The sequence below is a fragment of the Streptomyces sp. NPDC057287 genome, from assembly GCF_042667905.1.
Lineage (GTDB): Bacteria > Actinomycetota > Actinomycetes > Streptomycetales > Streptomycetaceae > Streptomyces.
This window is the reverse complement of sequence record NZ_JBHUYV010000002.1, coordinates 367795-423022: the sequence shown is the minus strand read 5'-3', so window position 1 is coordinate 423022 and position 55228 is coordinate 367795. Positions and strand designations below refer to the sequence as shown.

55 protein-coding genes and 3 pseudogenes (2 of these 58 running past the window's edge) are annotated in these 55228 nt (G+C 68.5%); 23 read left to right on the top strand and 35 right to left on the bottom strand.

Annotated features, from left to right (window positions below; all coding sequences use genetic code 11):
* From ACFUNE_RS05200 to ACFUNE_RS05175, 6 genes are all read left to right on the top strand, one after another.
* Positions 1-491, top strand: the 3' portion of a protein-coding gene (locus tag ACFUNE_RS05200; RefSeq protein WP_383562389.1) for a glycosyl hydrolase. It extends 280 nt beyond the left edge of the window; the window shows 491 of its 771 coding nt (coding positions 281-771); its start codon lies off the left edge, out of view; it ends in the stop codon at positions 489-491.
* Positions 488-964 carry a hypothetical protein gene (locus tag ACFUNE_RS05195; RefSeq protein ID WP_383562387.1) on the top strand — a complete coding sequence of 159 codons (477 nt, stop codon included), beginning with the start codon at positions 488-490 and terminating at the stop codon, positions 962-964. Before ACFUNE_RS05200 ends, ACFUNE_RS05195 begins: the two co-directional genes overlap by 4 nt.
* Entirely contained in the window at positions 961-1626 is a 666-nt protein-coding gene (locus tag ACFUNE_RS05190; RefSeq protein WP_383562385.1) for a hypothetical protein, read from the top strand. Before ACFUNE_RS05195 ends, ACFUNE_RS05190 begins: the two co-directional genes overlap by 4 nt.
* Positions 1627-1697: 71 nt before the next feature.
* Positions 1698-2450 carry a large ATP-binding protein gene (locus ACFUNE_RS05185; RefSeq protein ID WP_383562383.1) on the top strand — a complete coding sequence of 251 codons (753 nt, stop codon included), beginning with the start codon at positions 1698-1700 and terminating at the stop codon, positions 2448-2450.
* A 24-nt stretch (positions 2451-2474) separates the two neighbouring features.
* Positions 2475-3326 carry a winged helix-turn-helix transcriptional regulator gene (locus ACFUNE_RS05180; protein WP_260823346.1) on the top strand — a complete coding sequence of 284 codons (852 nt, stop codon included), beginning with the start codon at positions 2475-2477 and terminating at the stop codon, positions 3324-3326.
* Positions 3327-3441: 115 nt separating this feature from the next.
* Entirely contained in the window at positions 3442-4392 is a 951-nt protein-coding gene (locus tag ACFUNE_RS05175; RefSeq protein ID WP_383562381.1) for a DUF317 domain-containing protein, read from the top strand.
* A gap of 469 nt (positions 4393-4861) precedes the next feature.
* Here ACFUNE_RS05175 and ACFUNE_RS05170 read toward each other — a convergent pair whose 3' ends face one another.
* The 6 genes and pseudogenes from ACFUNE_RS05170 to ACFUNE_RS05145 form a co-directional block, all read right to left on the bottom strand.
* Entirely contained in the window at positions 4862-6055 is a 1194-nt protein-coding gene (locus ACFUNE_RS05170; RefSeq protein ID WP_383562379.1) for an alcohol dehydrogenase catalytic domain-containing protein, read from the bottom strand.
* Positions 6056-6134: 79 nt separating this feature from the next.
* A complete protein-coding gene (locus ACFUNE_RS05165; protein WP_383562377.1) occupies positions 6135-6692 on the bottom strand; it encodes a type 1 glutamine amidotransferase domain-containing protein in 558 nt (185 codons plus the stop codon).
* 171 nt (positions 6693-6863) lie between these two features.
* Positions 6864-7277: a heme-binding protein gene (locus ACFUNE_RS05160; RefSeq protein ID WP_383562375.1), complete on the bottom strand. Its 414-nt coding sequence runs from the start codon at positions 7275-7277 to the stop codon at positions 6864-6866.
* Between the two features lie 202 nt (positions 7278-7479).
* Complete coding sequence (locus tag ACFUNE_RS05155; protein WP_383562373.1) at positions 7480-7785, bottom strand: putative quinol monooxygenase; 306 nt, start codon at positions 7783-7785, stop codon at positions 7480-7482.
* A 121-nt stretch (positions 7786-7906) separates the two neighbouring features.
* Positions 7907-8122, bottom strand: a pseudogene (locus tag ACFUNE_RS05150) (alcohol dehydrogenase catalytic domain-containing protein); the annotation flags it as partial.
* A gap of 570 nt (positions 8123-8692) precedes the next feature.
* Positions 8693-8956 (bottom strand): hypothetical protein, encoded by a 264-nt coding sequence (locus tag ACFUNE_RS05145; protein ID WP_383562371.1) that lies wholly within the window; start codon positions 8954-8956, stop codon positions 8693-8695.
* 216 nt (positions 8957-9172) lie between these two features.
* On the opposite strand from ACFUNE_RS05145, the gene ACFUNE_RS05140 reads away from it, so the two are divergent.
* The 4 genes from ACFUNE_RS05140 (at position 9173) to ACFUNE_RS05125 (ending at position 10853) form a co-directional block, all read left to right on the top strand.
* A complete protein-coding gene (locus tag ACFUNE_RS05140) occupies positions 9173-9520 on the top strand; it encodes a DUF317 domain-containing protein (RefSeq protein WP_383562369.1) in 348 nt (115 codons plus the stop codon).
* A gap of 100 nt (positions 9521-9620) precedes the next feature.
* Positions 9621-9833 (top strand): hypothetical protein, encoded by a 213-nt coding sequence (locus ACFUNE_RS05135; RefSeq protein WP_383562367.1) that lies wholly within the window; start codon positions 9621-9623, stop codon positions 9831-9833.
* Between the two features lie 88 nt (positions 9834-9921).
* Positions 9922-10251 carry an esterase gene (locus ACFUNE_RS05130; protein ID WP_383563035.1) on the top strand — a complete coding sequence of 110 codons (330 nt, stop codon included), beginning with the start codon at positions 9922-9924 and terminating at the stop codon, positions 10249-10251.
* Positions 10252-10637: 386 nt separating this feature from the next.
* Entirely contained in the window at positions 10638-10853 is a 216-nt protein-coding gene (locus ACFUNE_RS05125; protein ID WP_383562365.1) for a hypothetical protein, read from the top strand.
* 71 nt (positions 10854-10924) lie between these two features.
* Here ACFUNE_RS05125 and ACFUNE_RS05120 read toward each other — a convergent pair whose 3' ends face one another.
* From ACFUNE_RS05120 to ACFUNE_RS05080, 9 genes are all read right to left on the bottom strand, one after another.
* Positions 10925-11329 carry a hypothetical protein gene (locus tag ACFUNE_RS05120; protein ID WP_383562363.1) on the bottom strand — a complete coding sequence of 135 codons (405 nt, stop codon included), beginning with the start codon at positions 11327-11329 and terminating at the stop codon, positions 10925-10927.
* Positions 11330-11435: 106 nt separating this feature from the next.
* The gene (locus ACFUNE_RS05115; protein WP_383562361.1) at positions 11436-13208 is read right to left on the bottom strand and encodes a relaxase/mobilization nuclease domain-containing protein; all 1773 of its coding nucleotides are present in this window, start codon (positions 13206-13208) and stop codon (positions 11436-11438) included.
* Positions 13208-13873, bottom strand: coding sequence for a plasmid mobilization protein (locus ACFUNE_RS05110; protein ID WP_383562359.1), 666 nt, complete (start codon positions 13871-13873; stop codon positions 13208-13210). Before ACFUNE_RS05110 ends, ACFUNE_RS05115 begins: the two co-directional genes overlap by 1 nt.
* Positions 13870-14094, bottom strand: a complete 225-nt coding sequence (locus ACFUNE_RS05105; protein ID WP_383562357.1) for a hypothetical protein — start codon at positions 14092-14094, stop codon at positions 13870-13872. The genes ACFUNE_RS05110 and ACFUNE_RS05105 overlap by 4 nt, the downstream gene beginning before the upstream one ends.
* Before the next feature lie 101 nt (positions 14095-14195).
* On the bottom strand, positions 14196-15263 hold the full coding sequence (locus tag ACFUNE_RS05100; protein ID WP_383562355.1) for a DUF2637 domain-containing protein: 1068 nt from the start codon (positions 15261-15263) through the stop codon (positions 14196-14198).
* Positions 15260-15826: a WhiB family transcriptional regulator gene (locus tag ACFUNE_RS05095; RefSeq protein ID WP_383562353.1), complete on the bottom strand. Its 567-nt coding sequence runs from the start codon at positions 15824-15826 to the stop codon at positions 15260-15262. The genes ACFUNE_RS05100 and ACFUNE_RS05095 overlap by 4 nt, the downstream gene beginning before the upstream one ends.
* 117 nt (positions 15827-15943) lie before the next feature.
* Positions 15944-16648, bottom strand: coding sequence for an ATP-binding protein (locus tag ACFUNE_RS05090; protein ID WP_383562351.1), 705 nt, complete (start codon positions 16646-16648; stop codon positions 15944-15946).
* A complete protein-coding gene (locus ACFUNE_RS05085; protein ID WP_383562349.1) occupies positions 16648-17667 on the bottom strand; it encodes a hypothetical protein in 1020 nt (339 codons plus the stop codon). Before ACFUNE_RS05085 ends, ACFUNE_RS05090 begins: the two co-directional genes overlap by 1 nt.
* 1 nt (position 17668) lies before the next feature.
* Positions 17669-17995, bottom strand: coding sequence for a transcriptional regulator (locus ACFUNE_RS05080; RefSeq protein WP_383562347.1), 327 nt, complete (start codon positions 17993-17995; stop codon positions 17669-17671).
* Between the two features lie 418 nt (positions 17996-18413).
* On the opposite strand from ACFUNE_RS05080, the gene ACFUNE_RS05075 reads away from it, so the two are divergent.
* Positions 18414-18842, top strand: a complete 429-nt coding sequence (locus tag ACFUNE_RS05075; protein WP_383562345.1) for a Secondary metabolite protein — start codon at positions 18414-18416, stop codon at positions 18840-18842.
* A 40-nt stretch (positions 18843-18882) separates the two neighbouring features.
* On the opposite strand, the gene ACFUNE_RS05070 is transcribed toward ACFUNE_RS05075, so the two are convergent.
* Positions 18883-19710, bottom strand: a complete 828-nt coding sequence (locus ACFUNE_RS05070) for a helix-turn-helix domain-containing protein (RefSeq protein ID WP_383563032.1) — start codon at positions 19708-19710, stop codon at positions 18883-18885.
* Positions 19711-20064: 354 nt separating this feature from the next.
* Between ACFUNE_RS05070 and ACFUNE_RS05065 the strand changes: the two genes are divergently transcribed.
* From ACFUNE_RS05065 to ACFUNE_RS05050, 4 genes are all read left to right on the top strand, one after another.
* Entirely contained in the window at positions 20065-20604 is a 540-nt protein-coding gene (locus ACFUNE_RS05065; protein ID WP_383562344.1) for a regulator component, read from the top strand.
* Entirely contained in the window at positions 20601-21776 is a 1176-nt protein-coding gene (locus tag ACFUNE_RS05060; RefSeq protein ID WP_383562342.1) for an MAB_1171c family putative transporter, read from the top strand. Before ACFUNE_RS05065 ends, ACFUNE_RS05060 begins: the two co-directional genes overlap by 4 nt.
* Positions 21777-21780: 4 nt before the next feature.
* Positions 21781-22959 (top strand): cytochrome P450, encoded by a 1179-nt coding sequence (locus tag ACFUNE_RS05055; protein ID WP_383562340.1) that lies wholly within the window; start codon positions 21781-21783, stop codon positions 22957-22959.
* Positions 22960-23548: 589 nt separating this feature from the next.
* Positions 23549-24133 carry a DUF4352 domain-containing protein gene (locus ACFUNE_RS05050; RefSeq protein ID WP_383562338.1) on the top strand — a complete coding sequence of 195 codons (585 nt, stop codon included), beginning with the start codon at positions 23549-23551 and terminating at the stop codon, positions 24131-24133.
* Between the two features lie 280 nt (positions 24134-24413).
* Here ACFUNE_RS05050 and ACFUNE_RS05045 read toward each other — a convergent pair whose 3' ends face one another.
* The 3 genes from ACFUNE_RS05045 to ACFUNE_RS05035 all read right to left on the bottom strand — a co-directional run bounded on the left by ACFUNE_RS05045 (position 24414) and on the right by ACFUNE_RS05035 (position 27058).
* Positions 24414-24962, bottom strand: coding sequence for a GNAT family N-acetyltransferase (locus ACFUNE_RS05045; protein WP_383562336.1), 549 nt, complete (start codon positions 24960-24962; stop codon positions 24414-24416).
* A 20-nt stretch (positions 24963-24982) separates the two neighbouring features.
* Positions 24983-26332 (bottom strand): hypothetical protein, encoded by a 1350-nt coding sequence (locus ACFUNE_RS05040; protein WP_383562334.1) that lies wholly within the window; start codon positions 26330-26332, stop codon positions 24983-24985.
* Between the two features lie 426 nt (positions 26333-26758).
* The gene (locus ACFUNE_RS05035) at positions 26759-27058 is read right to left on the bottom strand and encodes a hypothetical protein (protein WP_383562332.1); all 300 of its coding nucleotides are present in this window, start codon (positions 27056-27058) and stop codon (positions 26759-26761) included.
* Between the two features lie 47 nt (positions 27059-27105).
* On the opposite strand from ACFUNE_RS05035, the gene ACFUNE_RS05030 reads away from it, so the two are divergent.
* The 5 genes from ACFUNE_RS05030 to ACFUNE_RS05010 all read left to right on the top strand — a co-directional run bounded on the left by ACFUNE_RS05030 (position 27106) and on the right by ACFUNE_RS05010 (position 31344).
* Complete coding sequence (locus tag ACFUNE_RS05030; protein ID WP_383562330.1) at positions 27106-27648, top strand: hypothetical protein; 543 nt, start codon at positions 27106-27108, stop codon at positions 27646-27648.
* Positions 27649-27773: 125 nt separating this feature from the next.
* Positions 27774-28280: a hypothetical protein gene (locus ACFUNE_RS05025; protein ID WP_383562328.1), complete on the top strand. Its 507-nt coding sequence runs from the start codon at positions 27774-27776 to the stop codon at positions 28278-28280.
* Positions 28264-29004: a hypothetical protein gene (locus tag ACFUNE_RS05020; RefSeq protein WP_383562326.1), complete on the top strand. Its 741-nt coding sequence runs from the start codon at positions 28264-28266 to the stop codon at positions 29002-29004. The genes ACFUNE_RS05025 and ACFUNE_RS05020 overlap by 17 nt, the downstream gene beginning before the upstream one ends.
* Position 29005: 1 nt before the next feature.
* Complete coding sequence (locus ACFUNE_RS05015) at positions 29006-29437, top strand: hypothetical protein (RefSeq protein WP_383562324.1); 432 nt, start codon at positions 29006-29008, stop codon at positions 29435-29437.
* Positions 29438-29601: 164 nt separating this feature from the next.
* Positions 29602-31344, top strand: a complete 1743-nt coding sequence (locus tag ACFUNE_RS05010; protein ID WP_383562322.1) for a hypothetical protein — start codon at positions 29602-29604, stop codon at positions 31342-31344.
* Here ACFUNE_RS05010 and ACFUNE_RS05005 read toward each other — a convergent pair.
* Positions 31339-31767, bottom strand: coding sequence for an NUDIX domain-containing protein (locus ACFUNE_RS05005; protein WP_383562320.1), 429 nt, complete (start codon positions 31765-31767; stop codon positions 31339-31341). The genes ACFUNE_RS05010 and ACFUNE_RS05005 overlap by 6 nt on opposite strands.
* A gap of 44 nt (positions 31768-31811) precedes the next feature.
* On the opposite strand from ACFUNE_RS05005, the gene ACFUNE_RS05000 reads away from it, so the two are divergent.
* Entirely contained in the window at positions 31812-32636 is an 825-nt protein-coding gene (locus tag ACFUNE_RS05000; protein WP_383562318.1) for a sugar phosphate nucleotidyltransferase, read from the top strand.
* A 601-nt stretch (positions 32637-33237) separates the two neighbouring features.
* On the opposite strand, the pseudogene ACFUNE_RS04995 reads toward ACFUNE_RS05000, so the two are convergent.
* Positions 33238-33916: pseudogene (locus ACFUNE_RS04995) on the bottom strand (PP2C family protein-serine/threonine phosphatase); the annotation flags it as partial.
* 611 nt (positions 33917-34527) lie between these two features.
* Positions 34528-34809, bottom strand: coding sequence for a hypothetical protein (locus ACFUNE_RS04990; RefSeq protein WP_383562316.1), 282 nt, complete (start codon positions 34807-34809; stop codon positions 34528-34530).
* Positions 34810-34941: 132 nt separating this feature from the next.
* On the opposite strand from ACFUNE_RS04990, the pseudogene ACFUNE_RS04985 reads away from it, so the two are divergent.
* A pseudogene (locus ACFUNE_RS04985) lies at positions 34942-35415 on the top strand (flavodoxin family protein); the annotation flags it as partial.
* A gap of 409 nt (positions 35416-35824) precedes the next feature.
* Here ACFUNE_RS04985 and ACFUNE_RS04980 read toward each other — a convergent pair.
* The 12 genes from ACFUNE_RS04980 to dnaK form a co-directional block, all read right to left on the bottom strand.
* On the bottom strand, positions 35825-37993 hold the full coding sequence (locus tag ACFUNE_RS04980) for an FUSC family protein (RefSeq protein ID WP_383562314.1): 2169 nt from the start codon (positions 37991-37993) through the stop codon (positions 35825-35827).
* Positions 37994-38308: 315 nt separating this feature from the next.
* Positions 38309-39430 carry a hypothetical protein gene (locus ACFUNE_RS04975; RefSeq protein WP_383563029.1) on the bottom strand — a complete coding sequence of 374 codons (1122 nt, stop codon included), beginning with the start codon at positions 39428-39430 and terminating at the stop codon, positions 38309-38311.
* Between the two features lie 186 nt (positions 39431-39616).
* Complete coding sequence (gene uvrA / locus ACFUNE_RS04970) at positions 39617-42088, bottom strand: excinuclease ABC subunit UvrA (protein ID WP_383562312.1); 2472 nt, start codon at positions 42086-42088, stop codon at positions 39617-39619.
* Positions 42089-42495: 407 nt separating this feature from the next.
* The gene (locus ACFUNE_RS04965) at positions 42496-44250 is read right to left on the bottom strand and encodes an FAD-dependent oxidoreductase (RefSeq protein ID WP_383562310.1); all 1755 of its coding nucleotides are present in this window, start codon (positions 44248-44250) and stop codon (positions 42496-42498) included.
* A complete protein-coding gene (locus tag ACFUNE_RS04960) occupies positions 44250-44513 on the bottom strand; it encodes a UBP-type zinc finger domain-containing protein (protein ID WP_383562308.1) in 264 nt (87 codons plus the stop codon). Before ACFUNE_RS04960 ends, ACFUNE_RS04965 begins: the two co-directional genes overlap by 1 nt.
* A gap of 20 nt (positions 44514-44533) precedes the next feature.
* On the bottom strand, positions 44534-44962 hold the full coding sequence (locus ACFUNE_RS04955; protein WP_383562306.1) for a DUF2267 domain-containing protein: 429 nt from the start codon (positions 44960-44962) through the stop codon (positions 44534-44536).
* A gap of 54 nt (positions 44963-45016) precedes the next feature.
* Positions 45017-45475, bottom strand: coding sequence for a thioredoxin (gene trxA / locus ACFUNE_RS04950; RefSeq protein WP_383562304.1), 459 nt, complete (start codon positions 45473-45475; stop codon positions 45017-45019).
* Positions 45472-48111 (bottom strand): ATP-dependent chaperone ClpB, encoded by a 2640-nt coding sequence (clpB, locus tag ACFUNE_RS04945; protein WP_383562302.1) that lies wholly within the window; start codon positions 48109-48111, stop codon positions 45472-45474. Before clpB ends, trxA begins: the two co-directional genes overlap by 4 nt.
* Positions 48102-48512, bottom strand: coding sequence for a chaperone modulator CbpM (locus ACFUNE_RS04940; protein WP_383562300.1), 411 nt, complete (start codon positions 48510-48512; stop codon positions 48102-48104). The genes clpB and ACFUNE_RS04940 overlap by 10 nt, the downstream gene beginning before the upstream one ends.
* Entirely contained in the window at positions 48509-49462 is a 954-nt protein-coding gene (locus ACFUNE_RS04935; protein WP_383562298.1) for a DnaJ C-terminal domain-containing protein, read from the bottom strand. Before ACFUNE_RS04935 ends, ACFUNE_RS04940 begins: the two co-directional genes overlap by 4 nt.
* A gap of 6 nt (positions 49463-49468) precedes the next feature.
* Entirely contained in the window at positions 49469-50074 is a 606-nt protein-coding gene (gene grpE, locus ACFUNE_RS04930; RefSeq protein WP_383562296.1) for a nucleotide exchange factor GrpE, read from the bottom strand.
* A 7-nt stretch (positions 50075-50081) separates the two neighbouring features.
* Positions 50082-51980 carry a molecular chaperone DnaK gene (gene dnaK, locus ACFUNE_RS04925; RefSeq protein ID WP_383562294.1) on the bottom strand — a complete coding sequence of 633 codons (1899 nt, stop codon included), beginning with the start codon at positions 51978-51980 and terminating at the stop codon, positions 50082-50084.
* Positions 51981-52669: 689 nt separating this feature from the next.
* Between dnaK and ACFUNE_RS04920 the strand changes: the two genes are divergently transcribed.
* Positions 52670-54238: a PucR family transcriptional regulator gene (locus ACFUNE_RS04920; RefSeq protein ID WP_383562292.1), complete on the top strand. Its 1569-nt coding sequence runs from the start codon at positions 52670-52672 to the stop codon at positions 54236-54238.
* Positions 54239-54589: 351 nt separating this feature from the next.
* On the opposite strand, the gene ACFUNE_RS04915 is transcribed toward ACFUNE_RS04920, so the two are convergent.
* Positions 54590-55228, bottom strand: partial view of an acetate/propionate family kinase gene (locus tag ACFUNE_RS04915; RefSeq protein WP_383562290.1) — the 3' portion only. The gene runs 474 nt beyond the window's last position; 639 of the gene's 1113 nt are visible here — the last part of the coding sequence; the start codon falls outside the window, past its right edge — the gene reads right to left on this strand; its stop codon occupies positions 54590-54592.

Sequence of the window (55228 nt, the reverse complement as noted above, 5' to 3'; positions counted from 1 at the left end):
ACTGGCTGATCGAACGCGGGTGCCCACCCGAGCACATCTCCCAGGCTGGCGGGGACCTCATGAAGCCCGCCGACGACCTCACTCTCCAGGTCGAGCAGCAGATCCGGGAGTCGGGAACTCGGTACGAGGTACTCGACACCCAGACCTCGGACTCCGACCCGCGTGAGGCATGGACGCTGGCCCGGAACTCCGATGCCGGGCAGACACCGATCCGTGTCTTCCTCGACGAGGGAAACTTCAGCACCCGCACGTACACGATGCGCGAGGGCGCCTTCGCCGACGTGGACGCCGCCCGCTGCTGGTTGGATAGCCGCAGCGGCCCGTTGCCAGAACCGCCGGAGTACAGCGACCACAACGGTGCTGTCGTCCGGGCCCGCATCGCCCTCTCCCGGTCAGTCGGCGCCTCCGCGACACCGCAGACCGGCCTCGACGCCACCCGCGCGACCCCGGCGACACCGGTCCAGCACCCGGTCCAGGGGAGGCTACTGTGAGCCGCGCCCGCTTCGCCTTTGCAGCGCACCCTGATGTCATTGCCGACCTGCGGGAACTTCCCGATGGGGTACGCGGCTTGGCACTGCTGGAGCTGCAGAACCTGGTCCACGGAAGCGACGACTGTCTGCCGTTGAGGGGCCGTCTAACCGGCTTCCACAAGGTGTACGTCGACCCGAAGGTCTCTTACTGGCTGGTCATTCAGTTCCGCCAGGCTCCGCCGACCTCGACTCACAAGCGCGAGATCTACCTCGTAGCCGCTGGCAGCCGGAAGGACTACGCGGTCTACCACGCGGCCCACCTGCGCACCGGCCCTCAGCAAGGGGTCGGGCCGGACTCCGCCACGGAGGCCCGCGTACAGGCCGCCCGGTCCCGCTCGACGCTCACCGCCGAACGTCGGACAGCGGGCCGCGCGACTGCCCCGTCAACAGCGCCACCCTCGGCCACTGCCCCCCGAAAGGCCACCCAGCGATGACCAACGACCCTGCTTCGCGCACCCGTTCAGAGCTAGCGGATCTCCTCACCGAGGCCGCTCAGAACGTCGGCGGTATCCCTGCCGCCGAGTACCCGACGGCTGCCGCCCGCTCCTACCTGCATCCCGTCTTGGGTCCGCTGGCCGCTGGGCCCCGCGTGATCACCGGGCTGAACGACCGGTTCGAGGGCTTCGTGGCCGCCGACCCACGCCCCGCTGGTTCGGCGGGCCTGTTCGCTCTGGCCTCCTACGCCTCCGCGCTGGGGTGGCTCACCGAGTCGTTCGCCGAGCTGACCTCCTCGGCCGACGAGATCTGTACCCGCGTGGGCACCCCTACGGAGCCTTGCGCGCCGTTCGTCGCCGCATCCGGCGGAACCGAGCGGGACGACGACTTCGACTTCGCTTTCAGCGCGCTTGAATTGGAGGCGGTCCGCAACGCAGCCGAGGCCGCCGGCCTCGCGCCGGACGACTACGTCGAGGTTCTCTCCCAGTCGCTGCTCGCCTCCGCCCGGATCACCGACGCCTGCATGGAGATCTCCAGCGGTCTGCTCGATGACGCCGATCTCCTCCGCGAAGCGAGCGACCGCCCTCGGCTCGGCGACGACCCCGGGATCCTGCCCGCTCTGGTCCGCTCCCTGCTCGCCCGGATGGAGGCGACGGAGTGAACCCGTACGACGCAGACACACCCCCTGGGCCTTATCTCGTCGTCGAAGTGCTCAGTGTCGGGGATGTCAGCGTGCCCGCCCTCGCGCGTGGTCCGGGAGAGCCGCTGCACCAGGCCGCTACACGCGTCATCGAAGCCGCAGCGGCGTTGGACGAGCGACACGAGAGCGTGCTCCACGCGGTCCAACGGGCTGAGCGGCTACACAAAGGCATCGGTCGCAGTGAAGTCGGCCGCGCCCAGGTGTCGTACGCGCTGCTGCGGACAGCACTCCCCGAACTCGGAGGCGTTCTGGCGCAACAAGACCGGGCGTACAGCCAGCTCGTCGAGTCCCTGTCCGCCTACCGCCGGCATCTTTCCTCGCCCGAGCCTGCTCAACGCGCGATAAACAAGAGCCAAGGGCAGGACCAGAAGACGAGGCCCGACCGGGACGACGACTGGGCCGTCGCCGGGGAGCGCGGGCTGGTAGCCCTCGAAGCCGTCGCGGCCGGAGGCGTTCGCTTTGGTCGCAACGCGATCGGCGAGGACCCGTACATCTCGCGGGAGAGGGCCCAGCGGCAGGACCCGGCGGTCTTCCCGCAGACCGTGCAGCGGCTGGTCGCCGACGGGCTACTGCATCAGGACACCACCGAGAACGTGTACCGGCCCGGCCAGCTCCTCTCGCTCACTGCGCAGGGGGAAGCCGCCCTGCGTGATGGTCGCGCGACGACCTCCCGGGTGTCCGCCGCCCTCGGCCGCACCACCACGCGGACCACGTCAGGCGCGCTCTCCGAACCGGCCGCCGTGCCCATCGCCAGGACCTCCCTCGCGACCCCCCGCTCACGCTGACCTCATCCCGATAAGGACCCCACCATGGCTACCCCCGGCCTGCCTCCCACCTTCTCCATCGCTTCCATCGACGCCCAGCGCGTCGAGGAGGCTCTCGCCCGGATCGGGCCCAAGTGGACCACCTGGACCGCGATGACCCTGGCCCAGGTGAGGGGCCCCGTGCGCGTCCGCGACGTTGCTGCGCAGCTCCCCTTCGTCAGTGAGCAGTTCGTCGGCAAACGGCTGGCCACGATGCACGCTGACGGACTGGTGGTCCGCGGCTACGACCGGCGGGGCGCGCCGTACCAACTCAGCGCGCTCGGCACGTCTCTGGCCCCCGTCCTCCGCACGGTCTCGGACTGGTCCCGCACCCACCTGACACAGGAACCGATGGCCGAAGCCGAGCGTGTCGAGGACGCGCTGCGCCGCCTGCATCTTCGGCACTCAACTGCCGTGATTCAGGCCCTCGACTCGGCTGACGGCCAGATGCGGTTCGTCCACATCGCCGAGGCGGCCGGTCTGGACTACGGCCTCGCACGGCAGCGACTTGTCCGGCTTCAGGCCGATGGCCTGGTCACGCGGACGGGCTCCCGGCACGGAGACCCGTACGTGCTTACCGATGCCGGCCAGGCGTTGGGGGCCGTCTACGCGAGTGTCGAGCACTGGAGTCAGCCCTTCTCGCTGCGAGGTGGAACAGCGGCACCGCGTCCGACAGCGGCAGCCACGCGGACCCACGTCGGCATTCCGCTGGGGGCGGGAGCCGAGAGCGCCCGGACCGCGGCGGCCCTACGACGGAGCGCCGCCGCGTCGAACGTCATGTTCAGCCACGCGCCTCAGCCGGAACCGCGGGTGCCGGCGGCCGTGACCGCTCAGTCGGCACCGGGCCGGGGTCGGTGACGGGGGTGAGAACTAGAGGCCACTCGCCGCCACTACGGCATCCGCGTGCGCTCCGGCGGCTCCCGCCGCTGCATACGCTGATCCGTTCTCCTCCTTCGCTTCCGGAGACTCGACCATGTACGCCCCTGATGACCCGACCCGGTACCAAGAGGTACTGGTCAGCCCCATGTATCTGGCTGGTTCCAACGGGACCGGTGAGGCTGGCTTCGCGCCCGTCGCCCACTGGCCCCATCAGTACCTCGATGAGGGCCCCTGCCAGCTCCTCGTGACCTCTCCCGACCAACGGATACGGATCGGCTGGTTCGGCGACGACTTCGAACTGTGGAAGATCAGCGCAGCCGAGGACGCCTTCTCGGCGCCTCGCTGGACGGCGACGTTCAACCACGTCACCCCGGCCGAGATGGTCGCCGGCCTCACCGCCACACTGGTCCAGGACTACGACGAAGCCATCGCCTCCGACACCCCCGGCCGCTTCTTGACAGGACCAACCGTCCCCTGGAGGGACACCGTCCGGCCGCTGACCGATGCCGGCTGGAACCTTGACGGAGCTGCTGAACTCGGCACCGTCGAGATCATCGCTCCTGACGACCAAGCGGGCATCCTTATCGATCGGCGCGGATACGGCTCCGACCGCACGACCGTCGAGCTGTGGGCTGGCCCACCGGGCTGGGGCACTCGTGCCGAAGCGACGTTCACGGCCCGCACCCCGTCCCACTTGATCGCCGAAACCGCCGCTGTGATGGCGAAGTCGACCCCGGTGGTCCGCGAGCGCCACCAAGTCGACCGGGGGATGCAGCACCTGGTCACTATGACCCCTGTCGCGTCGGCCACGCCGATCGCCGAGGCTCAGGTCTCGCGCGCTCCAACTCCGCTGGACGTACGCCGCACCGCCGTCACCCAGGCCGTACACCGTGCCGCGCGGGCTCCACGCACGGCAGCCGACCTCCGGGTGATGGCCGCCCAGAGCCGCTCCACGGGGCCGGGCCAGAAACGGACGGGACACCCCGCGCCCGCGACCTCTGCCCGCCTGCCGGCTAGCTCGCCGGCGCCCCGGCGCGGACGCTGAGAGCCCATCTTTGAATCCCTGTTGATCTCGTACACGCACAGTCCCGGCTCTGCGAAGGGCTGGTCTACGCTCACCACGTGGGCCTGTGTTTGGAACTCCTGATCGTCGACTGCGCGTACATAGAAGCAGCGTCGGCCGAGAATGCGGGCAGACCTGGTGGAGACCGCTGCGTTCGGCAGTGGCGACGTCCGGGAGGCCCGACGGCCGGAGGGATGATCCTGGCCTGAGGCCCACGGCAGCCCCTGGTACGCGCGCTACGAGTTCCGCAACACGCTCACCTCGTACGAGCCGCACTTCTGGGCCGGTGAACGCTGGGAGACCCCCTCATCCGCCCCTGCGAACTCACGAGCGACGGCGTAATGGGCAGTCCGTCGCCCGAGACGAAGCGACGGACTGCCCATTCTCACGCCTGCTCGGCGCGGCAACGTGAGAGGCGGCGAGTTAGGCGTTGTTTCTCGGATCGCGGACCTCAGGCGGGAATGAGGCCGTGGGGGTCGATGATGAACTTCTCGGACACTCCCGTGTCGAAGGTCGCGTAGGCGTCGGGGGCGTCGTCGAGGCTGATCACCTTCGTGTTGAGCATGGCGCTCAGGTAGGGCATGCGGTCCCACAGGATCGCCATCATCAGCTCGCGGTTGTAGTGCATGATCGGTGCCTGCCCGGCGGCGATCCGCGGCGATTTGATCCATGCCTTGCCGAAGTCGATCGGGTATGTGCCCTCTTGCTCGGCTTTCGACTGAGCGAGCGGGTCGGGGCCGTAGACGCCGATGACTCCGGTGGCTCCGCCCGCGCGGGTGGCGTCGATTACCTGGTTGATGGCGTGGGCCGGGTCCATGTCCTCGGCCTCGCGGCCGATGCCGTGTGCCTCGTTACCGACGTAGTCGACTGCGCAGTCGACCATGGGTTCGCCCAGGATGGCCTCGATCTGGTCGGTGAGCGCCGCGTCCTGGCTCAGGTCGATCGTCTCGCAGCCGTTCTTCTTCACCAGCTCCAGGCGGTCCTTGTGGTAGTCGCCGACGATGATGCAGGACGCCCCGAGGAGGCGCGCCGCTGCTGCGCCGCAGCGGCCGACCGGTCCGGCGCCGGCGATGTACACGGTCGAGCCCGGCTCGGCACCGGCCTCCATGAGACCGTGAAACGCGGTGGGCAGGATGTCCGAGAGCAGCGCCAGGTCACGGATCTTCGCCATGGCCTGGTCCCTGTCCGGGAAGCGCAGGAGCTGGAAGTCGGCGTAGGGGACGAACAGGTATTCGGCCTGGCCGCCGGTCCAGTCGCCCAGGTTGAAGCCGTACGCTGCGCAGGACACCTCGGGGTTCGTGGTCTCGCAGACTTCGGTCCGGCGCGCCCTGCAGTTGCGGCATCGGCCGCAGGCGACGTTGAACGGGACGGATACGAGGTCGCCCTCACTGAGGAACTCGACGTCGGGGCCGACCTCGATGACCTCCCCGGTCATCTCATGCCCCATCACCATGCCCTGGGGCACTGGGAAGGACCCGCGGTAGATGTGCAGGTCGCTCCCGCAGATGTTGGTGGCGACGATCCTGAGGATGACTCCGTGCGGAGCCTTCTTCCCGTTCGGCATCTGAAGCTTCGGGAAGTCCAGGGACTCAACGCGCATGTCTTTTGGGTTCTGGAAGGTGACGGCGCGGTTGCTGCTTGCCATGACGATCTCCTCTGCTGATCCACGGCGACTCGGCCGTGCGGGTGCCGGATGTCATTCGGTGGCTTGCGACTTCTCCCGATCAGGCGGGTTGCGCTGCGGCGGCGAAGCGTTCGATGATCGTCTTGCAGAAGGCGGGGAGGTCCTGCGGGCTGCGGCTGGAGATCAGCTGGTCGTCGATCACGACCTCCTCGTCAACGACCTCGGCGCCGGCGTTGCGCAGGTCAGTACGAATGCTGGGCCATGAGGTGAGGCGGCGACCGCGCAGCACGCCAGCCTCCGCCAGTATCCAAGGTCCGTGGCAGATGGTGGCAACGGGCTTCCCGGTCTCCACGAACTCCCTCACGAAGGCGACGGCGTCGGAGTCGGTGCGCAACTGGTCGGGGTTCATGGTGCCGCCGGGCAGCAGGAGCGCCTCGTAGTCGCCCACACGGGCGTCAGCGACCTTCTTGTCGACGGTAAAGGTTCCGGCCGGGTCGATGTCCATCTGGCGCGCGTTGATCTCGCCGGTGTGGAGGGAGAGGAGTTCGGCCTGCGCTCCAGCGCCCAGCAGTGCGCCGAGAGGCTGTTCGAGCTCGACGCGCTCAACGCCGTCCGTGGCCAGGATGGCGACCTTCCAGCCGTGCAGTTCGTTGGTCATGGTGCGTGGTTCCTTCCGGTTGTCGTCGGGGGACCGGTTCGGGTCCGCGCTGCCGCCGCTCAGCTGCCGTCAAGGTGGAGGAGGGCCTTGGTCCAACCGTCCTCGCGGTGGAGTTTCCAACGAGCGGCCTCGCTGAGGGCTCCGCTGATCACGGCATGGCGTGGCCAGTCGTCAGAATGCCGTCGCCGCAGCCTCGGCCACGGTCTGGTCCTGCTCACCGCTGCCGCCGCTGACGCCCACGGCGCCGACGATCCGGCCGCCGTGCCTCAGCGGGACACCGCCCGCGAAGATCATGACGCGTCCGTTGTTGGATGCGTTGATCCCGAAGAACTGCTCACCGGGACCCGCGTTGGCGGCCAGGTCGGCGGTACTGATGTCGAAGGCCCGGGACGTGAAGGCCTTGCTGATGGAAATGTCGACGCTCCCGATCCACGCCTCGTCCATCCGGATGTGCGCGACGAGGTTGCCACCGACATCGACGACGGCGATGTTGCTCGGCGAGCCGATCTCGTCGGCCTTGGCCTCCCCCGCAGCGACAACTCGCCGGGCGTCCTCCAGGGACACGGACTCCGTCTTGATGGTCACGGCAAGGTCCCTTCTGCTGTGGGTACGCGGTTGTCGCCTGGTGTATTCCGACCCCGCGCTCCGCCTACCGGGCCGAACCTCGCGTGCTCCGATGCGTACGGCGGGCCCACCCCATGACGACCCAATCGATCGCCGCTGCGATGATTCGGGCGCCGGCCGGGACCAGTGCGACGCGCCGGGCGTGGACCAGGCAGTCTGGTCTTCACGGGAGTTTGTGGGCGAGGACGTCGAGTTGCTCGACGGACGGCGGTTGGGCGAACAGTTCACCGGCTCGTTCCGTCAAGGCGCTGCCCAGACGGCCGGCGAGGTGGGCCTGGCGTGCGTCGTCGTGGGGGAAGGCATCGAAGATGGCGAAGGTGGACGGACTCAGGCGCACGGCGAACCAGGCGACGGTGTCGGGCTCCTCCTGCACGATGGCAAGACCGTCGCGGAGAAACGCGGCGACCTCTTCCTCCTTGCCGGGCTGGGCCTCGACCTGTACGTGCAGCGCCACGTTGATGTCAGCCATGAGGGGACTCCTTTCAGGTGCTCGGTCGCCCGGGAGCGGCCGAGCACTGCCGTGACCGGCTGGCGTCGAACAGGTCTCCTGCACGACCGCGCCGATGCCTGGCGGCGGATGAGGTATGGCTCTTGCTGACCCCCGGCCCGCCCTCCGCGACCTGCCCCAGGTTCACGTGCCCCAGCGTGCGCCCCGTCTCGAACGAGGTCCGCCCCTCATACATGTGCAGGTTTCGGAACCGCAGATGTTGGTGCTGGTGATCCGCACGATAATGTCGAAGGGGCTCGATCCTCGGGTCCGGCTTCACCGTGACTGTCCACGGTCCTCCGTACGCTGCTGCACGCATGTCGAGACCGTCCCCTCTTCTCTTCTGCTCACGTGCCCGCGCAGAAGCCGCGACCTGTCGCGGCGCGCCCGCGGCGCCAGCCTGATGACAACGCACGGCCTAAGACGCCCCACGATCGCAGCTGGGGCGGGCTCTCGCTCACCGGATGGGATCCTCGCTTGTGAAGCCGCCGAGCCATGCCCTACCAACCCTCCCACTGCGGGCCGCGCTGTCAAATCCACGGCATACGCGATGGGTGAGAATGAACCGTTGACCAGGACCGTCTTCACGCCCTGTCCCGGCATGGGTACGTGCCTGACTTCTACGAACTCGACCGGATCACCGAAGCGGCAGTCAGCCTCCGCGTCGCCCACGCGGAGAGCCGTGCGTACCTCCAGGCGATCCGGCGCGTGGTGGAGGCTCGTGAGGCATCCGCACCCGAGGTTGAGGCGCCGAGGGTTCGGCTGGCACAGGCCGCTGTCGCCCGCTCCGGGCAGACGCAGCACGCCCCGGGGGCCGTGCCCGAACCGTCCTCTCCAGCGGCTGTCATCGGGCCGTCGGCGCCCACAACGGGCCCCCGACGTTGAACGGTTAGCTCTGATTCTCGTCGCGGTGGTCCTCTTCTGCGCGGAGGCCCACCGCGCGGGCCAGCTCCTCCATCGTCAGCTCCACGCGCCGGCCTTCGGCGACCCGGCGCTCCACCGTCTCCTCGTCCGGCCACTGATCGGGCTGTGCGCCGACTCCCCACTGGCCGTCGGCGACCATCGCGATGTCGCCTACGGTCCACGGCCGCCCGGCCGCGCGGATCTTGCGCTCCAACCCGGCGCCGTCCCAGCGTCTGCTCGTCTCGGCCATCGCTGTCCCCCTTCTCTCGCCTGTGGCCCGTCACCGCAACCCATGTAGGACAACCGCGGTGGCCTGTCCATTCCCCGGTCTCCAGTCACCAGCCGACAACTCCGAGTTCGCCCACGGCAGACGTCCTTGCCGGGAAACGACTACGCACTTCGGCATGCCGCATGCCAACGTACGGGTGTCGGGAAACCGCAGCTCAACGAAGGGATCCATCCAACCGTGAGCCCCCCTTCCACCCTCCTTCCGGCCGTTATCCGACCCGCAGCGGATGCTCTCAACTGGCTCTCCGCCGACCACGGTGCGGGCCCGGTGCTCGATCTCCTGGACGCACTCGGGTGGGCGATCGTTGACACCCCCGAGGCCAACGTCCACGCGACCAGCCCCGACGGTTATGTCTACGTCGGCTGGCTCTCCGAGGACCCGTCGGCCTGGCAGCGCAACATCGTCTGGCACGTCCGGGTGCAGCCCGCCGAGGGCGACTCATGGGTCCAGGAGTTCGGTCTCCACACCCCCTCCGAGGCCGTTACCGGATTCCTCTCCGCCTTGGTCACCAACTCCTCGTGCTGACTGCCGATCAGGCTCCGCTCATACATTCACCCACGGCTCGACGACTCCCCGTCTTCGAGCCGACCAGCCTCGTAGATGTTCACCGTTCACGGAGACTCCCTTGCCCCAGTACCTGACCGTCGGCCACCTGCTCCGCCAGCTCCAGGATCTCGACCCCAACCTGCCGGTCCGTCTCGCCGTCAACCCCGACTTCCCGTTCGCCCACTTCGTGGGGGCCGAGGTCGTCATCCGCGACGGCAAGGCGTACATCTCCGATGACGGTCAGGAGGACTACCTCCCGGCGGGGGCGCGCGATGCCCTCGCCTGGGCTTGATCGCTTCTCTACCACCACGGAGGCTTCAATCTCGTCGCTCTCGCGTCCCGTGCCTCGTCTCGCGCTGCACGATGTCGCCGTGCGCCCCATGCCGGACGGCGTGCATAGCGCGCTTCTCCAGCGCATCTCCACTCGCCCCGATGGCCCCCTCGACATCACCTGGCTCGCTGCCGAAACTCCCCAACTTCCCCTCGGGCGCATCCGGCTGCGCTGGGAGCCGGCCTCGCGCAGCGGCTGGGACATCACGGCGTACCTGGGGTTGACCACGACCGAGGTGCTCCTCGGTTCCTGGCCCGCCGCCCCGGACGACTGGCCGCGCCTGGTCCGTCCGACCCTGTACGAGGTGACCGGCTTGTGCGCCGCCCTCTCTTTCGCGACCGACGCCCTCGACCTCTCCAACCGGCGCTCCGGAGTGTGACCGAGGACCGCCGAAGGCCGCCCCATGCCGCTCAGGCAGGGGCGGCCTCGTCGTGCTTCCACCTGTTCGTTCCGTACGCTCGCCCTGACGGAGGAGAACACTATGGCCGACGACCAGAGGCTCTGGGGTACCCGGAGGTCGCCGCCCACCTGGGTATCAGCGTCGGCGCGACCCGCAGCCGCAAGAGCCGGGGCAGCCTGCCCTCGCCCGACGACGACAGCGTTCCGGGCCGTCCCCGCTGGAAGCCGTCCACGTTCCAGAACTGGAGGCCGGTCGGCCGGGGATTTCGCAGCGACCTGCACAGCTCCCCCCGACAGGAGACCACGTCGACCGACTGACCGAGCGGGTGCTCGCCCGTAGGCTGCGGGCATGACACCCGACTCGCAGTGCCCTCGCCCCCGTTCCCCTCGACCGACAACGCCGTACTCGGGTTGATCGTCGGCGGAGCCATCGAGTCAGTCCGTAGCGGCGAGGCCACCGTGGAGGAGGCCATCCTGCATGCGGCGGTCCACGGCTGGTACGAGGGACACGTCCAGGGTGAAGATGAGTGCCCGGGGTGCGACTTCCGGGGTGGGCTGGCGAAGGACAGCGCACGCGGCTGAACCTCACCTGCACGCCAAGGGGCGCCACCGACATGCCGGTGGCGCCCTTCGGTATTCCGTCTGGTGCTCGCCTACTCCAGGTAGATGCCGGCGAATACGCCGTCGAACCCGAGCGCGGTCAAGCCCGCCTCGACACTCGGGTAGGTCGTCCCGTGCGGGCCGCCGATCAGGGCATCGAAGTCGGCGCGGCCGATCTCGGGCTCGAGCCATTGGTTGCCGCACCGGCAGCGGACCCAGACGTTGCGCCCGTGGTTGATGAGCAGCCAGTCGCGTCGGGCCCGGCAGGCGGAGCACATCACGGGGATGCCCCCGAGGGCGAGTTCGCGTGAGTGGCCGACGCAGCGGATTGCCCCGGGGCCGTCGGCCGACCGAGTCTCGGCCTGGAGCTGCAGCGGGGGGTCGGTACCAGTGGGGAGGACGGGCAGGGCGGGTGCCGGCTCCGTGGTGCGGGTGGTGGTTCTGAGCACGAGCGTCATCTCCCGGTTGTTGGTCCTGTCTTCATCCGTAACAGCCGGTGGAACCGGCTGTCCATACCTTTCGAGGCGTCCGCTCGGACGGTGGTCTACGTCCGGTTCGACGTGGTCAGCGACGTGGCGAGCGGCGGTTGGGGTCTTGAGCAGTCCCGAGCGGTACGGCTGCCGTCGCGTTTCGTTCACTGGTACGGCTGCTCGGCGTGGTGGCCTGGCGGGTGGCGGCCTGCGGACGACGGGCACCGTCACCCGGGTGTGCCGGGAGCTGGGCGATGCGCCGCAGGCGCCAGACCAGGACGTCGTTCACGTCGTCGGCGCTGTCGAGTTCGCGCATGTCGATGGCCTGGCGCAGGAGGGCTTCGGAGTCGTGGCCTGCCCGCTCGGCCTGGGCGAGGGTGGCGACCAAGGCGTCGGTCCTCGCTTCCGTGCCTCCTGCCCGTACGACCTTCTCGGGCAGGACGGCGCGAAGGGTGGCCTCGTGCATGAGGCGCTGGGCGTCAGGAAGGGCGCGGCCTTGGTCGTGCAGCATGCGCATCGGGGTGGCGGCGGCCTGCCGGTAGGCGGTGCGCAGGTGCGCGGCGGCTTGTCGGGAGGCGTGGGCCTGCTGGGCGTGTCCGCGGGCGGAGTGCCAGCGGGCGGCGGCGAGGGTGACGAGGACGAGGGTGGAAACGAGCATGGCGGTGGTGCCGCCGTCCTCGCCTCGGCCGAGCGCCCCGCCGGCCTGGACAATGCCTCGGGCGGCCGAGCGGAGGGCCCGGGTGTCGGCGCGTTCGGCGCGGACATGACTGCGGGTCGCCCGCTCGAAGGCGCGAGCTGCGGCGGCCAGCTCGGTGCGGGTGGTGGCCGGTGAGGTCTGGGCCACAGCGTCGAGGAGTTCTCCGACGCCGACGAGTTGGGGGGCGGCCTCGCCGTCCTCGTCGCGTTCCAGGAGCGTGGCCGAGCGCTCTGCGATGAGGGTGGCGTTGCGTCGTTGACGGGCGGGCGGTGACCAGTTCGTCCGGTCAGCGCCGACCGCGGGCGCGCTCGGCTCGGCGGCCCCGTCGGCGAGGCGTAGGCGGATCTTCGGAAGGGAGAGGTCGGGGGCCAGTTTGGAGCCGGGATACCAGACCGGGTCTCCGTCGCGGTTGCGGTCGCCGGGCAGGGCCACGTTGTAGCCGAGCGCGTCACCGGACGGAGCGTGCCGCAGCTTCACCCGTACCCCCGCCTCTCGGAGCCGCGTGAAGAACTCCTCTTCCGAGTCCGCTCCCGCCACGGCTCGACGGACGGCCTCACGGAGCGTCTCGCGCGAGGTCTCCGGGCGGCCGGTGCGCTCGGCCTTGAACTTCTCGGCGCTGCTGGGATTCTTCGCTGCGGTTCCGTCGCCGGCGTTCAGGCGCCGCAGGCCCATCTCCTTCTCGATGCGGCGGCATTCGGCCTGGGCCTTGTTGAAGTCGTAGTTCAGGCGCGGGTTGCGCAGGTCGCCGCGTACGAGGGTGGCGACGATGTGGATGTGGTCCTCCGCGTGGCGGACGGCGATCCACCGGCAGCCGTCGGGGTCTCCGGCCGGGGCGATGCCGGTGGCGTGGACGATGCGCTGGGCGACGGCGTTCCACTCCCCGTCGTCCAGCCGCCGGTCGCCGGGGGCGGTGCGGACCGAGCAGTGCCAGACGTGCTTGGCGGGTGCGCGGTCGCCGGCCTGCTTGACCCGCAGGTCCAGGGCGGCGGTGAGCCGGGCGAGGGTGATCTTCGGGTCGGGGTCGAGGCCGGTGTCGCGGCCGGGGTCGGGGGCGAAGCAGTCCCAGGAGCCGACGAGGTGTGCGTCGGTGTGCTCCTCGCGCCGTCCGGGGCCGTACAGGTAGACGAGGAGGCCGTGGGTGCGGGCGCCGCGTCCTATGTCGGGAACCATCACAGCCGCCGGGTCACCAGGTCGTTCGCCGCGTCATCGACGCGGGCGAGAAGTCCGGTCAGCGCGCCCAGCGCGTGTTCGAGTTCACCGGCGCGCGGCTGGCCACCGCTGTTGAGGACGAAGGCGATCTGGTTGATGTTGTTGCCGATCCGGGCCAGCGCGGTGCGCAGAGCGGCGAGTTCGTCGATGGCGGTGTCGAGCTGGTCGTTGCTGTGCACGGCGGCGCATCCGCGGGCGGCGCTCAGGCCGGAGACGGCGAGGAAGCGGGCGACGGTGACGCCGCGCTTGGTGGCGGCCTCGGCAATCTCGGTCTTCTCGGTGTCGGAGAGGCGGGTGGTCGTCTTGCGGGTGCGCTCGCTGGGGTTGCGGGTGCGGCGGCGCGGTTTGCGGTCGGGGTAGGCGGGCGTGCTCGGGCTCGGCTGCTCGCGGTGGTCGTCGCGGTCGGCTTCTCCCCCGGTGACCGGCGCCCCCTGGTGCCGGTTGCCCGGCTGGTCCCCGTGCGCCCTCGCTCGGGGACCAGCCGGGCTTCCCCCGCCCTCCTGGGCGGGGGTAAGTGCGTACGTCGGGCCGTAGGACCGTCGTACGCGATAGCTTGCTCCGCCAGGAGGCGTGGTGGGGACACGCTGCTGTCCGGTGGTGGTGGCCGCCAGGTCGTCGGTGGTCATCGGCTCGTCTCAGGGTCCTGCTGCTGGATTGCGCGGACGAGTCCCTCGATCCAGTCCATGGCCAGGACCGGGTGGTGCAAGGTCCAGGGCCGGTCGTGCTGCTCGCGCTGCACGATCCAGGTGGTGTCGGGGCCGGACTGGGCGCGGTGGAGGTGGCCGTGCTGGTGCAGGACGGTCAGCCAGGAGTCGACTTCGGCGGGCGTGGCCGGGTGGGTACGCATCAGGGGTTCTCCGCTTCTGCTGTGCCGGGACGTCGGGCGGGCGTAGGGAGCGGGCGACCGGCGGGGTGACCGGCTCGGTCACCCGCTCCGTGGAGGTGCGGTCAGGTCCGGGAGGAGGTGACCGGCTGGCGATGCTGCTCGCGGAGCTGGGACATCAGCGCGGTCAGGGTGTCGCTGGACAGCGGGATCTGCTGACCTCGGATCGCCTGGGCGACCACCTTGCGGGTCAGCTTGTCCTCGGCCCTGACCGCCGACCGGGCGATCTTCAGCAACTCCTCGGTGCCCAGGTCGGACCGCCGGTCACCGGCTGTCCGGGTGTCCCGGTCAGTGACCGGCGACAGGGTGACGGGCGGGGCGGTGACCGCTGGCGGGCTGTCCTGGTCACCAGCGACCGAGGCTGAGCCGTCGGGGCGGTCAGTGAACGGCCGCGCCCTGTCCGTCTGTCCCGGCAGGTCAGGGGTTCCGTGAGCCCGATCGCGGTCACCGGTGACCGGCAGGCCGCTGTCCACCGGGTTCGTGTCCCCGGTCAGTGACCGGGTGGTGATGGCCTGCTTGGTCAGCGACAGCGGCAACCTGTCAGTCGGGGCGGTGACCGACTGACCGGGCTTGACCTGACCGGCCGCCGGCTGCTGCTGACCGGCTCGGTCAGTCCGGGTGACCTCGGTGGCGTCGCCCCGATCTGTCCGACCGGGGTGGCCGGCCTGACCGAGGTTCTCCCGGTCATAGACCTTGGCCGGCCCCCGGGCGATGAGGATGTAGAGGTGGACCGCCCCGGCCAGGGCGAGCGGGGCGATGGTGGACAGCACCGCGACCACCGTGTCTCCGAGCCGGAGCCCGGTGCCGGTGGCCGCCTCTTCGTTGAGCCGGACCGCGTGGAGCGCGTTGGCCCAGATGCTGGCGGCGGTGGCCGTGCCGAAGAGCGTCCAGACGTAGAGCCGGGCGCGCAGGGGTGCCTCGCGGAGGACGAGGAGAGCCCGTACGCCGTAGGCGATGAACCCGTCGATCACCAGGGGGAAGAGGTAGGTCAGGAACCCGCGGACGTGGATGGCGCCGGCCATCTGCTGGAGGGCGTCGTACGACAGCGCGCATCCCGCGCCGCCCAGGGCGATGACGACCGCGCGATCCCATCCGGATATGTGCGCCGGCTTCGCCAGGCTCGTCGTGGTCATGCCGCCGTCCCGAAGTCGTCACGGACCAGGCGCTCGCCGCCGGCCTCGGGGAGTGAGGTGGCCGTCGTGGGCTGGTTGAGGTCTCGGTTGCGCAGGGCGCGGCGGAGTTCGCGGTAGAGTTTCTGGGCATGTTCCTCGGTGATCTTGAGGAGCCAGGCCAGGCGCTGCTCGCTCACCCCGTGGCGGTAGGCGGCATGGACGACCGCACGGCGCTCGGCCTTGGTGAGGTGGATGTCGCGTCCGTCGATCGTGTCGTTGACGCGGCTGTAGTCGAGGCGCTGGGCGATCTTCTCGTGCAGCGGTCCGCGCTCTTCCTCGGTCAGTCCGCCTCGGATGCCGTCGGTGGTGCCGCCTTCCAGCGCGGCGTCCAGGCAGGCTCGGCGGGCCGGGCACTGGCCGCACAGGGACTTGGCGGTGGCGATCTTGTCGGTCTCGTCGGGCTCGGGGAAGAAGATTTCGGGGTCCACCGGGTTGTACTCGGTGCTCTGGCAGACGGCATCGGCCTGCCAGGCGTGGTCGCCGAGCTGACGGTGGCGGGTAGGGCTGATCGTCGTGTTGGTCATGCGAGGTGCTCCGATCGCTCTCCGCGCGCAGGGGCGTCGGCGGAGAGGTGCGCTGGGTCGGTAGGTGCCCGGGGCAGGTGCTGTGGAGGCGCGGCCGGCGGGGTTGCCCGCCGCGGGTCAGGCGACGGCGCTGCGACGTCTGCGGTCAACGGCCTCGAACTCGACCCGGGTGGTCATCTGCGCGAGCCTGCTGGCGACGCGGTCGCCGAGGTGAGAGCGGAGGTCCCTGATCGCCAGGTTGGTGGTGATCAGCGTGGGGAGTTCGTAGTTGTACCGCCGGTTGATCAGCCGGTACGTCACTTCCTCGACCCACTCGCTCGCCTTGGCCGCGCCGAGGTCGTCGATGATCAGCAGCGGGCAGCGGCTGATGGCCGCCAGCTCCCGCTCGCTGTCGACCCCGGTCCGGGGGCGAAGATCGGCGTAGAGGTCGGCAGCGGTGGTCGCACGCCAGCGCACGCCGACCCCGCTCTGCACCAGCGCTCGGACCGCGCCGTACGCCTGGTGCGTCTTGCCCGCGCCCACAATCCCGGCCAACAGCAGGCTGGTCCCGGTGGTGACCTGCCGCCGGGCTCCCCGGCTGGGGGCGACGGCAGCCTCGGTGACCTGCCGGACCCAGTCCAGGACCGTGGGGTGGTCGGCGACAGCCGCCTGGTAGCGCGGGGGCATCCCGGCCAGCAGGGCGTCCAGCGGGGAGAACGGCTCGGGATCGTCGTGCGGCGCGGCGTCGGCCGGGTCGATGTTGCGCATGGCCAGGATCCGGGCCATGCGCTCCAGGGTGCCTTCGTTCCCGAGGAGCTGCGGCTCGCGGTGACGGGTGTACATCACAGCTCCTCGGCGTAGGCGGCGGAAGCGTTGGCCGGGTTGGTCCACGCCTGGTGGGCGGGCACGGTAGGCCGGATTGCCGGCCGCACCAAACCGCCGGGTCGTGCATTCATCGCCTCGTTAACCATGCTGGTCAGCACGCTCGGGTGCTTTGGGTTGGCCGCGAAGTTCGTCAGCCCGGCCCGGATGTGCTCCGGGGCGATGCCCTCGCCCAGCAGCTTCTTGGTGATGCGCCCGAGGTGCCCGATCACGTCGCTCGGGGGGCGCTCGTCGCACCCGGCGACGTACTCACCGACGAGGTCCTTGGCGGAGACGCCGATTGCGGGCGCTGGGCGCCCCGTAGGGATAAGAGATCCAGGATCCAAGATCCTAGATCCAGGCGCCGAGTCTTCGGGGAGACTTCGGAGAGGGTTCGGGGAGTCCTCGGAGAATGCCTGCTGACCTGCGCTCTTGGCTCCAGCCCGCTCGGGAGCGCTGATTGCTCCGGCGGCGGCCTCCTGCCGGTCGGCTGCGGGCTCGTCTGCGTGGTCAGGCCTCGTCGAAGTGGGCATGGCAGGCAGATCGAGGGCTCGGGGAGTCCTCCCCGAAGTCTCGGCGAGTCCTCGGGTAGTGATGGACGAGCCCTCGGCCCGCCGGGTGCAGGCGCCCTTGCACGGTGCGCACCGGTAGGCAGCCTGGTGCTGCGGACACGAGGGCAGGCGCGACTGGCTCGGCTTGTCGATCTTCTGGTGCTCGGACCAGGTCACGACATGGAGGTAGCGGCGACCGTCGCAGCCGGTGTACCGGCAGATCAGGCCGGCGTTCGCGAGCTGGTGAAGATCGTCCTCGACGTGGACCGAGGTGTGCTCGGCGCGCAGGGGCCACAGGAGCCCAGCGATGATCGCGGCGTTATCGCGGTGCCGTCCATGGTCGTCGGCCTGCGTGAGGAGGCCGAAGAAGGTCCGCTCGGCCTCGACGCTCACTTCGGCGAGCGACTCGGAGAAAAACGCCTCCGGCTTGATGGTGCGTATCCGGGCCATGTCAGCGGCTCCGACCGGCGGCGACCAGGTCACTGCAGGTGAGGACAGCGCGCTGGATGTCGAAGGTGTGCGGCCGGGTCCAGTCCGCCTCCGGCCAGACGCGCAGGATCCAGCGGGCGGCGACCGTCGCCGTCGTCCGGCTCGCCTCCAGGGCCTTCCCGCCCTCGTCCCGGATAGCGGCACGCGGGTGGGGCCACACCCCGCTCGGGTCGGTGAGGCTGACTCGGATCGTGGCCGCGCCCGGGATCATCTCTGCGAGCTGAGCAGCGAGACGGTGCTGTCGTTCGATATCCGGGCAGGCTGGGTTGACGCTTGGCGTGGCGAGCATGTGATACTCCGTTGTTCGTAGGAACGCGGTGCGGCGGTTCTCGTGCAAAAGCCCCGCCGCCCGCGAGTTGTGAACAGGTGCCCTCGGGTCCTTGAGCCGACGCTCGGGAGTTGGTAGCTCCCGGCGTCCGGCTACCCCGGCCCCGTGCGCGGTTATGTCTCCTGTGTTGGCATCGCCCTCTCCTCCTGTATGCCTCCCGGCCCCCGGTCGGGGACCAGGACCATATGGCTAGCCCTGGCACAAGTCCAGAGGCAGAACCCACCCTGAGCAGGCACGGAACACCGCACTGGATGAAGGTGCGAGTAAACGTACACCGCAATTGCGCCCGCACGTCAACTGCAATGGCCGCCACAGGGGCACCCCTGCGCAAGATCACCACTGGAGTGGATAGGGTTACGGTCATGACGAAGGGCTGGAGATGACCGAGAAGAGCTTCGCCGAGTTGCTCGACTACCTGTTCAGAGAGGTACACCCGAAGGGCCGCGGTCCGTACACGTACGCGGAGGTGTCGAAGGGCATCGCGGAAACTTCAGGCGTAGCGATCTCTGCCAGCGCCATCCAGCAGCTCCGCAAAGGGGTCAACTCGAACCCGAAGATGCAGACGATCCGAGCCCTGGCCGGTTTCTTCGGAGTGAAGCCTGGCTACTTCTTCGACGAGGAAGAGGCCACACGGCAGCGCGCGGAGATTCACGTTGTCGCAGCAATGCGCGACCACGACGTGCGACGGGTCGCACTGCGCGCCAACGGGCTCAGCGCGGCAAGTCTGAGCATGCTGAACACCGTGATCGACCAAGCTCGCCGACTAGAAGGCATGACAGACGACTCGGCACTGCTCGACGACGAATGAGGCGCATCGACTTGAGCTGGCCACATGGTGACCGGCAGAACTAGGCGTCGGAAGCCAGACCACTCTCCATCAGAACGTTCACCCGCAGCCGGTCGCTACGCATGAGGCGCAGGGCGACGATGCGGACCGAGACTTCCCGACCTCGATGGCAAGGAAGCATGAGTCTGCGCAGGTCGCCGTCGGCATGCTCGCGAACCTCACGGAGGTTCCACATCCTCCGCGCGTCAGCCGAGCGCGCGAGGATCTCGCGCTCCAAGCTCGCGAGCGCCCCGTCGTCCGGATACCGAGCACGGGCGTACCGGATTTGCCCCAGGTAAGGACGAGCCCAGCCGCGCTCCCAGTCGACGAGTTGCTCCCGGGCCTGCGGACTCAGAAACGCCCACAACATCTGGTTGCCTTGCTCCGCGGCCCAGGGGAACCACTCACGCAGCGGGTCGTTCCAGCCGATGACATTCCACGCCAGGTCCGTCACGAAGGCAGGGTTCGGAGCTTGGTTGTCCAAGAACTGTTGAAGCGTGAGGTCCATCCCTGCCGAACTCGTCGAGACGCCGGACGCCGGCGGCCGGCCGATCGCTCCCAGATAGAGCGCGCTCCGTTCGGCCTCACTCAATCCCAGGGCAGACGCCAGGCGGTCCAGGAAGTCCGCAGAGTACTCAGCCGGCTCCCCTCGCTCCAGATTGCCGTACCAACGTTCACTCACACCTGCAAGGCGCGCAAGTTCCCGCTGCGTCAACCCGGAGCGCCGCCTCGCAGTCGCGGCCTCCGAAACGGCGCGCCGAGAAACGCGCTTCCGCCAGGACCGCAGGAGCTCAGGCAGTGACTCTCCACCGGGCGTATCGGCGCCACCCAGGCCACCGGGGAGTTCCATAAGGCCAAGAATAGATCGGGCAGTTCCGTGAAACGCCTCACACGACACGATGAGACGGGACGGATTGATCATGAAGCCGTCATTCAGCGTAGCCAGACATACCAGACAGTCTCATTTTCAACCACGCTCGGAAGCGGCAAGCTGACTGTCCGCGTCGCCCAGAATACCGGCCTCCAACAGGATTCACCGAAATTCAACAAGCCCAACCGCCTTCGCCGGACCGAGCTGAAGCTTCACCATCTGTAACCGGAACTACTACTTCCGACGAGTTCGGCTTTCCAGCCGTCCTTGGCATGCTCTTTGGCGTCGCTCAGGAGCGAGACACCATACGTACCGAAGAGGACGCCGATACCCTTGCCAGCAATCGACGAGCGTCACCTGCGCGCATCATGTGAGAAGCAGATCGATCAGCTGAACCTGCCGCACCGCTTCAGTACACGCGGATTCCGAGACTCGATCGCCACCCTTCGTGGTAAGCCGATCGTCGTAAAGCCGCTCAACACGCTCGGCACCATTGATGCGCCGTGCGGCATCCGTCTGGAGACTCCCGAGATCGACTTCCTCTACTACGAGGAAGGAACCTCCGTGCATCACCAGAGGCACATCTTGACGCATGAGCTGTGCCACGTACTCCTCAACCACCCCGGAAGCCTGGAAGTTGACTCGGCCACAGCCCACACACTCGGCGTCAACCCCACGCTGGTGATGCGCATGTCGGGGCGCACAAGCTATTCGACCGACGACGAACGCGAAGCCGAGATGATGGCAACCGTCGTGCGGCAGCGCATGTATCGCGAACGTGAGTGTCCTGCACGTGCGCCAGAGAAGGGGCGCGAGAGCTGGGATGCCCTCTTCACCCAGTCGGTCAGGAAGGGCCGGTCTCGCACGCGATGAATGTGGTTTTTCTCGGGATGGCCTGCGTGCTCACTGTCGCCTCCTTGTACTGGACCTTCGGGCGTGGCACGCCTCGCCCCGCTGGCACTTGGGCGATGGGGAGTCTTCTCGCCTCATTCGCTTTGGCCTTCTCCTCCTACGCCCCCCTGTTCGCGCACACGCTGGAAACTCTCGTACCTCACGCAGCACGCCTGCTGAGCAACTCGGCGTCTCTGGCAGCCGCTACGTCAGTCCTGGCCCTCTCCTTCCAGGTGAATCTCGAATCTGCAGAAGCCCGACGACGTATTCGCATACGCATGAGGCTTCTTGCTGCGGCTATAGCCTGCATGACGGCGCTCTTTGCGGTGGAACAGTCGACAGGGCGCTCCCCGCATGTACACGCCATATATTCGCTCGTCTACATCGCGTACTTGGGCTTCGCCGTCGTCGAATTCCTTCGGCAGGTCCTCCGCCAGTCGACGGCCACGGGTAGAAGCAGCGTCAAGGTTGGCCTTCGGATCGCGGCGACCGGCTGCGCGTTCGCCATGGTCTACGTCGCTTACAAGGTGACGGGGCTCGTGTCCCTCATGTTCGGCCTGGGCCTCATACCCGTACACGGGAAATGTTCCTCGCTGGTCGCGTCGACTTGCGCCTTCAGTGTGGCGTCCCCAGCACTCGCTGTACTTCTGATCTGCCTGGGCCTCACCCTGCCCGCCGTCGTGTATCCGATCCGCGAGTCCCTGCGCCGCCGTTGGGAAAAGCGCTCATTGGAGAAGCTCGGTCCTCTCTGGCAGGACCTGTCTGCCGCAATGCCCGAGATCGTACTGCCGGCCGAAGACGTCGATGACGGTGACTTTCTCCTCCAGCGACGTGTCATTGAGATCAGCGATGGCATCCTCGCCCTCCGTGCCTACAGCTCCCGACAGGTACAGGAAGCCGCCGAGCGATCGATTGGTATCGGTACCCAGGCGGCTGCAGCGATCGTGGAGGCGACTGTCGTGAAGGGTGCGCTGACTTCCATGCGGGAGGGGCGGCGCCCCGAGGAGACAGCGGCCCTGCCAGGGGGCTTTGGAGCAGACCGACGGGACCTGCGCGCGGAGACGGAATGGCTGCTCCAAGTCACCCATGCCTACAAGAACCGTCCTCTGCCGCGTGTCGCCGATGATGGTCTGCCGTACTCGGTTGGAGCCTGACACCATGAACGACGCTTCCAAGGACAGCCAGCCTGTCCGCGACCCCTATCCCGCGTACGCGGCCATGCGGTCCGAATGCCCCGTGCAGGCTGTGGCGTCCGGATCCAGCGGACGCCACAGCTACCTGGTCACCGGATACGCGGAAGCCCGGCAAGCTCTCAGCGACGCTCGACTGTCCAAAGACACCGCCGCCTTCTTCGCTGGCAAAGACTCGAAGCGTCAGTTGCATCCCGCCGTTGCGCACACCATGCTGGCCAGTGACCCGCCTCAGCACACCAGGCTCCGCAAGCTGGTCACCGGAGCGTTCACGAGCGGCGCGGTCACCGGCCTTCGCCCCTTCATCACCGGGCTGACCGACGAACTGCTGGACCGCTGGCCCGCGGACGGGCCGGTTGACCTCGTCGCCGACCTAGCCGTCCCTCTTCCGGTCATGGTGATCTGCGAGATGCTCGGCGTGCCGGAGGGCGACCGCTCACAGGTTCAGCACTGGTCCGCCGAACTGTTCGCCGCCGGAGAACCCGCTCGCGGAGACGCCGCGTCGTACGCCGTCGCCGAATACATGACTGGCCTCATCGCGTCCAAGCGCAGTCGCCCAGGCGACTCACTCCTCGACCGCCTCATCGCCGCCCACGACGGCCAGGACCGTCTGAGCGAGGAGGAGCTGGTCTCCTTGGCCGTGCTCCTGCTCGTCGCCGGCCATGAGACGACCACCAACTTCCTCGGCAACGCCGCCCTGGCCCTGCTGCAGCACCCGACCGAGCTGGAACGTCTACGCAGCAACCCAGAAGCCATCCCGCAGGCACTGGACGAGCTGCTCCGCTTCGACGCACCGGTCAGCACCTCCACCTTCCGGTTCACCACGGAAGCCATCACCCTGGGCGGGACCGACATCCCCGCGGGCGTCCCCGTCCTCGTCGCCCTCGGAGCCGCCAACCGCGACCCGAGGCGCTTCCCGGCGCCGGACCGGCTCGACCTGGACCGGGACGCGACCGGCCATCTCAGCTTCGGCCACGGCATCCACCGCTGCGTCGGCGCACCTCTGGCCAAGGCTGAAGCGCACACCGCCCTGCGCGCGGTTCTGAATCGCTTCCCCAACATCCGACTCGCCGTGCCTGCTGAACGACTGGAGTGGCGGCCCACCCGGCTCATCCGCGGGCTGGATTCTCTTCCCGTCCTGCTCTGAGATCCGCCATCATGATGAGGTGAGGTCGGTAATCCGGCACTGCCGAGGTCGGCTGCTGGCCTCGAGAAACGCGGTCATATGACGGCGTGGGCGAACGTGCCAGGGCGAGCGGCCCCCAAGCACGCAGAAGTCCGTCGGCCGGTCGCAGATGCCGTGCTCGAGCAGGCCAATCAGCAGCAAACAACGTCCTGCGAGTGGAGGATGAACCACAAACTCCGCGGATTAGGCCGGCGACGTCGCGCCCAGACCATGGACTTGGACGCGCTACGGCTCCTGTCCCGGCATCTCGACTCAGCGGATTCGGCCGCTCCCGGGCGTCACAGCGGCGTTGTGCACAGCCTGCTCACTTCGCTCCGGATCGACGGAGAGACGAGAGCAGCCACCAGGGCGTCTGTGCATCACCCCGCCCCCAGCGCTGGACGGTGCGCGAGCGGCCAGAAGGCTCGGCCTCGACCAAGACACCCCGCGCGATATCGTTCACCACGTCGTTAGATCACCCTCGACGGACGGAGCACCCTTCACATTCCTCTCACACCATGCGCACCTACATGCCACACTGCTCCTTCCACAGCACATCCCTGGGGGGACCATGCACACCCGCACCATCACCGCGGCCACCATCGCTGCGGCGTTCATGCTCACCCTCACAGCGTGCAGCAGCGACAACGGCGCCACTGTCACGAAGAGCGACTCCAAGCCCGAATCCGCCACCACCACGAGTAGCACCGCCCCGGAACCCAAGCAGCAGACCACCTTCACCATGGGCGAGACCGCAGACATCAATGACAGGCCCAACGACATCACCTTCAGCGCCGCCGTCATCGCCTACGCCCAGCCGGTGAAGGGGCCACAGCCTCCAGGCGACGAGCTGGGCGGCGACGTCTGGGCCACCGCAGAAATCAAGGTCTGCAACACCGGCGCGATGACGTTCACCGTCAGCCAGTTCCCCTGGTCCCTCGCATACGAAGACGGCACCCGTGTAGAGGTCACCGGTCTCAACGGTGGCGACCTGCCCAAGCCCGAGTTCCCTACAGACGACGTCTCGGTCAAGCCAGACCGATGCGTGCGAGGGAAGATTCCGTTCCCAGTGCAGAGCAGTGCGAGGCCTCAGTACATCGTCTACGCCCCTGACGCGATAGACGAGCCGCTGGAATGGGCCGTGCCCGCCGCCTAGCAGGGATGGCACCCCGACCTAGCTGGCCGACCGTCAGGCGGGCAACGACTGCAATTCTTGATCGGGGTGGGGCTGTGGCTTTCCGGCCGGATCACGATGTTGAGTTCGGCAGCCAGGTCGAGAACCAGCTCCGGATTCACCTCGATCTGCCCGAAGTACGGTGCCATTAGCCCACATCTCAGGTCGTCGGCGAGCCGCAGCCTGCGATTGTTGCGGGCAGAGCTGTGAGAGAGGCCGGGGCGGCGTGGCCCACCGCTCCCGGCCCATTCGCATTGCGCAGTTACGCGGTGGCCCAGTCGTCCTCAACGATCGCGTGCACCACCGAGTCGCGCCACACTCCGGCTCTCTCGATGTGCTGCCGGATGATGCCCTCCTCCACCATGCCCGCCTTCGCCATGGTCCTCGCCGACGCCTCGTTCAGAGGCGATCGTGCTCCCCAAATGCGGTGAAGCTTCAGGTCCTCGAAGCCGAGGCCGAGGAGGAGGCGCACCGATTCGACGCCGTACCCGAATCCCCAGACCTTGGCGTTCAGCGCGAAGCCGAAGGTGGCGCCGCGGGGCTGGTGAGGATCTGTGGCTATGCGGCCGAACCCGATCAGTTCGTCGCTGTGGCTCTCGACGATCGCGAGGGCGTACTCACTGCGGGGCGATGCGCTGGCCGAGGCTACGGAGCGAGCGACGATCTGACCTACCTGTGCTCGCGTCCGCGGCTCGAACGACATGTGTTTCGTCGTCTCGCGGTCTCCGTAGATCGCGAGAATGGCGTCTACGTCATCGATGGTGAGTTCGCGAAGTTCCAGGCGCTCGCTGGAACGGCTGATCGGGTACATGCAGGGACTGTATCCCGGGCCTACCGAGGCAGGGCGGGGCGAGAGGGCTCAAACATGCCGATCTCGGTGCGCAGGTCGCCTGCCAGCGCTGTGGCGCCCATCGAGTTGCGGCCGAGCGCGTCCCTCACCCGCTCGGCGGACCTGACGATGCCGTTGTTCCTCATGCCCGGGGCCAGGTCGAGGACAGGCCGGATTGCCGCTGCCGCACCGTCCAGGTCCTCGGCGTGCAGCCGGACGAGAGCCAGGTTGCACTGCGAGCCGGCGAGATCGCCGAAGGCCCAGTGCGACTGCTCCTGATCGCTGAAGCCGCGGACTGCCTCCTCCGCGCGCGCAGCGAGTTGGGTGTCGCCGTGGCCGAGGAGCACCTCGGACTCGACTACGTAGTAGAGCTGCTTCAGCTCCGGGTAGGTGAGCAGGCCTCCCAGCGCGTCCAGGTCATCGGGCACCACCAGTTCGCGAAGCGACTCTGCCCTCTGGTTGGCTGCGCGTACGGCTCCTTCGTCGCCGAGGAGCGCTGCGGCGCGGGCCTCGAGTCCGGGGAGCCAGACGCTGACCGTGCCCCTCTGGTTGGGGGCGTAGGTCGCCCCCTGGCGTGCGTAGTGCAGGGCGTCGTCGGGCCGGCCCGCCCAGTAGGAGATGAGGGACTTGAGCCCGTCAACGACGGCCATCAGGCCCGTGTGCTCTGCCTCCTTCGCGCAGAACGCGGCGACGCGGGTCTGCTGCAGAGCAACCTTGGACTCACCCATGTCGTGGGAGCCCTTCGCCATCAGGAAGGTGAGCACTGTAGCCATGAAGTGCAGTTGCCTGAGCTGGGACGGGCGGGCTCGTCCGCCTTCGAGGATCCGGAAGGTGTCCTCCTGTGCGTTGGCCAGGTCCTCCCAGATCTCTGACAGGGGGATGCGGGGGTACAGCTCCACGATCCGGGCGACCTCGTCCTGGAGGAAGCCGAGAGCTTCGTCGCCGACCTGGTTGCGTTCCGCACCCAGGGCGAAATCCATTGCGCGTCGTGCTGCCATTACGCCCGTCCTTTTCATCTCGTGCATGGCCAAGCCGGGTTCGGCCGGACCTTCTGCGCGTGACGTGCCGAACAGTGAGGGGAGCTCGGGCACCGTGCCGGCCTCAACTTCAGTCCAGAGCTGGTCGATGCTGTAGCCCAGGAGCCGCACCAGCACCCTCCGGGCATCTCGCTGGGGTCTGCGGGTGCCGTAGTACCAGCCCTCGAAGGTCGCCTTTGCCGGGGCGAGAGTCGCGATGGCCGGGTTCCCTTCGAACTCGGCCAGCTCGCGTGCAGCCTTCTTGAAGTAGGGCAGAAACGCTGCGAGGTCGCGGAGCTCACGTTGGTCGAGCAGGTACCGGAGCAGCGTTGGCATGGTCTCCCTCATCTCCTGCACGTTCTGCATGTCACTGGCGTCGACGGTAGAGCCCCGCCCCCAGGAAGTTGCCCTTGAACCAACGTACTTAGCGGCACCGAGGTAAGTCCGAGGAAAGTACGAGGTTCGGCGTCAACTTGCGTCTGCGTTCCGAGGGAGAGACGGGGCTAGGTCTGGAAGGCGGGCGTCGTCAGGCTCGTACTTGCCCTTGCTGACAGTGCCGGTACGAACCATTCGCGTAATCAGGGAGTCCCTGTGTCCATCGAGACCGCACGGCCGCCAGTGCACCCGGACGGTGCGGCGGAGCCTCGCTTACCGCTCGGCCGCCGGCCGACGCCTTCGTCGGATCCCTTGCCGAGCTCGCCAGTCGATCGTGAGTGGAGCAGGGTGTTCCAGCTTGAGCCCGGTGCCGCACAACTGGCGCGCTTACACGCCCGGACCAGGCTGACGATGCTCCGATGGCCGGGGAACCGCGAGTCCGCTACGCAGGTCGTCGGCATCCTCGTCGGCAATGCCGTCAAGCATGCCGACCCGGGCGCGCAGCATGATGACCGGCTCCTGCGGCTGAGGCTCGCCATCACGGAAGATCACGCCCTTCTGATCGATGTCGAGGACCCTCTCCCCGAGTTCCGTCACTTTGAGCGGGCGCAGGCCGGCGAGCTCGGCTGTGGTCTCTGGACGGTGCGCCGTCTTGGGGGTGCTCTTTCCTGGCACCTGTGCGAGCACGGTGGCAAGGCTGTCCGTGCACGCCTCCTCCCAGGCCTGGTGCAGCCGTGATTACCTCGACCGCGCCGCCGGCCCAGATCGCCGTCGAGATGATGCAGCAGCTGGTCGAGTCCAGTGGACCGGTCCGCGAGCCGGCTGCCGATATGGCGGACCTCGCCGAAGTGATCCGAACGCTTCTGGCGGTCGAGGCCAGACGCGATACGCGGGTGCGTCTCGGAGGCAACCTGTTCGATGTCGTGATCACCGGTTTCGACTCTCAGGCCCGCAAGGTCGTCAACCGCATGGACGAGCAGCAGAACGGCTGTGGGCCGGTCATCGAGGATCCTGAGGCCGAGTGGCTGTACTGGCTGGTCCCGCCCGGTTCCTCCGCCCGCTGGGAGCCCCACGAGTACGCCGTGTGTCTCGGTGCGCCCCACACGATCACCTTGCCTTCCCTGGACCGCTGCGGGCCCCCTGGCCCGTACTGGCTCCGTCCGTCCGCGAGTGACCGCCTTGTTCCTCTCCAGCCCCTCCGGAACGCCCTCGACGTGTGCCGCCCCGAGCCAACACCGCACGCCGCCCTCGCGGCCCAACTCGGTCTGGCCCCCTGAACTCCGTGCTCGCCGACGCCGTCCCCCTGGACGTTGGCGAGCACGGACCCCCCGCCCTGGTGCCGGCTCCCGGACCGGCTCCGGCACCAGGGCCCGCCCCGCGCAGAGCTGCACCGGAGGATGCTGTGCTGGAGATCGTCCCCGTCGACGAGATCGACGACGACTGGCCGTACTACGACCGCCAGGTACCACGGCGGCGGTTGAGTGCCGGCAGCAGGCTCGCGGCCCTGCGCCGCAGCTTCTTCGAGAGCGCCGTCTCCACGATCGCACCGCACCGCCCCATCAGGGTCTCCACGTACGTGCTGGCCGGGCCCGGCGGCGACGTCGACGCCGAGCACGCTCTCCTCGGTGAGTTCGCCGAGGGCCGGAACTGGCGTGTGCACCGTGAACGCTTCACCGACCAAACACCCGGCGGTCCGACGCCGACCGACCTACGGCCCGAGTTCAGCCGGGCCTGCCGCCACGCGGGAGCCGGTTTCGTGGACGGCATCCTCACGACCAGCCGCCAGGCCATGCCCACCGCCGACGATGCCTACGAGCACTTCCTGCACTGGTTGCACGACCGTCGCGCCTTCATCGCCTACGGACAGCTGACACCCGGAAGGGACCGTGAACATGCCAGCAACGGCTGACAGCGGGCTCCCGGCCCGGGGCCGAGTTCAGCGCTACTGGCGCGGCCTGCACGTCCCGTTCATCGCGACGTGGAGCTTCGAAACGGTCTTCCACCCCCAGGTGATCCGTGCCTCCTACCGCGGGGTGTGGGGCATCAGCTACACCGACGAGCTGGAAGTCGCCGACCGGCGGCACGGCGCCCTGTGGGTGCGCCAGGCAGTCGCGCGCGGGAAGGGGACTCCGGCGCTCGCCGGCGTGCACCCGATGCGCCAGCGCCAGGCCATGGCCCACCTGCTGTGCCAGGTCTGCGGCAACAGCACGTTCGACGAGCACTGGAAGTTCTGGGGCGAACGGCACCTGTTCCTCATGCGTGCTCTCGACCCCGGTCAGGTCATATCGGATGGGGAAACGACAGACTCACCACCCGTCTGTCTCCCGTGCGCGCTTGAGTCCGTCGAGGCGTGCTCACACATCAGGCAAGGGTGGACCGCCGCGCTGGTCAAGAACGCACGGCCGTGGGGTGTCGCCGGTGTCCTGCGCGATCCGGCGACGCTCGAACCGAGTCTCGGCCCCCGCAAACGGCTGATCGAGCGGCCGTTCGGCCACAAGGAATACGCGTGGATCAACGCCGCTCGCGAGCTTGTACAGCTCGAAGGCGTCACCCCCGTCGACCTCCATGAACTCGCCGCCGAGGCGGCGTCCGCAGGTATCAAGATCACCGCCCCGCCTGCGGACGGATGCTGACATGACGACCACCGATGAAATCCTGAAGCGCCTACGGCTCGACCCGGAATGGGCCGCGCAGTACGCGGACCACCTGGTTGCCACGGGCCGAGCGCTGCCGTCATGTGAGCAGCAGGACTACAGGGTTCCCCTCGCCCTGCGGGCTACCGTCCTGGCCCTGCCGTCAGACACCGGCGGGGACGACTACATCAGCTGGTCGAGCTGCCCGTTGCCCCCGAACCACCGCGGCCCGCACTACGCGTGCCTCCGACACCTCGGCGCGGATCAGGTCGCGTGGATCAAATGGCTCGGCCCCCTGAGCACCGTGGTCGTACTGACCGACTGCCCGCATTCACCCGAACCCGACGACGCATGCCCGCTCTTCGCCGGGCACCACGGTCCCTGCCCCGTTGTCTCCCCGGGGCCGGCCGGGCGGCCGCTTCCGCCGTGGTGACCGCACGGCAGTACCCCGCCGACCGCGCTGCTGAGATTCAAGAAGTCCATGTTCCGACGCGTGTGCCAAGTGGCGGTCTTCCTGACTGCCGTCGTCCTCATCGTCACCGCAGCTTCCATCAAGCCCATGTAGCTCTCGGCACCTCCGAGCCTCCTGGAGAATCCATGCTCACAGCTGATCTCACGGCCCTTGCCAGGCAGGTGACCTCACTCCACGGACCGTACGAAGCTGAGGACCTGGCACACACCACGGCGCCAGTGCTGGCCCTGGGAACGTTCGAGCGCGTCGGGTCCAACTGGCTGTCCGACTCGTTGCGCGCAGAGATGCCCCAGCACAACGAACCGTTCCGGCAGCAGCTCAGCAGAAAACACCCGACGTCCCCGCAGAACCGTGTTCCGCTCGAGTTGACCGGGGGTGCCTGGCTCGGTGAGCTGGAGCGGCACCACCTGGCCTGTGCACTGAGCGATCTCTATGGGGATCCGCGGCACCTGGTCAAGGAAACGAACCTCTTCTTCTCCACGGCCACCACGCTCGCGCTCTTGCCCTACTCTCCGGTGCTGGTCCTCACCCGTGCACCGGTCGGAGTGGCCTCCAGCTTTGCCCGCGGACGCCTGTGGAAGCGTTGGAGCTACGGCGAGCGGTATGAGCAGGTCGCGGTGACCGCCCGCTCTGCGCGGTGGCGCGACGAGTTCGAACTGCTGCTGCCGCAGGACGACCCCGAGGAACCCGTCGCGCTGGGGCGCCTGATGGCTGTGAATTCGCTGCTGCTGGCCCGTGCCCTGCAGGAACGAGCCCACACCATCGTTTCGTACGAGCAGCACGTCAAGGACCCCACGGGGACTCTGGGCCGCATCGCCGACCTGCTGGACGTCAACCTGCGGGCCAAAGGTCAGCCGCGGCCCACCAGCCCCACCGTCGCGGACTCCACCTTCGCCACCAACAGGCCCAAGAACGAACTCATCGCCGGCCTGAACCGTCGTACGGCAGAACTAGTGAGCAAACACGCCAACGACACCCTTGGCCGCGCTGCACAGACGCTCGACCCGCAGGTCACCGCGACTGCTGCCGAATGGCTGGCCGGAGACGACCTGTATGAGCTGCACGAACCGGTCACACGTCCGCGCCGGGCCACACGGCCCGCCTCAGCCGGGCAGAAGGTACCGCTTCCCGGCTACTGCCCGATGGCCGGCGTGTCCTGGCGGAACACGCTGGTCACCAACACTGAAATGGCCGACCTGCTGACCATGCTGCGGGTAGCCGGTATGCCGAACACCCAGTCCGGCACGAATCTCCTGCTGTGCCCGATGCCGCACGAACGTGGCGGCCGACTGCGCTTCGATTCCAAGGAGCGGCGATGGCTGGTGAGTCCTGGCTTCGAGGCGCACCCGGCGTACTGGGTCACGTGGGTGGGAGCAGCCGTCATGGCCGCCTGGTCGGGGGCACGCCTGCCTACCCGAGCCGAGGCGCTGGAAGCCAGCCTTGGAGCGCCGCCGGCGCGTAACTGCGATTACGCGATAGGGGACGCGTCCTGCGTCGTCGAGCCAGATCTCGGCGCTGGGCAGGTTCACCACCTGGTGGGGAACCTTCAGATCTGGTGCAGCGACGGCCCCACCCAGGACGCGGCGCGTCCCGAGCAGCGTTTCCTGTTCGGTGCGGCGTGGAATACCCCGGGCACCAGGGCGGCGATCTCTGCGGAGCGGTCGAGGTACCTGCTGGGCTCCTCGCGCGGCGTCGGTATCCGCCTCGTACGCGACCCTGACACTACTCAGGCAACCGGGCTCGGCGCCTGGGAGCTGGCGCACCGCCTCAACGGCTGGATTGATGATCTCGGCGGTCCCGCCCGCTCACTGGGCGAACTGGACCGCCGTTTGGTCACCGCACTGACTGCGGCGGCGCCGAGCTCATAGGCCGATCGCGGACTTGGGGCCCATGTATGAGCCAGCCCCAGGAAAGTCCTCCTGACAGAGCTTCACGAACGTCTCGCTGAACCCCAGGGCGGGCAGGTCGTCGAGCTTGACGAACGCGACCTGCCGAATCGGGCGTGTATCCGCGCCCTCGGTGACGGCCCCGATCTGCCCGCCGATCCGCCGGGCCTCGAAAGTGACGTGAACGACATGAGCCTTGACGTTGTCGCACAGGTACAGCAAGCGCCCGACCTCGACCTCGACGCCCGTTTCCTCTCGCATCTCTCGAACCAGGGCCTCGACCAGAGTCTCGCCGTCCTCGACCTTGCCCCCCGGCAGGCTCCACGACCGCTTGCTGTCCGTGTCCTGGTCCAGAAGCAGGATCGCGCCGTCCTCGATGACGACGCCCGTCACACGTGTATGCATCCCCAGACCGTAGCGCCACCCCACCCGGGCAAGGGGGAACACCGATGAATGAGCGTCCCACCGCGGTTGTCATCGCTGCCGGAGGACTCGGCACCCGCGTAGCCGGCTGGTCCCCGTTCCTGCCAAAGGAACTCCGCCCGGTCCAGGGGCGCCCTGGCCTCCTTCACGTACTCGAGGAGGCCGCCAAACTGGGGGCCGATCGCGCCGTCGTCGTGCACCACCCGTACTACGCCCCGCTCATCGACTGGACCCGGCAGGTTCTCGCTCCCGGCGCCCAGGCCCGATACCGCCAACTCGCCCACCAGCCGGCTGGCCAGCACCCGCTGACCGACCGTATGCAGGTCGACTTCATCGCCCAGCACGGCCGCTACGCCGACATCACCTCAGTGCTGAACGGCGCCGAACACCTGAACACCGGGGACCTCTGTCTGGCCTTCGCTGACAACGTCGACCCCAGCCACACAGCCCTCTCCGAACTCATGGCCACCGCGGCCCCGGGTACCCCGGCAGTTCTCGCCGGTCCGTTCACCCTGCAAGGCGCCAGCAGTCACGGGGTAATCATCTGCAACGGCACAGGAGCAGATCGCACCATGGCGGCCCTGGTCGAGAAGCCTGACCCCGCACACGCCGCGCAACTTGCCGCCGAGCATGGGCCGGACAACCTCCGCCTGCTCCAGGGCCGCGCCCGGCTCACCCCCGACCTGCTGCGCCACCTGACCGCATCCATGCAGCGCACCCCTTCGGAGCCGAAGCTGTCCCTGGCACTCGCCGACTACGCCCGCCACCACGCGGTAAGCGTCGTCACCAACACCAAGTCCATGATTGATCTCGGCATCCCTGACGCTGTCGCACTGACACATAGCGAGTAGGCCGGAAGCCCCCGGCCCCTGAGCGAGCCGCTCGGCTTTCCGTAGTCGCGCACCTCGAACGCGCATGACGCGAGCGGCTACGGCGCAACACCCGCACGACACGAGGAGCACAACCATGACCGTCCTGCCGAGCGATCACCCCATCTGGGTCGAGACCGAAGCCGTTGGCCGCGCGCGAGCCGTACGCACCGCCACCGGAATCTGGGGTGCATGTGGAAGGTGCCGAGGTTCGCAACCACCGACTCCGCGTGCCTGCCTGAGACCCTCGAAGCCGGATTCAGGGTCGGCCTCGACGCTCTTGGCGTCTCCCACCGCATGACCAACCCGCGGCTCTGGGATGCGCTCTCCACGGCGATCCTGGGCCAGGCACGGCCTGCGGACGCCCCGGACGCTGTGGGGGCGTGTCCGGGGCGTCCGCACGGAAGACGCTGCAGCGGAGCCGATGGCAGCTCCTTGCAGAGGCCGGGGCACCGCGGCGTCCTGCGGAACCTGGGCGTGACGTATCTACATGCTCAGGTAGATCTGGAAGCCGGCTTCCGTGCCGAGCCAGAGAATGGCGTCGCTGTCGACGGTGGGCGAGACGAAGAACCGCCTCTCTGCCCTACCGGCTGCGCAGGAGGAGCAGAGCGACGTCGTCTGTGCGCGCGTGATGAAGGTCTGCATGACGGAGAGGCTGTCGCACAGGTCGTCGAGTGGCCGGTCACCGTTACTGCTGAGGACATGAGCAAGAGCACCGATGGAGTCGGTGAGGTCGATGTCAGGGGCTTCCACGAGGCCGTCGGTGTAGAGAGCGAGGAGGGCTCCTTCAGGCAGCGCAACGGTGGTGAGCGGGTAGTCGGCCTCTGTGCAGGCGGATGTCCTGCGCTGGCCAGTTGGAGACGGTGATCGGCAAGATCGATATGGATGTACAGGCAGGAGACGAACAGGTCGGTCTCGAGATCCATGAGCACGCGGTTCGTGCGGGCCAGGACTTCGCCGGGCAGGGTGCCGGCGGTGGCGTGGACGGCGGTGCGGACCTGCCCCATGAGGGCCGCGGCGTTGATGTTGTGCCCTTGCACGTCTCCGATGACGGCGGCGGCAGCAGTGTCGCTGAGTCGGATCAGATCGTAGAAGTCGCCGCCGACATCGACACCGCGGGCAGCCGGCAGATAGCGGGCTGCGACGGAGAGATCGCGAATGGTGGGTAGTGTCATCGGGAGAAGAGCCTGTTGCAGACCGTGGGCAAGGTCGTGCTTAGCGTCGTACAGGAGAGCCCGGTCCATGGCCTGCGCGATGAGCCCTTGCGATCGTCGTCCTGAACGCCCTGCACGGAGAGCAGCAGCGCCCCCTCGAGCAGGAGCTCGGCATGCTGCGGAGAGCCCTGTCCCAGGTGCCAGTGCCTCACCTCACCCACCACTGCTGATCTGGCAGAGCCAGGCACCGATCGCCACCGCCGTTGATGACCGGCAGCGGCTCACAGGCTCGGGGGCACCGGTAGCGGTTCCTCGAAAACGCTACCTGTGCACACCGTGTGGGCACGTCTCTGCCTCGCTCGCCGCGTACCCCCGACCACAGGGTTGCTGGCTCATGTCGCACCGTCCGATCACTCAGCACTCCGGCCACGGTGAGCACCGGCTTCTATCCATCTTGGTTCGTAACCGGTTTCCCAGCCATTCGTTTACCCCGGCGTCGTGGCCGATCAGGCCCCCGAGTCGGCCCGACCTCCAAAATGCCCCACACCCCACGCCGACAGGTGTGGGGCATTCGGCGGGCCTGCTGCGCTCCGTCGTGAGCCTGTCCGGCAGGACACCCATCCTTGCCTCTGGGGCCGGCCGAGGAGGGGTCAAGACGACGTAGGCGTCTGTGCCCCTACCGCCCCGTGGTCAACAGGTCCGATCGCCGCGCGGATCGCTTAGCGCTGGTTGTCGGGCGCGGGGCCGGCTCCCTTACGCACGTCGTGCTCCACGTCGGGGCGAGGCCTACCGGACTCTTTCGCGTACTGGGCGACAGCGTTCTGCCTGTCGCGTTCCAGATCCCGCCACGCCCGCCACGCTGTCTCCTGAGCAACGACCTGCACCGGGGTCAAGGACCCGGCCGAGGGCGGGCCGAACCGCTCCCGCAGTTCCTCGACACGGCCGAGCGCCTCATCCACCGCGCGCTGCTTCTCGATCAACTCTTCCAAGGTGTATCCCACAGCGTCAAACACTAGCTGCGGCCCGCCACCTGACAGCGCTCGTAGCGGATGACAGCGACGCGGCGCACCACGCCGGCTCAAAGACCGGCTGGTCGGCCCCGCTACCCTGTCTCCAGCCGGTGGCTCGAGCGAGCAGAACACGACGTCCGCCCGGGGATCGGGACGGACATGGGCGGCGGCGACGCCTGGCCCGCCATCCGGGAGAAGGTGCTGGCCGCCGACATCCTCCTGATCGCCACGCCGATCTGGCTCGGTCACCCGTCCAGCGTCTGTCAGAGGGTGCTGGAGCGCCTGAACGACGAGTCCTCCGAAACCGACGACCAAGGCCGTCCGCACACCTACGGCAAGGTCGCCACAGTGGCCGTCGTCGGCAACGAGGACGGCGCGCACAGGGTGAGCGCGGACGTCTTCCAGGGGCTGAACGACGTCGGCTTCTCATTGGCGCCCGGAGCCGTCACGTACTGGGTCGGCGAAGCCATGCACGGCACCGATTACCAGGATCTGGACGAAACGCCTGACGCCGTCGCCTCGACCACTACAACACTCGCGGCGAACGCCGTCCACCTGGCCCGCCTGCTGGCCGACCGCACCTACCCGGCGGCCTGACGAACCGGAGCTCGACAGCGGTAGACATGATGCATGACCGGTCCCACCCGGCCGCCCGAGCGCGCTGCGTGCTCGTCCTGGCCCCTCTACGGTCGAGACCGCTCTCAGCGCACAGCGTGACGAGGAACTCTTCACGAGCGTGGGCTTCCCCTAGCGTTCGCGCAATCGGCCGGGCAGAAAGGAGAGCGTCCGGACGCGCGGTGCCCAAGTCCGCCGGGGCTCAGATGGGCTACTTGGTGCGCCAGCACCTGGGCAGTGACACCGCCATGGCCATCTGGTCCCTCGCAAAGTGGCCCGTAGCGAGCCTGGTGGCCATCGTCTGGGCGATCCGCGCACCCAACGCAAAGGACCGCGGGTTCAAGTTCATCTCCCGCGGCAGCCTGCAGGCCTTGCGCTCTCAGAACGTCACTCACCCCCGGTGCGCGGGTTCTGTGCCATCGCTTGCAGCCTCCATGTCCGCCAGCACCCGCTGCTCCTCGCGCACGGAGCCGACGTCGCGCTCCAGGGGGGTGCGGCTTACGGCTGTCGCAAGGTCCTCCAGGGCGCGCTTCTGCAGGTCCGCCTCGCGCCGTAGCGCTGGGCTCCGGGCACCGGCGCCCTCCCACGCCTGGAGAGCCTTGTCCACGCGCCCCCAGTCCGGATCCCTGTGCTCGCGCACGTCGGCTGCCGCCTGCGCCGTGTCCGTTTCCAGGGCCTCGGCGAGCCCCTCCGCCTCGAGAGCGAAAGGGTTGCCGTCCTGCGGGACGCGGTTCTCCATGAGCGTTGCCGCCCTGTCGAACCCTGTGAGTGCCTCCTGTGCCTCCTCCGCCTCACGCGAAGTCAGGCCCCTGGGGCGGACCGGTTCCTGCTTTGCCCGGTCGTATGCCTCCTGCCAGGCGGCACGCGCTTTTCTGCTCGCCAGTTGGGCACTGCGCATGTCGGCACGGCGTTCGCTGGTCGGTTCGGCGTAGTTGCGGAGCACTGCGGCCGCGTAGCGGCCGTTGGCGGCGAGCCAGTCCGCAAGCCGGTCCGGCAGCCGGGGCGTCTCCCATGCAGGGAACACCGCGTAGGCCAGCATTGCCAGGGCTCCGCCCAGCAAGGTGAGTACCATCCGCTCCGGGACTGTCTGTTCCCATGCCTGGCCGCCCATCCCGAGCAGGAAGACGACGTACGCGGCAGTGAAGCACTGGGAGTAGGCGTAGCCGGTACGGATCAGGGTGTACGACAGGCCCGCCGAGACCACCGCCAGCGCACCGAAGACATGAGCGTCCGGGCCCAGGGCCCCCACCACTCCGGTGGCGAGCGCGACCCCCACCAGGGTCCCGGCGAGACGGGCGACCACACGCGCGTACGTCCGGTGGAAGTCCGGACGCATCACCATCACCGAGGCGATGGGTGCCCAGTAGCCGTGCCCCAGGGGCAGCCGGTCGGCGATGAGATAGCCGAGCGTGGCTACCGCCGCCAGTCGAACGGCATGCCGGAAGACGGGCGAGTCGTGGCGGAGCTCGCGACGGACCGCCCGCACGATGACGGGGATCAGCCGGAACATGGTCGGGCGCACCAGGAACTGAACACCCGCGGGGCCGTGCTGCGCGGGCGTCCTTCTGTGCGCATTGCCGCACTCAGCGATCTCCAGCGCCTCACCGAGCAGTGCTGCGAGCCTCTCGGCGGCCTGCCGCGCAGGACCCTCGAGCACCTCGTGCTCGTCATGTCCACGCAGGAGGTCCACAGTCTTGGGTGGTACCTCGACGGGGGTGCCGCGGCGGATCGATCGGGCGGCCGCATCCAACACGTCGGCAGCCGCGTCGAGCAGCTCCCGCGCGCGGTCCCTCCCAGGTCCCTCCGCCGGGGCGCCGACGTCCGGGTCGGCGAGCGCGGCGATGGCCGGCAGAATGCGCTCGGCAAGTCCTCGCGGGCCGTGGAGGACGGCAGGGCGGGTGCGAGCCTGTGACGGCGTGACAGCGGCCGCGTCCCGGGCTGTCATCAAGGGCTCCGGGTCGAACCGGGCGGTCGGGTCGTGCCGGAGCTGGCGGGCGTGGTCCGCCACGGCGGCCAGCGCGTCGGCGAGCGCGTCACGATGCGCCCCCCATCGGCGGATCGGGAACAGCAGGATCAGCACGGCCTGCACCACCCCGCCGAGCGCGATGATCCCGGCGTGCTCCAGGGCTCGTCCGACGCTCGTGGGCAGGGTGATGGTCACCAGCATGCTGCCGACCGTCGTCGCTGCGACGATCCCAGCGGTCGATCCGACGGCCCACGCCAGCCCCGCGACAAAGGTCCACAGGGCCAGCAGCGGAAGGAACGTCACGAGTTGCCCCGCCGCCAGGTATCCCACCAGGGTACTGAGCGCCAGCCCCACTCCGGCGCCGAGCGCGATCACCTTGCGTGGGCGCCAGGTGCGCTGGAAGGTGGCCCCACCCGCGGAGAAGGCGCCGAGGGCGGCAGATGCGGCGAACGCAGGGGAGCCCAGCCATAGCGCCACCCCGACGACGAGTGCCACACCAACGGCCGTGCGCAGCGCGAGCAGGGGCTCCAGCCGCGTCTCCTCGATTTTGAGCCCGGACCGAAGGACTTCCCTGAAGGCCCGCGGCCACGTCATGGTGGTGAGCCCAGCCGGGAGGCCATGCCGGTTCGCGTCGGCCTGGTTCTGGTCCGTCCGTCGTGCGGGAGGACCGCCCACACGCTCCAGAAGCAGGGTGACGGCCGCGGTTCCTGACACAGGGGGTTGCCGCTGCGGACGCCCCTGGCCGAAGGTCCGGCAAGTACCGTGGAGCCGATGGGCTGCTGAACAGTCGATCTGCGCTCCGTCAGCCCGGTCGCCGACCGCACCATCACGTCATCGTCACCGCCGCCGAGGAGACGGGCGTGATTCACCGTCCGCCATCGCCCTCGGCTTCTGTGCGTCTTCGTACAGCTAGCCATCGTGCTCGTCCTGGAGCATGTGGCGACGTTCCTGTTCGCGCTTGGAGTAGGCGGCTGCTCGGATCGCCTCGTCGCTCTCCAGGCCTGATCCCAGCGCGCCGCCCACTGTGGCAGTCGAAGCCACGAACCACGACAACGTCCAGTAGTCCGTTGCGTTCAACGGGTCTCGTGTCATGGAAGCGAACACTTGGTCGTTGAGGATGAAAAGCGCCCACACAAAGTTGATGGCCACCAAGCCCACGTAGCAGACGAGCACCCCGATACCCACGGTCAGGACCGTCGAGACGTTGTAGAGCCGCGCCCTCTGCCGCGCCTCCGGCGAGCCCTGTGCCGAGCGATGCCACAGCTGCGCGTCTACGATCAGCCAACCGATCATGAGCGCCACGGACCCGACCGTGGCGATGATGAGGCGCGGCACGCTCAGAGAGTCGGCCAGGGTCCAGACGGTGGAGTTCACCGTGGCGACGGCTCCCGTGGCGAGCGCGGCCGCCAGGGCTTTCGAAAGGCCTGGCACCAACCGCCACGGCCGGTTGGCGCGGACCATACCGAAGAGAACCCGTAGATAGCCGCGTGGCCCGCTGATGGCGTACCGGAGATCAGCGCTCTCCTCCTCGCCGACCGGGCTCGGATGAACGGATGTGAGACGGCCGTCGAGGGACTCCGGAAGCATCTGCCTTCGTGGAGGCCTCTCGGGGTCGGTGGGCTGCGGGCCCGCCAAGCCGAGCACGGCTTCTTCCACGGCGAGGCGCGCCCTCGTCTGCAGCCGGAAGCCCCCCAAAGAAGGCAGCGACAACAAGGCCAAGCCGTGTTCGTGGCTCATATCCGCGACGAGCCTGCGGCCGTGCAAGTGCAGCGGGAGGTCGGTGAGGGCGACGACGATGTCCCAATTCTCCGCACTGCCACGATCTATGATCCGGCGCATCAAGGCGGGTGGGTCCTCAGTCCCTGAAGTGAAGGGCTCACTGATCACTTCGATGTCGAACCGTCGCCCCTGGCCGGACTTGTCGGCGAGCCGAGCAGGAAGGGTCCGGCTCATGCGCTTCGCAATCTCGGTCGGTGCGTCCGGATCCGCCAGGAGCGCCACGACCGTAACGCCCTGCGACGAGGCTTGCATGACTGGATCCTTCTCGTTGTCTGTCCCCGCGACCGCAAGTGCCCACAGAATGCCCTCGGGGTGGCGCCGGCGCAGCGATGACACGCTGGCTCCCGCCGGCCGGTGCAGGCGGCGCGGCCAGATCTCCTCGCTCTCCCGGTCCGGGGCCTGCTCCCTGTGACCGGTGCTCAGCCGCTCGCGCCCTCGTCAGGAGCCCGCGAGCCGGGCCGCGAGATAGGGAGCGGTGGCGCTGCGGCGGGCCCTCGCGACCTTGGCCGGCGGGCCCGCCGCTACCACCCGCCCGCCCGCGTCGCCACCGCCCGGCCCGAGGTCGATGACCCAGTCGGCGGTGACGATCGTGTCCAGGTCGTGCTCGACGAGGACGACCGTGTTGCCCGCGTCGACGAGCCGGTGCAGCTGTCGCAGCAGCAGTGCGACGTCCGAGGGGTGCAGCCCCGCCGTCGGCTCGTCGAGCAGGTAGAGCGCGTGGCCGCGGCGGGCTCGCTGCAGTTCCGTGGCCAGTTTGATGCGTTGCGCCTCACCACCGCTGAGCTCCGTCGCGGGCTGCCCCAGCCGCAGGTACCCCAGCCCCACCTCGCGCAACGTCTCCAGACTGCGGGAGGCGGCCGGGACGGCGGACAGGAACCGGGCAGCGGCATCGACGGACAGCCCCAGCACGTCCGCGATGTTCTTGCCACGGTAGGTGACCTCCAGCGTTTCGGCGTTGTACCGGGCTCCCTGGCAGGTCGGGCACGGCGCGTACGTGCCAGGCAGGAAGAGCAGTTCCACCGCCACGAATCCTTCGCCCTGGCAGGTCTCGCACCGCCCTTCGGGCACGTTGAAGGAGAACCGCCCGGCCGAGTAGCCGCGCGCCCTGGCCTCGTCCGTCGCCGCGTACAGCTTGCGCACCGCGTCGAACATCCCCGTGTACGTGGCCAGGTTGGACCGGGGAGTCCGGCCGATGGGCCGCTGGTCGACCCGGACCAGCCGGTCGAACGACTCGACCCCCGACGCGTCCTGGACATCGACCTCCAACTGTGCCTCGTCGGGATCGTCGGGTACAAGTCCGAGGTGGCCGCGGACGACCTCCGCCAGCACCTGCGTCACCAGCGTCGACTTTCCGGAACCGGACACGCCCGTCACCGCCGTCAGCACACAGAGCGGTACGTCGACGGACACGTCGTGCAGATTGTGGCGGGAGACGCCGCTCAGGTGCAGCCAGCCGTGCGGTCTGCGCGGGCGGTGATCGAGCGGCTCGGCGCGCCCGAACAGGTACTGGCTCGTTGCCGACTCCCCCACCCGCTCAAGACCGGCGACCGAGCCGCTGTACAGCACGCGCCCGCCGCCCTCACCCGCGCCGGGGCCGATGTCGACCACCCAGTCCGCCCGCCGTACGACGTCCATGTCGTGCTCCACGACGAACAGCGAGTTTCCAGCCTCCTTCAGGCGGTCCAGCACGTCCAGCAGCGGTTCCACGTCAGCCGGGTGCAGGCCCGCGGAGGGCTCGTCCAGGACGTAGACGACACCGAACAGCCCCGATCGCAGCTGAGTGGCGATCCGCAGGCGCTGCGCCTCGCCCGGCGACAGGGTCGTCGAGCGGCGCCCGAGGCTGAGATATCCCAAGCCCAGGCCGAGCAGTACGTCGACCCGTGCGACCAGATCGCCGCAGATCCGGACCGCGACCTCGGTCGTCTCCCCGGATCGGGCGGTCGACGTGGTGGCGTCGGCCTCGGACCGCCCCGCGACGGGCCGCAGCAGCGCCACGACCTCGGTGAGCGGCATAGCGTTGATCTCGGCGATGGAACATCCGGCGAAGGTCACGGCGAGCGCCTCGGGCCGCAGCCCGCTGCCGTGACAAACCGGGCAAGGCACACTCCTGACGAACCGGAGCGCCCGTTCGCGCATCCTCTCGCTCTTGGAGTCGGCAAGGACGTGCATGACGTGCTTACGGGCGCTCCAGAACGTGCCCTGGTAGCCGTAATCGACGCGGTCCTCCTCCGGCTCGACGTACACGGAGGGCTGCTCGTCCGTGTACAGCAGCCAGTCCCGGTCCTTCTTCCTGAGCCTGCGCCACGGCCGGTCGATGTCGATCCCCAGGCCGCTCACGACACTGCGCAGGTTGGCGCCCTGCCAGGCACCCGGCCAGGCGGCGATCGCCCCCTCGCGGATGCTCAGCGAGGGGTCCGGGACGAGCAGCTCCTCGGCGACATCGTGCACGACGCCCAGTCCGTGGCACTCCGGACAGGCGCCGGCCGCGGTGTTGGGTGAGAACGACTCGGCCTCCAACCGCGCGGCCCGGGGCGGATACGTGCCGGCGCGGGAGTACAGCACGCGCAGCAGATTGGACAGCGTGGTGATGGTGCCGACCGTCGAGCGCGAACTGGGCGACCCGCGTCTCTGCTGCAGGGCCACGGCCGGTGGCAGCCCGGTTATTTCCTGCACGTGCGGCGCACCGACCTGTTGCAACAGCCTCCGGGCGTACGGTGCTACGGACTCGAAGTAGCGCCGCTGGGCCTCGGCGTAGAGCGTGCCGAACGCGAGCGAGGACTTACCCGAACCGGAGACACCGGTGAAGGCGACCATCGCGTCCCGCGGAACGTCTACATCGATGTTCCGAAGGTTGTTCTCGCTGGCGCCCCGGACATGCACGAAGGGGTCGGTCGCGTTCTTGTCCACCATTCCTGGGTACCTGATCGCGCCGGGAACCGCGCGATGGGCGCCGTCACCGGGCCTCGCCGACACGAGCGTCCTGAGTGTCCCGGATCCACTTGCGATACACGACCTTCCAGGTGTTCGTGCCGTGGCGCTAGGTCACATGAGTCCTGCCGTTGTGACGACCATGGCTCCGTAAGACACCCTGCCTGGTGGCTCGTCGCCCGTTCGCCACGCCGTCCGTCCGGTGCCACAATTGCTGCATGCGCCGACGCGGACCTGCGCCGACGAGCGCTGCGACGAGTGCCTGGAGAAGTGAGCGGATCACCCGCGCCTGCCGCCGGGGTCGGTGACCCGGTCCGAGATGGGACCTACGCCGGGGCCAGGCAGAGTACCTGCGGGTTCCGTTCGGCGACTGCAACGCGCGGTTTTGATCAGCGCCATGTCACGGACTGGCCCGTCACTGGTCGAGGCCCCTCCGGGCCTGCGGTGCGGACCAGGTTGCCGGCATTTTCCCGATGCTCGTGCACGAGGCGGATCGCCATGGAACCTTCACCGGTGGCCGAGGCAACTCGTTTGACCGAGCCGCTCCTGACGTCGCCGGCTGCGAAGACCCCGGGAAGGCTGGTCTCCAGCAGCAACGGACCACGGCCGAGCGAGTCCCATCGGGTCGCGTCGGCAGCAGCCTGGGCGTCAGCCCCCGTCAGGACGAAGCCCTTCTCGTCCAGGGCGAGCACGCCCCTCAGCCACTCCGTGCGCGGGCGAGCCCCGATGAACACGAACAGCGCGGCGGCCTGCAGCGTGCGGCGCTCACCATTTTTGTTGTCCTCGACGCTCAGCGACTCCAGTTTCTCCTTCCCTGAGGCGCCCCGGACTTCGGTGTGGAGCAGCACCTCGATCTTCGGGTGCCGTTCCACCTGGTCCACCAGGTAACGCGACATGTCCGCGTTGAGGTCGCTGCCCCGGACGAGGAGGTGGACTCCGGACGCGTGGTGGGCCAGGAACAGCGCCGCCTGCCCGGCGGAGTTGCCCCCGCCGACAATGGCGACCGGATCTGCCTCGCAGAGACTGGCCTCGTGCACGGTCGCCGCGTAGTAGACGCTGATGCCCTCCAGACGGTCGATGCCGGGCACCTCGAGCCTGCGGTAGCGGACACCTGAGGCGAGCACCACGGCGTCCGCCCGGACTTGAGACCCGTCCGTGAAGGTGACTACGTACTCGTCGTCCTGCGGGACGAGCCTGTTGACCTGGGCCGGCACCATGAGGCGGGCACCGAATTTGTGGGCCTGGAGCACCGCGCGTTCGATGAGCTCGCCCCCGGAGATGCCCGACGGGAAGCCGAGGTAGTTCTCGATGCGGGATGAGGTGCCTGCCTGGCCTCCGGTGGCCACAGCGTCGACGGAAATCGTGGTGAGACCGTCGGAGGCGCCGTACACGGCTGCGGCGAGTCCTGCGGGGCCCGCGCCGACCACCATCACGTCGCACTGGGCGGCCTTCGCCGTGGGGGCGGGCAGCCCGATGAGCCTGGCGAGTTCGGCGTTGCTCGGATTGCGCAGCACCCGCTCGCCCTTCCAGAGGACCACCGGAGTTTCCTCGGGGCGGATGGAGAACCGACGCAGCAGCGCCTCAGCCTCCTTGTCCCTTTCCAGATCCAGCCAGCGGTGGGGCAGCCGGTTGCGAGCAGCGAACTCGCGCAACCGCAGCGTGTCTCTCGAGTAGCACGATCCCAGGATGCGGAAGCCTGCGCCGATGCCGATGAGCAGATATCGTCTGCCCAGATAAGCGCGGAGGATCAGGTCGCCGAGTACGGGGTCGCGGCCGATCAAGGTGCGTTGGCGCTCCACCGGTACCGCCAGGATCTCACCTGCCTCACGCACAACGGCGGTGTCGAACGCCGCCTGCCCCTCCAGCATCCCCAGTTCACCCAGGAACCTGCCGGGTCCGTGTGCCGCCATCGTGCGCTCTTCCGGCCCACCGTGGTCCTGAAGGACCTCGACGGTCCCGCTGAGGATCGCGAGGAACTCCTGGAACGGCTCGCCCTCCCGGTACAGCACTTCACCTTCCGTGGTTCTGCGGCGCTCACCGTGCGCGGTCAGGTCCTGAAGCTGTTCCGGTGTCAGGCGCGGGAACGCCCCGTACCGGTCCGGCGTCTCGCGGACCGCACCGTTCTTGTGCGGGGAAGTACTCATCAGACCAAGGCCTCGTGGACGTAGCACCAGCGCCAGTCCTCTCCCGGTTGGAAGGACTGCACGATGGGGTGCTCGGAGCTGCCCGCGTGTCGTCGGGCGTGTTTGAGGGGTGAGGAGTCGCAGCAGCCGACGTGCCCGCAGGTGAGGCAGAGCCGCAGGTGCACCCATGGGGAATGCTCCCGTAGACACTCCTCGCAGCCTTGCGGGGTACGCGGCGTGACTGGCCGCACCATTGCCAGGTGCGGGTCCGGAATCGTTGCCATGACGTTCTCCTCTCGTGGGGCTACGGCAGTACGGCGGCCAGCGAGTTGGGCAGGCCGGACTTGAGGTGATCCCACTCCCCTTCGCTGACGTAGCGCTTCAGAGCCTCCAGCACGGTCCGCACGACCGTTTCGATGCCGCCGTCCACCGCGTAGGGAAAGTCGTCCCTGACGCGCTGGAAAAAGCCCTCGCCACTGAGTTTCACCGGTGTCCCAGACGGCTTCCATCCGTCGTAGTAGACGCCGCGGATCAGAGTCGGAAGCTGCGCCCCCAGGTGCACCGCACCGTCGACGGAGAGGCGGTCCCGTAGCCGGTGCAGGACGGCACGCAAAGCGGCGTACGACTGTTTCCGGCGTTCCTTGGGCCAGCCGTTGGCTTCCTCGATGTCCCTGAGGAGCCGATTGGCTTTGTCCACCATGGTATCGAAGGAGGAGAATGTCGTTTCACTCATTTCATGGCTCCTTTCGTTACCGGAAAGCCCTTGTGGTGGCCGGGCCATGCCGACTCACCGACCCGCGGTGGTCTGCCGTCCTTCCAGGGCCTGTTCGACCCACTGACGCAGGACGTGCGCGGGTGCCGCACCGGCCTGTCGGGCGACCGTCTCGCCCTGGTCTTGGACGAGGAGTGTGGGCACTGCTTGGACTTCGAAACGCCGGCTGACTCCTGGGTTCTTGTCGATGTCGACCTTGACGAGCTTGATCCTTCCGGCGAGGTCGCGGGCGACCTGTTCGAGGGCGGGGCTGACCATGCGGCAGGGGCCGCACCACGTGGCCCAGAGGTCGACGACGACGGGTTGGACGGCCTTGTCGGCGACTTCGGTGAAGTCGTCGTCACCGGCGTCGACGACCCAGGGCAGCGGCTGCTTGCAATGGCCGCATGTGGGGCGTCCCTCGGCGGCGACAGGAATGCGGTTGTCGCGCCCGCAGTGCGGGCAGGTCACCGTCGTTGTACGTGTGGTGTTCACGCTGCCCTCGCTTCCCCGGCCTCTTCCTGCTGGTCGTAGGTGACCACCAGCTCTCCGTGTTCGGCGTCGACGCGAACCGTCGCGCCGTCCTGGACGTCGCCGCGCAGAAGGGCGCGCCCGACCAGCGTCTCGACCTCGTGGGAGATGTACCGCCGCAGCGGCCGGGCCCCGTACACCGGGTCGTAGCCCTGGTGGGAAATCACTTCTCGGGCCGCACCGGTGAGTTCTACGTTGATGCGGCGGTCCGCCAGCCGCTGACGCAGTTCGTCGAACTGCAGCTCCACGATACGTTCGATCTGCCGCTCACCCAGCGGCTTGAACAGCACGATGTCATCGACGCGGTTGAGGAACTCCGGACGGAAGTGCCCGCGCAGCTCACCCATCACCAGGGCGCGGGCGTCAGGCTTGATCTCACCCTCGGCTGTGGCGCCGTCGAGGAGGTGCTCGGAGCCGATGTTGGACGTCATGATGATCACGGTGTTGCGGAAGTTGACGGTGCGGCCCTGAGCATCGGTGATGCGGCCGTCATCGAGGATTTGCAGCAGGGTGTTGAAGACGTCGCTGTGTGCCTTCTCGATCTCGTCGAACAGCACAACCGAGTACGGCTTGCGGCGTACGGCCTCGGTGAGCTGGCCGCCTTCCTCGTAGCCGACGTATCCGGGTGGTGCGCCCATGAGCCTGCTGACGGTGTGCCGCTCCTGGTACTCACTCATGTCGAGGCGCACCATGTTCTCCTCGGAGTCGAACAGCGCCCGGGCGAGAGTCTTGGTCAGCTCGGTCTTTCCTACGCCGGTGGGGCCCAGGAAGATGAAGGAACCGATGGGGCGGCGAGGGTCGCGGATGCCGGAGCGGGCACGGATGATCGCGTCGGCGACGAGCTGGACGGCCTCGTCCTGGCCGACGACGCGCTCGCGAAGGATCTCGTCGAGGCGCAGCAGCTTGTCGCGTTCACCCTCCTGCAGGCGGGCGACCGGGATGCCGGTCCAGGCGGCGACGATCTCTGCGATCTCCTCTTCGGTGACCACCTCGCGCAGCAACCGGTTCTGTCCCTGCCTGGTGGCCAGCTGCTCCTCCTCCGCTGCGAGTCGGCGCTCCAGATCCTGGAGGCGGCCGTATCGGAGTTCGGCGGCGCGGTTGAGGTCGTAGGCGCGTTCGGCCTCCTCCGCCTCGTGGCGGACCTGCTCCAGTTCCTGACGCAGTTCCTGCACACGCCGGATCGCCTGGCGTTCGGCCTCCCACTGGGCGTGTTTGGCGTCGGCTTCACCGCGGAGGTCGGCCAGTTCCTTGCGCAGCTCCTCCAGGCGGGTTTTGCTGGCGGGGTCCGTCTCCTTGGAGAGGGCGGCTTCCTCGATCTCCAGACGCGTGACGCGGCGGGTGATCTCGTCGAGTTCGGCAGGCATGGAGTCGATCTCGGTACGCAGCCGGGCGCATGCCTCGTCGACGAGGTCGATGGCCTTGTCGGGCAGGAATCGATCGGTGATGTAGCGATGGCTGAGGGTGGCGGCGGAGACCAGCGCGGTGTCCTGGATCTTGACGCCGTGGAAGACCTCCAGGCGCTCACGCAGTCCACGCAGGATGGAGATGGCGTCCTCGAGGCTGGGCTCGTCGACCAGGACCTGCTGGAATCGTCGTTCGAGCGCGGCGTCCTTTTCGATGTGTTTGCGGTACTCGTCGAGGGTGGTGGCGCCGATCATGTGGAGTTCGCCGCGGGCAAGCATCGGCTTGAGCATGTTCCCCGCGTCCATGGCCCCTTCGGCGGCGCCCGCACCGACAACGGTGTGCAGTTCGTCGACGAAGAGCAAGATTCCGCCTTGCGCAGCCTTGACCTCGCTGAGCACGGCCTTGAGGCGTTCCTCGAACTCACCTCGGTATTTGGCACCGGCGACCAGGGAACCCATGTCGAGGGCGAAAACGATCTTGTCGCGAAGGCCCTCAGGGACGTCGCCGCGGACGATGCGCTGGGCGAGGCCCTCGACGATGGCGGTCTTGCCGACACCGGGGTCGCCGATGAGGACCGGGTTGTTCTTGGACTTGCGGCTCAGGATCTGGGTGACGCGGCGAATCTCGGCGTCCCGGCCGATGACCGGGTCCAGCCTGCCTTCCTTGGCCTCGGCGACGAGATCGCGGCCGTACTTCTCCAGAGCCTCGTAGGCCACCTCGGGATTGGCGGAGGTGACGCGCTGATTGCCGCGGACCTGGGTGAGCGCGCCCAGGAACGAGTCCCTCGTGATCCCTGCCTGGTTGAGCAGACGTCCGGCGGCTGTTGATGTCCCCTCTTCAGCCAGGGCGAGCAGGAGGTGCTCCACGGACACGTACTCGTCCTTGAGGCGTTTGGCCTCCCGTTCAGCGGCGTCGAGCAGGCCGGCGAGGCGCTGAGTGACGAAGACCTGGCCTGGTGCCGCACCGGGGCCGGTGACCTTCGGGCGGCGGGAGAGTTCCTCGCGCACGGCCGCGCGCAGTTCCTTCGGCTCGGCTCCGGCCTGTTGCAGCAGCCGTGGGATCAGACCGTCCTCTTGATCGAGGAGTGCGAGCAGCAGGTGTTCTCCGTCCACTTCGGTCTGCCCCATGCGGCCGGTCGCGGTCTGGGCCTCCTGGAGGGCTTCCTGGGATTTCTGTGTCAGACGGTTCATGTCCATGGGGGTGTATCACTCCTCGTGCCGCGGCCACGCAGGGCGGTTTCGAGCAGGCTGATGCGGTCGAGCAGGTCGAGCACCAGGCCGATGGATGCGTAATTGAGGCAGAGTCCGGAGCGCAGCCGCTGGATGCGGGCAAGTACCGCTGGGGCACCGGGGTCGAAAACCAGGTGGCCGACGGCATCGCGTTCGGCGTCGACCAGCCCGAGGGCGACGAACCGGCGGACCAGATCAGGATGGAGACCCGATCGACGGGCCACGGCCTCCAGGGAAAGTCTCGGGGCGGGAACGAGCGCATACCGGGCAGCCGTCGAGGCGGTGGCGACGTGGGTGACGGGCTGTACCGGACGGTCGCCTGCACCGGACCGGCCGATGCCTGCCGCTCCCGTGGGTCGGTCATTCATCGCGTCCTCCTGGGGTCGAACGAGGAGGTCGCGGCGAGCTCCTCGAACAGTTCACGCTCCCGGTCGCCAAGCGCGGGTGGCACCATGACGCGGAGTTCGGCGTACAGGTCGCCGTTCGCACCGCGCGGGTTCGGCATGCCCTCGCCTCGCAGCCGCAGCCGACGGCCGCTGGACGAGCCGGCAGGCACTGTGACCTTGGCTGTGCCACCGCTGGGGGTGGGCACCGGCACGGTCGCACCCAGGGCCGCCTCCCAGGGGGTGACCGGGACCTGCACGTGGACATCGCGGCCGTCCAGCCTGAACTGAGGATGGGACTGAATCCTCACCCGCAGGTGCAGGTCGCCCGCGGGGGCGGAACCACTGCCTCGCCCGCCCTCTCCCGCCAGACGGATGCGCTGCCCGTCGGTGACGCCCGGCGGGACGTCGACCTCGTAGCGCCGCGGCTGACCGGTGGGTCCGGCGAGTGTGACGGTACGGCGGCCGCCCTTGTACGCCTCCTCGACGGTGAGCGGCAGTTCGGCCTCCTGGTCGGCTCCCGGTACGCCTGCGGAGCCGGCGCCTGCGCCGAAGAGCGAGCCGAGCAGGTCCTCTATGTCCACATCCTCGGCTGAGAAGTCATCGCCGAAGCCGGTGGTGTACCGGACGCGGGGGCCGCCCGCGCCTGCGGTCTGCCGGGTACGGAATCCGCCGCCCGCTCCGGCCGCGACCCGGTCGTCGAAGTCTTCGGGGATCTTGCGGAAGTCTTCGCCGAAGCGGTCGTAGCGCGCCCGGGTCTTCGGGTCGGACAGGACGCTGTATGCCTCGTTGAGGTCCTTGAAGCGTTCCTCCGCCGCCGGGTCCTTGTTGACGTCGGGATGGTGTTTGCGGGCGAGCTTGCGATAGGCCTGCTGGATCTCGTCCTGGCTCGCGGTCCGCGACACTCCGAGCACGTCGTAGAAGTCCCGTGCCATGACTGATCACTCCCGCTTCGCGACAGTCACGGTGGCGGGCCTGAGCTGCCGATCGCCGTCGCCGTATCCCGGGCGCAGCACCTGTACGACGGTGCCCGGCTCGACGTCGGGGTCGTCGACGACGCTGACCACCTCGTGCCGGGCCGGATCGAAGGCCACGCCGGTCTCCGCGTGCCGCGGGTAGCCGAGCAGTTCGAGGACGTTCACCGCCTGGTCGCGGACTGCCCGGATGCCCTCCACGACCGCACCTGAATCGGCGTCGGCGTGGGACAGGGCGAGCTCGAGGTTGTCCAGGACGGGCAGGAAGGCGGCGGCTGTACGCGAACGCTCGACCGTCCGCTCCCGCTCCAGTTCCCTCGCGTGACGCTTGCGCAGGTTGTCGAGGTCGGCGAGCGCGCGCCGCCAGCGGTCCTCCAGTTCCTGCATCGCGGCCGTGTGCTCGTCCACCGCGGGTGCGGGGCCGGCTGCCTCGGGTCCCGGTTCGTCGTTCGTCGCTTGCGGCCGGGGCGGCGGGCCAGGTTGAAGCGAGTCTTCGTCCGGAGGGCGTACGGCGCCTTCCGGGGCCGGTTCGACCGACGTGGCCCGTTCGGGTTCTTGGGGGTGGCGGGGCATGGCGGCCTCAACCCTTGTCGAACTCGGCGTCGATGACATCGTCGTCACCGTTGCCACCACTCGGGGGAGCGCCGGTGGCGGCGTCCTCGCCCGGGCCTGCCGTGGCGGTGGCACCCTGCTGGGCAGCCAGTCCGGCGAGGACCTGCTGGAGTTCGGAGGCCAGTGGCCGCACGCGCTCCACGCCCGCCTCTTCCTTGACCGCCGCCCGGGCATCGGAGACGAGCATCTCGGCCCGTGCCTTCTCGTGCGCGGGGGCTGCGTCCCCCAGTTCGGCGAGGCGCTTCTCGACCTGGTACGCGACGGCGTCGAGCTCGTTGCGTGCGTCTACGGCCTCGCGGAGCTCTCGGTCCTGGCCCTGGTTGCTCTCGGCCTCCTGCACCATGCGCTCGACCTCACCGCGGTCCAGGTTGGAGCTTTCACTGATGGTGATGCCCTGTTCCTTGCCGGTGTCCCCGTCGCGCGCCTTGACATTGAGGATGCCGTTGGCGTCGATGTCGAAGGTGACCTCGATCTGCGGTTCGCCTCGCGGCGCCGGCCGGATGTCGGTGAGCTGGAACCGGCCGAGCACCCGGTTGTCGGCAGCGCGCTCACGCTCACCCTGGAGGACCACCACGTCAACGGCCGGCTGGTTGTCCTCGGCGGTGGAGAACGTCTCGGTACGCCGCACCGGGATGGTGGTGTTCCGCTCGATGATCTTCGTCATGACCCCGCCGCGCGTCTCGACGCCCAGCGACAGGGGGGTCACATCGAGCAGCAGGACGTCCTTGACCTCGCCCTTGAGCACCCCGGCCTGGATCGCGGCGCCCAGGGCCACGACCTCGTCGGGGTTGACGCTCATATTGGGGTCCTTGCCGCCGGTCAGCCGGCGCACCAGGGCCTGGACCGCGGGTATGCGTGTGGAGCCGCCAACGAGGATGACCTCGTCGAGGTCGCTCTCACCGACCTTGGCGTCGGCCATTGCCTGCTGGACCGGCTCCAGGCACCGCTCCACGAGGTCGCCGGTGATCTGCTCGAATGTGGACCGCATGACGGAGTCGGTGAGGTGTTTGGGGCCCGCAGCGTCTGCGGTGATGAACGGCAGGCTGACCTGCGTCTGCGTCACAGAACTGAGCTCGGTCTTGGCCTTCTCCGCCGCCTCGAACAGTCGTTGCAGCGCCTGCGGGTCATTCCGCAGGTCGATGCCGTTCTCCTTCTGGAAGCCGTCTGCGAGATGGTCCACCAGACGCCGGTCGAAGTCGTCGCCGCCCAGGTGGCTATCCCCGGCAGTGGAACGAACCTCCACCACGCCGTCGCCGACATCGAGGATGCTCACGTCGAAGGTGCCGCCGCCCAGGTCGAAGACGAGGACGGTCTCGTGCTCCTTCTTGTCCATGCCGTACGCGAGGGCGGCCGCCGTGGGCTCGTTGATGATCCGCAGCACCTCCAGACCCGCGATCCGACCGGCGTCCTTGGTGGCGGTGCGCTGGGCGTCGTTGAAGTAGGCGGGCACGGTGATGACCGCCTCCGTCACGCGCTCCCCCATCTGCTTGGAGGCGTCGTCGGCGAGCTTGCGCAACACCTGTGCGCTGATCTCCTCAGGCGCGTACAGCTTGTCGCGGACCTTGAAGCGGGCCGCCCCGCCGTCACCCTCGACGACGTCGTACGCCACCGCTTTCGCCTCGTCGGAGATCTCGTCGAAGTGCCGGCCGATGAAGCGCTTGGCCGAGTAAATGGTGCCCTTGGGGTTGAGGATCGCCTGGCGCCGGGCCATCTGGCCCACCAGGCGCTCGCCGGTGTCGGTGAAGGCCACCACGGACGGTGTCGTGCGGTTGCCCTCGGTGTTGGGCACAACGGACGGCTCGCCGCCCTCCCATACGGCGATCACCGAGTTGGTTGTGCCCAGGTCGATGCCTACTGCCCTGGCCATGAGGGACTCCTCCCGGTACTGCGGCCTGCGCCGACTCTCCGGTTAAGATTCGTTTCAGGTACGAATAGGACCTCCGCGGGCACCTCAGAGCGCGCCAAGTGATGTGGCGCCGCGATCAACTCGTAGCGGCTCGGGCTAGACCCAGCTCAGCCCTTGGCCGGAGGAACAAACGGGGCCGGAGGGCCATCGGAGGGGCAGCCAGCCGGTACGTCCCGTACAAGTCAGCTGAGCTGTCATGCTGCTCCGGCATCGCGGTCCCCCTCCTGCGGGTTCACGTACGGAGGTTTTTCCAACGCACCCCAGGATGGCGAGCCGAGTGGCGCGGCGCCTGCGCCTGGGCGGCCAGGAATGCACGCGCCCGGTCGCCCTACGAGTACTAGAGTGAATCTACGGACATATCGCACGGGGTGGCGCGCGAGCGAGAGTCGAATTATCGCTTCCTCGCTTGCCTTGCCCCCTGAGGGCTCGGGAGTGATCCCATGGCCAAGAGTCGGCCGCACAACCTGTCCCGCCGCTCCGACAGGGAAAGCAGTAGTACACCGACCAGCCATAGGCGTCCTCCCGCAGCCGCACACAAAGAGCCTTACCCACAGGCGCTGCCTCCCGCCGACCAGGCCCTCCACGAACTTACGGCGCTCTCTCGCACCCTGTTCGAGACCTCGGACGAAAGCGAGATCCTGCGACTGGCCATGGTGTACATATCCGCCGCCGGGCCGTACAGCACAGAGGCCGGCTACCTCGAAGCGGACGGAGAGCTGGTCCCCAGCCCGAGGAACCGCCAGGATCACGCCTTGACCACGGACCGGAGGGTGCGGGAGCTGGCCGGACAGGACGGTCCTGTGGCCGTCCCCGGTAGGCCCCGGGGCCAAGCTCTTGGGCTGCGCGGGCTTGAGGGACTCCACGGCTACCTCGTAGTGACGTCCCGCTCGCAGCCCACCGAAGCCGAGCGGTCCCTACTCGCCACACTCGTCCGGCACACCACTGCTGCGCTGTCAGTCGCCTTCGCGCACCGCCGCCGCCGCGAGGAGGTTCTGGAGCTGCACCAGCTAAGGGAGGAACGCTCAGCCCTCCAGCGGCAGCTGATCGCCGTCGTAGCCGAGCTGGCGTACTGGCAAGCCGTACACGCACACATGGCCGACGTCGCCGCCACGGGCGATGCCGAGGACGCCGTCACCCACGCCCTGCACGGGCTGACTGGACTCCCCGCACTGGTCGAGGACCGCTTCGGCCGGCTGAGGTCCTGGACCGGTCCCAGCCGGCCCGACCCCTATCCGGAACCGGACCCCGTGCGCCAGGACGAACTGCTGAACGCCGTCGCCCGGGAGGCCGGGCCGGCGCGGATCAAGGACCGGCTTATCACTCTCGTCCGCCCGCACGGCGAGATCCTGGGCACGCTGGCTCTTGTCGACCCCCACGGCGAAGCAGACGAGCACACCCTGCTCGCGCTGGAACAGGCCGCCGCATCGCTCGCCCCGGAGCTGGCGCACCTGCGCAACCTGGCCGAAGTGGAACTGAGGCTGCACCGCCAGCTGGCCGACGACCTACTCGCAGGAACGGACGAGGCGAGCGCCTACGCCCGCTCCGAGGCCGTCGGACACGACCTGCACCGCAGCCACTACGTCGTCGTGGTCCAGTGGTCGGACCGGACTGCGAACGGTTCCTTTGCCCAGACCGTGGGCCGGGCCGCATCTGCCGTAGGCATGCGCTCACTGCTGACCCGGCGTGCCGAGCACGTGGTCCTGCTCGCTGACGACAGACCGCACGCCCGAGCGCTGTACGACGCGCTCACCCTGGAGACGGGGACACCGTCCGGGGCGATCGGCGTGAGCGCCCGGTGCGATTCCCCCGACGACATCCCCCAGCGCTATCAGGAGGCACAGCGCGCCTTGGAAGTGCGCCGCCACTCCCGCAAGCGATGCGGCACGACGTTCTTCGACGAACTCGGCCTCTACCGGATCCTGGGGCCCGGCAACGATTTCCAGGAACTGGAGGCGTTCGTCCACGAGTGGCTCGGACAGCTCATCGACTACGACGCCCGACACAACTCGGCCATGGCGGAGACCTTGGCCCGGTACTTTGACTGCGGCGGCAACTATGACGAGACCGCCGCATCCCTCGCCATCCACCGCAGCACGCTGCGCTACAGACTTCAGCGCATCCGCGACATCAGCGGCAGCGACCTCGCGAACGTCGAGGACCGGCTCAACCTTCAGGTGGCGACCCGGGTGTGGAAGATCGTGCTGGGGGGATTCGGCTGAGGCCCTATGTAAGAGCTGGGCATGGGCAGCACCCGGCCTGGGAACCGGAGGTCCGCTCCTTCGACCGTGATGGGGTCGCCGTCCGGCGCGGACCACGGCAAATGTGAGCTGCAACCAGCGCCTTCTCGCCCGAGGCTGAGAAGGCGCTGGTTGCCTGGGGGCGCGCTGCCGCAGGCTGGGCAACATTCGTAGGACACGTCTCGCAAAACCGGTACACCGTGGCCGCGGTTCGACCGGCGCTCTGGTCATGCCTGGATCCCCGGGCTTCATCCAGGTGTCGGACACCCCTCGCAAGGTCAGGGCCCTGTACACGGACTCCGTTTGTCGATGCGGCGGCGGTGCCGGCACACCTCAGCGGTGGGCCAACAGAGCCCGTGTCTCCACGTTGATCTGCTGAGCCTCACCAGTGGGGACGACCACGACGGGAACTCGCGCACCGGGCTCGCTGATGATTTCGGGACGTTCGGCGACCAGCGGTCGCAGTCCGCCCGTGAGGCCGAAGACAGAAAGTACGGCGCACACCTCCTCACGCACCTCAGGCTGGTCCTCGCCGATCTCGCCGGTGAAAACGAGAGCGTCAAGACGGCTCAAGGATGCGGCCATCCCGGCGATGCCGCGACGGCACTGGTGGGTGAACACGTCGAGAGCGAGTGCGGCTCGCTCGTCGCCTGCCGCCCGGCTGCGGACCAGGTCGCGCGTGTCGTCCGAAGTGCCGGAGAGGGCGAGGAGACCGGACCTGTGGTTCAGAGTGTCCTCGATCTCGTTCGCAGACACATTCTTCCGTGTCAGCAGCCAGGTCAGGGCGCCAGGGTCGACGCTGCCGCTGCGATGGCTCATCACCAGGCCCTCCAAGGGCGTAAAGCCCATCGTCGTGTCGACACTGCGCCCATCACGAACCGCGCAGGCGGAGCAGCCACCGCCGAGGTGCACCATCACCAGGTGGAGCTGCTCGGGACGGCGGCCCAGGAGCTCAGCCGTGCGGGCCAGCGC

Excerpts from the sequence above, each read along its gene's own strand:
- ACFUNE_RS04935 (WP_383562298.1), bottom strand. The coding sequence starts at position 49,462 with ATGGCACGGGACTTCTACGACGTGCTCGGAGTGTCGCGGACCGCGAGC.
- ACFUNE_RS04980 (WP_383562314.1), bottom strand. The coding sequence starts at position 37,993 with ATGACGTGGCCGCGGGCCTTCAGGGAAGTCCTTCGGTCCGGGCTCAAA.
- ACFUNE_RS05060 (WP_383562342.1), top strand. The coding sequence starts at position 20,601 with ATGAATGTGGTTTTTCTCGGGATGGCCTGCGTGCTCACTGTCGCCTCC.
- ACFUNE_RS05145 (WP_383562371.1), bottom strand. The coding sequence starts at position 8,956 with ATGGCCGAGACGAGCAGACGCTGGGACGGCGCCGGGTTGGAGCGCAAG.
- ACFUNE_RS04960 (WP_383562308.1), bottom strand. The coding sequence starts at position 44,513 with ATGGCAACGATTCCGGACCCGCACCTGGCAATGGTGCGGCCAGTCACG.
- ACFUNE_RS04975 (WP_383563029.1), bottom strand. The coding sequence starts at position 39,430 with ATGCAAGCCTCGTCGCAGGGCGTTACGGTCGTGGCGCTCCTGGCGGAT.
- ACFUNE_RS05050 (WP_383562338.1), top strand. The coding sequence starts at position 23,549 with ATGCACACCCGCACCATCACCGCGGCCACCATCGCTGCGGCGTTCATG.
- ACFUNE_RS05010 (WP_383562322.1), top strand. The coding sequence starts at position 29,602 with ATGCTCACAGCTGATCTCACGGCCCTTGCCAGGCAGGTGACCTCACTC.
- uvrA (WP_383562312.1), bottom strand. The coding sequence starts at position 42,088 with ATGGTGGACAAGAACGCGACCGACCCCTTCGTGCATGTCCGGGGCGCC.
- ACFUNE_RS05155 (WP_383562373.1), bottom strand. The coding sequence starts at position 7,785 with ATGGCTGACATCAACGTGGCGCTGCACGTACAGGTCGAGGCCCAGCCC.
- clpB (WP_383562302.1), bottom strand. The coding sequence starts at position 48,111 with ATGGACATGAACCGTCTGACACAGAAATCCCAGGAAGCCCTCCAGGAG.
- ACFUNE_RS05120 (WP_383562363.1), bottom strand. The coding sequence starts at position 11,329 with ATGACGCTCGTGCTCAGAACCACCACCCGCACCACGGAGCCGGCACCC.
- ACFUNE_RS05020 (WP_383562326.1), top strand. The coding sequence starts at position 28,264 with ATGCCAGCAACGGCTGACAGCGGGCTCCCGGCCCGGGGCCGAGTTCAG.
- grpE (WP_383562296.1), bottom strand. The coding sequence starts at position 50,074 with ATGCCCCGCCACCCCCAAGAACCCGAACGGGCCACGTCGGTCGAACCG.
- ACFUNE_RS05045 (WP_383562336.1), bottom strand. The coding sequence starts at position 24,962 with ATGTACCCGATCAGCCGTTCCAGCGAGCGCCTGGAACTTCGCGAACTC.
- ACFUNE_RS05130 (WP_383563035.1), top strand. The coding sequence starts at position 9,922 with ATGCCGGACGGCGTGCATAGCGCGCTTCTCCAGCGCATCTCCACTCGC.
- dnaK (WP_383562294.1), bottom strand. The coding sequence starts at position 51,980 with ATGGCCAGGGCAGTAGGCATCGACCTGGGCACAACCAACTCGGTGATC.
- ACFUNE_RS05165 (WP_383562377.1), bottom strand. The coding sequence starts at position 6,692 with ATGACCAACGAACTGCACGGCTGGAAGGTCGCCATCCTGGCCACGGAC.
- ACFUNE_RS05100 (WP_383562355.1), bottom strand. The coding sequence starts at position 15,263 with ATGACCACGACGAGCCTGGCGAAGCCGGCGCACATATCCGGATGGGAT.
- ACFUNE_RS05070 (WP_383563032.1), bottom strand. The coding sequence starts at position 19,710 with ATGGAACTCCCCGGTGGCCTGGGTGGCGCCGATACGCCCGGTGGAGAG.
- ACFUNE_RS05040 (WP_383562334.1), bottom strand. The coding sequence starts at position 26,332 with ATGCCAACGCTGCTCCGGTACCTGCTCGACCAACGTGAGCTCCGCGAC.
- ACFUNE_RS05175 (WP_383562381.1), top strand. The coding sequence starts at position 3,442 with ATGTACGCCCCTGATGACCCGACCCGGTACCAAGAGGTACTGGTCAGC.
- ACFUNE_RS04965 (WP_383562310.1), bottom strand. The coding sequence starts at position 44,250 with ATGAGTACTTCCCCGCACAAGAACGGTGCGGTCCGCGAGACGCCGGAC.
- ACFUNE_RS05080 (WP_383562347.1), bottom strand. The coding sequence starts at position 17,995 with ATGCTCGCCACGCCAAGCGTCAACCCAGCCTGCCCGGATATCGAACGA.
- ACFUNE_RS05115 (WP_383562361.1), bottom strand. The coding sequence starts at position 13,208 with ATGGTTCCCGACATAGGACGCGGCGCCCGCACCCACGGCCTCCTCGTC.
- ACFUNE_RS05170 (WP_383562379.1), bottom strand. The coding sequence starts at position 6,055 with ATGGCAAGCAGCAACCGCGCCGTCACCTTCCAGAACCCAAAAGACATG.
- ACFUNE_RS05095 (WP_383562353.1), bottom strand. The coding sequence starts at position 15,826 with ATGACCAACACGACGATCAGCCCTACCCGCCACCGTCAGCTCGGCGAC.
- ACFUNE_RS04940 (WP_383562300.1), bottom strand. The coding sequence starts at position 48,512 with ATGAATGACCGACCCACGGGAGCGGCAGGCATCGGCCGGTCCGGTGCA.
- ACFUNE_RS05085 (WP_383562349.1), bottom strand. The coding sequence starts at position 17,667 with ATGGCCCGGATACGCACCATCAAGCCGGAGGCGTTTTTCTCCGAGTCG.
- ACFUNE_RS05180 (WP_260823346.1), top strand. The coding sequence starts at position 2,475 with ATGGCTACCCCCGGCCTGCCTCCCACCTTCTCCATCGCTTCCATCGAC.
- ACFUNE_RS05015 (WP_383562324.1), top strand. The coding sequence starts at position 29,006 with ATGACGACCACCGATGAAATCCTGAAGCGCCTACGGCTCGACCCGGAA.
- ACFUNE_RS05190 (WP_383562385.1), top strand. The coding sequence starts at position 961 with ATGACCAACGACCCTGCTTCGCGCACCCGTTCAGAGCTAGCGGATCTC.
- ACFUNE_RS05075 (WP_383562345.1), top strand. The coding sequence starts at position 18,414 with ATGACCGAGAAGAGCTTCGCCGAGTTGCTCGACTACCTGTTCAGAGAG.
- ACFUNE_RS05105 (WP_383562357.1), bottom strand. The coding sequence starts at position 14,094 with ATGCGTACCCACCCGGCCACGCCCGCCGAAGTCGACTCCTGGCTGACC.
- ACFUNE_RS05000 (WP_383562318.1), top strand. The coding sequence starts at position 31,812 with ATGAATGAGCGTCCCACCGCGGTTGTCATCGCTGCCGGAGGACTCGGC.
- ACFUNE_RS05090 (WP_383562351.1), bottom strand. The coding sequence starts at position 16,648 with ATGTACACCCGTCACCGCGAGCCGCAGCTCCTCGGGAACGAAGGCACC.
- ACFUNE_RS05005 (WP_383562320.1), bottom strand. The coding sequence starts at position 31,767 with ATGCATACACGTGTGACGGGCGTCGTCATCGAGGACGGCGCGATCCTG.
- ACFUNE_RS04955 (WP_383562306.1), bottom strand. The coding sequence starts at position 44,962 with ATGAGTGAAACGACATTCTCCTCCTTCGATACCATGGTGGACAAAGCC.
- ACFUNE_RS04920 (WP_383562292.1), top strand. The coding sequence starts at position 52,670 with ATGGTGTACATATCCGCCGCCGGGCCGTACAGCACAGAGGCCGGCTAC.
- ACFUNE_RS05055 (WP_383562340.1), top strand. The coding sequence starts at position 21,781 with ATGAACGACGCTTCCAAGGACAGCCAGCCTGTCCGCGACCCCTATCCC.
- ACFUNE_RS05110 (WP_383562359.1), bottom strand. The coding sequence starts at position 13,873 with ATGACCACCGACGACCTGGCGGCCACCACCACCGGACAGCAGCGTGTC.